This is a genomic window from Yersinia vastinensis, from assembly GCF_902726565.1.
GTDB classification, from domain to species: Bacteria; Pseudomonadota; Gammaproteobacteria; order Enterobacterales; family Enterobacteriaceae; genus Yersinia; species Yersinia vastinensis.
The window spans coordinates 169,105-226,775 of record NZ_CACVAF010000005.1; the positions used below are offsets into that span (position 1 = coordinate 169,105).

Here is a 57,671-nt window from a genome sequence, read left to right on the forward strand (position 1 = left end):
GGCGGTGGCAGTGGCGGGATTGCGTCGATCAACCGGGCAGCCATGTATGGCAAAAAGTGTGCGCTGATCGAAGCTAAACAGCTCGGTGGGACTTGTGTAAACGTGGGTTGCGTGCCGAAAAAAGTGATGTGGCACGCCGCACAAATCGCGGAAGCGATTAAATTATATGGCCCAGACTACGGTTTCGACACCACAATCAATCATTTTGATTGGAAGACTCTGATAAAGAATCGTACTGCCTACATCGATCGTATCCATCAGTCTTATGAACGTGGTTTAGGCAATAACAAAGTTGATGTTATCCACGGCTTCGCGCGTTTTGTTGATGCCCATACGGTGGAAGTCAATGGTGAGAAGATAACCGCAGACAATATTCTGATTGCCACCGGTGGTCGCCCAAGCCGTCCGAATATTCCTGGTGCTGAATATGGTATCGATTCTGATGGTTTCTTTGAGTTAGATGAGATGCCAAAACGGGTCGCTGTCGTAGGTGCCGGGTATATTGCGGTAGAAATCGCGGGCGTACTCAATGGATTAGGCACAGAAACACATCTTTTTGTACGTAAGCACGCGCCACTGCGTACCTTTGATCCACTGATTGTGGAAACCCTGTTGGAAGTGATGAACACCGAAGGGCCAAAACTGCATACCGAATCCGTACCAAAAGCCGTGATCAAAAATGCCGATGGCAGCCTGACACTGCAACTGGAAAACGGCACAGAAGTAACCGTCGATCATCTGATTTGGGCCATTGGCCGTGAACCTGCAACAGACAACCTGAATCTGCCTGCCAGTGGTGTCAAAACCAATGAAAAAGGCTATATCGAGGTTGATAAGTTCCAGAATACTAATGTCAAAGGTGTCTATGCCGTTGGCGATAATACTGGCGCGGTTGAACTGACGCCAGTGGCTGTAGCCGCAGGTCGCCGTTTGTCTGAGCGCCTGTTCAATAACAAGCCAGATGAACATTTGGATTACACGAATATTCCAACCGTGGTCTTTAGCCATCCACCTATCGGCACGATTGGTTTGACTGAACCACAAGCGCGCGAGAAGTTTGGTGACGATCAAGTGAAAGTCTACAAATCTTCATTCACGGCCATGTACAGCGCCGTGACTCAGCACCGTCAGCCATGCCGGATGAAGCTCGTCTGTGTCGGTGCGGAAGAGAAGATTGTTGGCATTCATGGCATCGGTTTTGGTATGGATGAAATTCTGCAAGGGTTCGCTGTTGCCGTGAAGATGGGCGCAACCAAGAAAGATTTCGACAACACTGTCGCTATCCATCCAACTGCTGCTGAAGAATTTGTCACCATGCGCTAAGACTGGGCAAATAGAGGGTCAAAGGCTATAAACCACAGGGTTTATAGCCTTTTTTATTGCTCACTTAATCAGCTAACTCAGAAACTGACTTTGACACCTAAATTACCGGCGTAGCCGTCCATTTTGCCATCAAATGCACGCTGGTATTTAACATCGGCATAAATATCAACACGATCATTCACTTTTGCGGTCACACCCGCACCGCCCTGCCAATAGGTTTTCGTGAATTCTGGGCGGAGGCTGGCAGTATCAATAGTGACCTGCGGGTTCTGCCCAAGTTGGTGAACAACATCAGCAGAAAAATACGGTTTGATAGCTTGCTGTGGCGTCACCTCACTGAATATCCGCATCCCAGCACGAGCCTGTCCAACAGAGTATGAAGTGCCACTTACCCCAGAAACATCATCACTAAAACCACTCAGATTCAGGTACTGATATTTCAGTTGCCCTTGAGGCTCTACTTTCCAGTTTCCGACAATGGGGTATGCCTGCCCAACTTCGGCAGATAGCGCCACACCATAACCATTTTGTTTTGCATCATGTTGGCTTTGATAGTTATTACGGTATAGCGTCCCCTGCCCAACGATGTCAACATAGCCACCTTGTGGCGTAGTTAAGGTGTAGTACCCCCCCAAGCCATAAGCATCCGTTTTAATTTTTCCGGTATTGACCGAGAGATCTGGCCGCACTGCCCGCGCCTGATCTTGTGCATCCGTGTCCTGCTTACCCAAGGTTATCATGACGCCAGCAGTGGCCTGAGTTCCCGCCGAATTTTCAGCCTGATAGACATCATGCCCTAATTGGGCGAACCAAATATCGGAGTCATAGTTAAAACGGCCAGCTTCAAACTGATTATGTTGCCCACTGATTCGCCCCCAAGAGCCCTGGCTAAAACCATTCGCCGCCCCTTTTACATCCCCTTGGCGCTCATGGAAGCTACCCAGTGTCGTGAACCCGTAGAATGCATTTAACCAAGGTGTTGCAATATAGCCGGGAACTTCACGGCGATAAGCCGTTTCTGGCACAGAGACCCCCGGCACAACTGGATTGACCGTAACAATTTCACCGGGATCGGTTGGGTCAGCCGGATCCGTTAACTTCGGTGGAGTCGGTGGCGTGGGTGAAATCGGTGGTGTAGGTGGTGTAGGTGGAATCGGTAATGGCGGTGATGTAGGTGGAATCGGTAATGGCGGTGGGGGGGCAACAGGCGCCAGATTCGATTGTAAATTCCAGTTGTGCTCATCAAGCTGATACAGGAAATACTCATAAGCACCAGCGACAACAGAGCCATTCATCGCAAAACGGCTACCGCTACTGTCCCCGTCAACCGTAATCAGATTAATACCGGAGCCAGTCGTCAATGCCCCCAACCCTCCCTGATTAATGACCTGAACACGATGATCGCCTGTCGCATTTCCGGTCACATGCAATCTATCCGTCGGAGAACTGTCATCACCCAATTGTGTATTAAAGTTCAGGATGCCGTTGCCGGTTAAATCGCTGTTCACCGTTAATGTACTGAAACCGGTGCTCGGCCCACGAGCAGAGGGATTATTACCCGTCGAAATAAAATTCAGTTGGCCCAGAATATTCATGGACTCAACATCGGCATCTCCAGTCAAATTCCAAATACTGCTAACATCGATATCAACACTTTTGGCATTACTGGCCGCACCGCTCCAGACAGAGCCATTTTTAAGCGCCAGATTAACGGTATTATTTTCATCGGCCCGAATATCACCCACCAAAATAGAATGATTGTCGGCGTTCACATTAACGTTACTGACAACATTCAATGGCGTGGCAACACTCCCCGTATTGGTCGAGGCACTGACCAGTACCCCATTGCCGCCACTCAGTTGCGAGCCATTTTTCACATCCACATTGATGCTGGCACCATAAGCCCGGATACCAGTCCCCTGTTCACTGATAATCTGGCTGTTATCTAATGTCGCCTGACTATAAGTTGTATTTGAACTGGTTGCATAAATCCCCCCGGCATTCGCTCCCGTGGTCGTGATTTGGCTATCTGCCAGCAAAATACGGCTATTAGTTTGTAGCCACAAAGCATAGGCACTCGCGCCAGTGGATGTCCCAGTAATATTTTTAGCGTTCACTAATGAGCTAGCAAAAGTGCCGAGCACCATACCCGAATCGCCCGTGGTATTAATGGTGGCACGATCCACATTCAGTGTTCCCCCTCGTGCGGCAGTCGCGCCAATACTACCCACACCAGCAGTCGAGATGGTCATGTTCGTGGCGTCAAACATTGATTCCGAATAAATACCGTGGGAGCTATTTCCCGTAGTGATAACCCGAGTATTATCTACAATAGCACTACCGCGGTTCTCAATAGCCGTCGCACCGTCACCCTCAGTAATAACTTCAGAATTATATACTTTCACTGATGAAGTCGTATCCGGCACCCAAATCCCCAAAGCATAAGTCCCTTTGGTGTGATAAGAGCCACCATTAACAGTGACATCGGCGTTCATATTTACGTTAACCATTGTCGCATTACCGCTGTGAGAAACGGCATTAACATCGTTTAATATGATGACGGCTTTGTTGGTCGAACTATTACCCATGGCACGCAATACTGCACCCGATGCCAAGTCAATATTGGCATTGCTGATGGTCGCCGCACCCGTGATGTCAAAAACCTGAGCAATATTACCGGTAGCCGTGAGGCCATCCAGAGTAATAGAGGAATCCCGACCAACGGTAACGCCGGCATAACCATTGGCCATATTGATCGTCGTGTTATCCAAGGCAGCATGTAAACCGCCATAGGAAATATACACACCCGTACCGCCGCCAGTGCCCGTATTATTAATGACATTATTTGTACCGGCTAAGGTGCTGCCAAGATCACTCAAATAAATGCCATAGCCACCACCACCACTCGCATTAAGTGTTGTGTTGTTCACCGTTAATGCTGCGCCCGCAGTGCCTGAGACACCGTATGCTGAACTTCCACGGGTGGTTATCTCAGTCCCATTAAGACTTGTGCGGCTCCCGATCCCCGTAGAATGAACACCATTTCCCTGCTGGCCCATAGTGGTTATCGACCCACCATTTAATACCACCGAACCTTTATTATTATTGATGCCATAAGCAACCACTCCATTGGTTTTAATGGTGGAATTTTCCAGGTTTAATGAACCGCCATTACTCACATTGACACCGTTCGCGCCACGCGCCGTAGTATTAATGGTGAGGTCAGATACCCCCGTGACGGTGCTATCAGTACCTTGTACAACAACGGCGGGCTGGTATTCACCGTCAGTGCCATATTCACCCGAAATAGGAACCGTAGTACCATCCGTAACACTGATGGTTTGTGCCGCCCAGCTGTAGATCGGGCTGAAAAGAGGGATAAGCAAGCTCGCCAGCAACGTTTTACGAAAGCGCGGGGAGAGGGTTGTTCTGTGTGTTTTCATGTTAATAACCTGGGCTTTTACATAAATGATTCAAATAGAGAAAATCTTCAACTTAATTCGTTAAATGCTATTTCTTGGTATTATTTAGATTTAATTGGCGGGTTTAATTTAAAGAATAACCAACCTAATTTATTAATAATGTATTCATTTAATAAACAATTTAATATGAGATTACGCCATATTGCTTGTAGGTTATTTCCTACAAAATTAAGAATGTAGGAAATAATCAATAAGTTAAGATTAATTAATATTAAATATAATTAGTTATAATTTTGATATTTCAGCTCAGTGGAATTTAATTCGGCTGGTTGTGATAGACGCCAACTCTGCTATCATCAACAGATTAGTTATCGTTTTATGTCATATTTTGTAGAATAATCATCTGCATAAGGCATGGATTAACGCAATTGAGGGGAATGATGCCGAACGCACAACAAGATAACTCAGCGCCACTGAACACAGGGTTTAAGACGGGTAAAAAAGCGATTTCCTATATAGCGCGAATAAGCCACCGTGTTAAAGCTTTTCCTGCTGTTGCCCATATTATCCGTGCAACAGATCGTTTCAATGATCGGCTCGGCAGTCAGTTTGGTGCCGCAATTACCTACTTCTCATTTTTGTCACTGATTCCTATTTTGATGGTCTCTTTTGCCGTAGTCGGTTTCGTGCTGGCCTCTAACCCTGACTTATTAGCTGAATTAATTAATAAAATTGTTAATACCATCAGCGATCCAAGTTTAGCAGCCACACTTAAAAATACGGTTAATACTGCCATCCAGCAGCGCACCACCGTTGGGTTGACCGGTCTGGCGATTGCACTTTATTCCGGTATCAGTTGGATGGGGAATTTACGCGAAGCCATACGTGCGCAATCTCGCGATGTATGGGAGCGTAATCCGCAGGATCAGGAAAAATTCTATTACCGCTATGCCCGCGATTTTATTTCTCTCACCGGGTTGGTTATTGCATTGATTATCACTCTTTCGCTGACCTCCATTGCGGGTGCTGCACAGTCGGCGATTGTTCATGCACTAGGGCTAGAAGGAATAGAGTGGCTGCGGCCAGCGATGACTCTGATTGCGCTATCGATATCCATAGCGGCTAACTATCTATTATTTCTATGGATATTTTGGATTCTACCGCGATATAAGCCCAAGAAAAAAGCGCTACTGCGCGGCACGCTGATTGCCGCTATCGGTTTTGAAATCATTAAATTCATCATGACCATGATGCTACCACGTCTCGCCAGTTCCCCCTCCGGCGCGGCCTTTGGTTCAGTGATTGGCTTAATGGCCTTTTTCTACTTTTTCGCTCGCCTGACGCTATTTTGTGCCGCGTGGATAGCTACGGCCCGTTACGCCGAGGATGGAACCTTACCCCCAGAGGCGGGTAATAAAACATCACAATAACTCACATATGCCAGTCATCATTCAATGACTGGCATATTCTTCTTTAAAGAAAATAACCACATTTCATTGTAAACCCAGCCTAAACAATACTTCTTCCATAATGATATATAAGTCTTATGGGGGATGCCGACCCCATGAGTTTCTGACTACACTGACTGCTCGTCATTAAAGTGAAGGGAAGCACATGCCACGTTATATAAAGAAACTTGGGGTTTTACTGATACTCCTCATCATTATTCTCCTCGCCGTCATCTATAAATTACGTTTTAGTAACGCTGATGCGCTATGGAAAATAGTCAACCAGCAATGTGTTCCCCATATGGAAACGGAACATAATCCACAGCCTTGTATCGAGGTCGATACCCACGCCGGTTTTGTGGTGTACAAAGATATACACGGGCCATTGCAATATTTGTTGATGCCGACGGCTAAGATCAGTGGTATCGAAAGCCCGGAATTGTTAACCCCCAACAGCCCAAAGTATTTTTTTGATGCCTGGCAAGCTCGTCATTTTATGGCAGATAAATATGGCGCACCGATTGATGATGCTGATATCTCGTTAGCCATAAATTCAAAATATGGCCGCAGTCAGGATCAGCTTCATATTCATATCTCTTGCCTGAAACCGCAGGTAAAAACAGCATTAGCCGCGCAAGAAAGCGACTTCCACCCACAGTGGCAGCCGGTTCTCGGCGGTTTATTGGGGCATGATTATCTAGCACGGCGAACAACGTCGATGGAATTACAACAATTAGGGGCATTTCGCTTGCTAGCAGATGAAGTGGAAGGGGCGAAAGATCACATGGGCCATTACGGTATGGCAATGACAGCATTGCCCAACGGAGAATTCTTGCTGTTGGCCAGTAAAGTCAATCCATTGAAGCTGCATCGTGCTTCGGTGGAGGAGTTGCAAGATCACAGTTGCACACTGCTCCCCCAACCACCGGCACATTAATACATCATTTCTTTTGCTTTATTTTTTTCAGGAATGGCGTGCACTGATTTTCTTCCGCTTCACTGGGGGAAATCAGTGCCAATAACGCCGCTGCCGGTGTCAGCGCCACACCCAAGACAGCAGCAACCGCACCACGGGCAAGCAATGGCCCCGCTTTCACTCCTGCATCCGGCTGCTTAAATGTCCCTTTGACATAAAGTGGTGAACGTAAGGTTAGAATGCGCAGCCCTTTGCTTTCTGGATCGATGGATAAATCCAGCCGCTCAGTCGCAAGATTGATATTTCCGGTAATATTGATAATGGCATTCTCGGTGTCGATAACAAATAGCCGCGGTGTTGCCAAGCCATTACGCAACTGAATATCAGCCACCGCGCAGTTGATTTTTACTTCATCGTCACCGAATAACTTCGCCACGATATAGTTACCCACATTTAGGCCAAGTAACTCCATCAAACTACGACTAATTAACCCTTGGTTCAGCAGCAGACGCAAATGCCCATTACTGGTTGCCAACAAAGCGGCTACCGAGTTGCCTTTGGCGGTAAATGATGCATCACCATTCATTTGCCCCAGACTGTTACGCATCGCCTGAACTTCCGGTAACAGTGCTTTCAGTTGCAAGCGGCGGGCATGTAAATCGACCTTACCTTGCATCGGATCTTTATTGCCGTTCAGCCGCAAAGTCGCATTGAGATTGCCCCCCGCCATACCGAACCGCAGTGGATCAAGCAATAGCTCACCATTATTGAGCACCACGTGAGTCGATAGATCGGTTAAAGGTAATGATTTATCACGATCGATATGTTTGGCGCTGTAAGTCACATCAGCATCCATCACATTCCAACTTTTGGTGTCAAACTTCTCAGTGGGTAGCACTTTATTCGCAGGCTGTCGGCTTCGCTCGCCCCGGTTAGCTTTTTCCTGATTAGAATCCGCGCCAATCAACGGCGCCAAATCAGCAAAGCGTAATTTGTTTGATGACAGCTCACCGGCTAATTTTGGTCGAGGTTGGCTGGCGGTATAAATCAAGTTGCCATGAATATCACTGTCGCCAATCTTTCCGTTAAACTTTTCATAGCGATAAACTGCCCCTCCCTCTTGTTTGAGGTGCGCAATGAGATGGCCATCAGTGTTGTAAGGTGGGGTAGCCGGTAGCAAAACACCAATCAGTGGATAGAGGTTATCCAAGCTAGCACCCGAGAATTTCAATTGCAGATCCAATCCCGCTAAATGACCGGGATCCGTTAATGTGCCCACCACCGCAACCCGCGTAGTACCGGAGCGTACATCTGCTTGCAACGGAAATGGCTGAGTCGCATCACTCATCGACAGCATACCACCCATTTTTCCACTGCCGGTTAATGGCTGGCCTTGATATTTGCCATCAATCTTCCAACCAAAAACATAATCTGGCGTGTTACTTTTTGCCTTTTCAGTGGCAGGGTTATCCTTTTTCTCCGCACGTGCGCCAGTTACCTCAGCAAAGGGTAACGGTTTGCCCAAGGGATCGATCACTGCGTGAAGATCAGCTTTTAGCAAAGCATCATTGAAATTTATCTCCCCACGATCAAAGACAATGTCGTGAATATTTACTGACCAAGCTGAAGGCGGGTTATCGCCCTCTGTCGGGCTATTTGCCAAATTAAACGTCCAGTTGTTCTTGCCGTTTGCCAGACGCAGCAAGTTAGCATCGGGTTGGGTCAGCCAAATACGTGGAATCAGCACTTCTTTCGCCAGTAGCGCCAAGGGGGCAATGCTGGCATCAACCCGTTTTAGAGTGACCATTTCCCCCGCAGGGAAAGCACTGGACGCGGTTTTGTCTTCAGGGGTTTTGGTGGCTTTATCATCGCCGAGATCCGCAGGATTGCCCAAAACCAAGTCTTCAGCATGAATATGCGGCCAAGGCACCCAGCCACGCCACCCCGGTTCGTCACCTTTGCGTGACCAATCCACACTCAAATTGCCACGAATGGCGAAAGGCCGTTGCAACTCAGCTGACACCTTTTCGTTAATCGTCGGCTTTAGACGATTCCAATCGAAAGTCATCACAAACACGATGACTGCTGCCAGTAACAGCACAATAATCCCGCTAACGCCAGTCAGCACTTTTCCGGTTTTGGTCATAACAGCTCCATGCCAGTACTCATGATGTATAAAGCCGAATCTACACCGAGGGTGTTCAGACAAGAGTCAGTTCACTGTATTTTAATTGAAAAATCGGTTAGACAAGGGTTAACCGATGGCAAGTGCAGATTCAGAAGATAGCTTTAACTATAGTAGATGGGCGGTTTCTCAGGAAAGATTAACCACAAAACAGCATGGGGAGTGTCTGTAATCGATCAAATGACGTGGGTCGGGAGAGATAGTAACCCTGCGCAGCCGCAGCATCAGAACGTTGTACCATCGCCCACTCTTGCGAGGTTTCCACCCCTTCAACAATCACGCCTTTACTGTAACGATCCATTAAGGTGACCAAAGTGAAAAACAGTTGGTTTCCAGCATCACTTTCTTGCAGCACGATAAACAGATCTCTGGCAACTTTAATGTATTCATAGCGCCAGCTAATAAATGAAGTGAAATTCGCCAACCCACTACCAAAATCATCCAACCACAGTCGATCGGCTTCTGCAATGCGGGCAAAGGGGGTATCCAAAGAGGTATCAACATGTTCAAGCAGTTCAAAGCGAATGTATGGCATATCATCAATCAACAACTTAGCCTGCAAGTCATCCTGCATTGCCATCAACGCCTGACCATCAATATTGATAGAAACCAGCACTGAATGATGAACAAATATCGCATGCCACTGCTTAATCATATTCAATTGCTCCAGCACCACATCCAAACGGGCACGGATACTGATAGCAGTAAAATAATCCTCCGGATTCAAGCGAGTATCGGGTGATGAAGGATGAAAAACTGCCGTGAGCAACTCGATCGCCAACAGCGCACCAGAGGTACGATAGATAGGTTGAAAAGTGTACCGACGCTGACATTGCCGCCAGAAGCTTTGTCCTTTATTTCGATCAATAGCGGCAAAGGATGGCGCAAGTAAACCTGATACTTTATTGGTCATCATCAGTTTAGTCGCCATGGTTCAGGACACCAGACAGCAAGGGCAGTCTGATGACATCCTGTTGTAAACGGTTTTCCTTCTGGAAATGTTATCGACTCGTGCGACCAGAACTTTATATATACCCAATAGATTTTGAGTGGCACAGTAAAGCCGTCTACAGTGAGTTAATCATGAGTGTATACCCAAAGTACTTGAAGATGCAGGGTATTAATAGATATGGAGATGAACATGCCTTATGTAAATATTAAAATTACACGTGAAGGGGCAACTGCGGAACAGAAAAAGCAGTTGATTGCTGGTGTCACCCAACTATTAGTCGATACTTTGGGGAAAAATCCCGCAACAACGGTTGTCGTCATTGATGAAGTGGATACCGATAACTGGGGTATTGGCGGGCACAGTGTTACCGACCTGCGAAAATCATCATAATAGGGTGCTGGACAGCGGGAAACTTGCTAGTTTCCCGACCTATATCATAAAAAATTTAAAACGTCGTTTTAATACTATTGACTCTGACTAAGCCAGCAGTGAGACTAACCCTATTTCGTTCCCACCACTGATTTACAATTCAGGAATAGGCCAGCTTTCCATGACCAGCAAAAATATTGCCGTTATCGGCGAATGCATGATTGAACTGTCACAAAAAGGTACCGACCTTAGCCGGGGCTTTGGCGGTGATACGCTAAATACAGCAGTGTATGTTGCCCGTCAGGTGTCACCGCAGGCCCTGAATGTGCATTACGTGACAGCATTAGGAACTGACAGCTTCAGTGAAGAAATGCTGGCGGCCTGGCAGCAGGAGAAGATCGATACCTCCCTTATTCAGCGGATGGATAATAAATTACCGGGGTTGTATTTCATTGAAACCGACAGCACCGGTGAGCGCACATTCTATTACTGGCGCAATGATGCCGCCGCGCGCTTCTGGCTGACCAGCCCAGACGCTGACGCCATCTGTCAGCGCTTGGAAAAATTTGATTACCTATATCTTAGTGGTATTAGTCTGGCAATTCTCGACAACACATCACGTCAGCGTTTGCTGAAATTACTCCGTGCCTGCCGCGCTAACGGTGGCAAAGTTATCTTTGATAACAACTATCGCCCACGTCTATGGCAAAGCAAAGAAGAGACACAAGAAGCCTATCGCGACATGTTGGCCTGCACTGATATCGCGTTCCTGACATTAGATGATGAGGATATGCTGTGGGGCGAGAAGCCACTGGAACAGGTCATTGACCGGACTCAAGCTTTAGGTGTCAGTGAGATTATTGTTAAACGCGGCGCAGATTCTTGCATTGTCTGGGTGAAAGAGGGTTTTGAAGCTCACCAATACGATGTGCCTGCCGTTAAACTACCGAAAGAAAAAGTGGTCGATACCACAGCTGCCGGGGACTCCTTCAGCGCAGGTTATCTGGCGGTTCGCTTGACGGGTGGCAGCGCCCATGACGCAGCAATACGTGGTCACTTGACTGCCAGCACAGTCATCCAATACCGCGGAGCCATCATTCCACTGGCGGCAATGCCAGCAGTCTGATTAAACGTGAGCTGATGACCGCTACTGGCTAATCCTAAAGTGGAAAAGTGCAGTAGCGGTACAGCGGTTTATTGTGCCGTTGTTGGCGTTGGCGGTACGGCCTCCGTAGCACTAACGGCAGGAGCGGCGTCTTCTGGCACCACGGTGTGTGGTGTCATAATGGCGTTATACGCATCCTGTAGCGCCTTCACATTCACTTCCGGTTCGCCTTTCGGTTGCGTCAGAATCAGCGTGGTATCTTGCGAGAGTTGCTGTTTCAATTCCTGATTCAGTTCGGCTAGCGTCAGGCCAGACAAAAATGCCTGTCGTAGCTTCTGATATTGCTCCGGTGCAATATCCACCACACCACTTTGCTGTGAACGCAGACGTTGGCTCATCAGAATGTCAGTATCAGTGCGGGCATAGGTGGCAAACAACTTACTGAGCTGATCGTTTTTCTGCACCATCAATGCATCAAACTCCGCCTGACTCAGACCATTCTCACGCAAACTCGCCAGTTCACGAGCCACAAAATTCATGCCTGGAGTCAGGTTTTCCGTCGGAGTATTCAAGTGAATAGCACACTGCGCACGCTGATATTGCACTCGGCAGTCAAAGCCCAACTTCAGGTTCTTCTGATCACTCTTATCCAAAACTTGCTGGATATGCCAGAACAGCGCCTCTCGTGCTAAATCACTGCGCCAGTAACGGCTTAACGCCACAGAATCCTGAATAGGGTGCCATGGGGTATCCCACATCAGCGACAACGTATCTTGCGCCGCCTGTTCGCTCATCAAGCTCACGGGTTCAGGTGGTAATGGCGCCAACATGGCCATAGGGGCTGGTGTAGTGCGTTTCCCTTTCAACTCAGAGAAGGTTTTGCTGATTTGTGCCGCAATGCTACGGCTATCCACATTACCAACCACATACAATGTCATCGCATCCGGGGTATACCACTGCTCATAGAACTGTTTCAGCTTCTCGACATCAACAGGCCTTGCCACGGATTGGCCGGGATCATGCCCGATTAAAGAAGAGCCTTTAAGCCGATAGCGCCACCAAGGTTCCTGAATATTCTGCGGGAAAGTGGCGATAGGATCGGTCGCACTGTTCAGCGCGACATTGATAGTTTGTTCGCTGATGGCCAGCTTGCCACTGGTATCAGATAACCATGCCAAGGCTTCTTTCAGCAAATCAGGGCGGTTATTGGGCAAACTCAGGCTATATAAGGTGAAATCATAAGATGTAATCGCTGGTGGCAATGGGCGTTCGTTATCGACCCCTTGCTGCCACAGTGACTGAAGTTGGGCAGGAGTAAAACTCGCGCTGCTTATTAAGGCCAAGCGTGGCAATAGATGGGCAAAACCCACTTGCTGTGTGCTTTCTGATAATGAGCCAGCATTAACCACCAGACGTAGTTCAATCCGATCGCTAGGGCGCTGCGGCGTCGCCAGCAACTGCCATGAAAACCCGTTTTCTAACTTCCCCTGCTGCCAGGCAGGATCGGGTTGTAGTGCTTCAGCCTGCACATTACTGCTGGCAGCCGCCAACAATAATCCACCAACTATAAGACGAATTCTGGTGCCCTGCATGTGAACCCCTACTTAATAAACTATCCAATCTTAACCCTGCTTACTTCGGGTATAAACGATACAATTTTGCATAAGTCACTCGTGAGGTGGGAGTGTACCATTCTGTTAGACCGCATGCTTTTGCCGATGTCACTCATCGGAGTAAAAAATAGTATCTAAATGGTAATTTATACAAGAAATCGGGATGTGGGGCTGGCTAACGAGGAACTGCTGGAGACAAAAACACCACCAGCAGTTATTTGAGAACTAAACATTATTTGAGAACCAAGGGGAATTCAACAGGACAAACCCCTTAATTCTTTGTTACGGTTTTATCAAGAAGAGACGCCAGGTTTTATCTCAGCATCTGGCACAGTTTTGTTCGATAACGCGGCTTGTAACTGATCGTTATCCAGTTGCTTACACCATTTGGCAACCACAACAGTGGCTACGCCATTACCGACCAGATTGGTCAGAGCACGGGCTTCAGACATAAAGCGGTCGATACCCAGAATCAGTGCTAAACCTGCCAAAGGTAAATGCCCTACCGCAGAAATGGTTGCGGCCAGTACGATAAAGCCACTGCCCGTGACCCCTGCCGCGCCTTTTGAGGAAAGCAACAACACCACCAGTAAGGTTACCTGATGAATAACATCCATATGGGTATTGGTTGCCTGTGCGATAAATACTGCGGCCATGGTCAGATAAATCGAGGTTCCGTCGAGGTTAAATGAGTAACCCGTCGGGATAACCAGACCTACCACTGACTTCTTACACCCTGCTTTCTCCATCTTATCCAGCATGCGCGGTAACACAGACTCTGAAGATGATGTCCCTAATACGATAAGCAACTCTTCTTTGATATAGCGGATAAATTTGAAGATGTTGAAACCATTGAATTTCGCGATAGAACCAAGCACCACGATAACAAATAGAAGACAAGTTATGTAGAAACAGATAATTAACTGACCCAGTTGTACCAAGCTGCCCACACCGTACTTACCAATGGTAAAGGCCATTGCACCAAAGGCACCAATCGGGGCCAAGCGCATAATCATATTGATGATGCCGAAGATGACGCGGGAGAAACTCTCAATAACATTAAAGATAAGCTGGCCTTTTTCACCCAAACGATGCAGGGCAAAACCAAACAGGACAGCAAACAACAGCACTTGCAGAATATTGCCGCTAGCAAAAGCGCCAACGACACTGCCGGGAATGATATCCAGCAGGAATGGCACAATCCCTTGCTGTGAGGCCTGCTCGGCATAAAGTGCAACCGCTTTTGCATCCAGTGTTGCCGGGTCGATATTCATACCAGCACCGGGTTGCACCACGTTCACAATCACTAAACCAATCAGTAGCGCAATGGTACTAACAATTTCAAAATAGAGCAGCGCAATGGCGCCTGTGCGGCCCACGGCTTTCATACTTTCCATGCCCGCGATACCGGTAACGACGGTACAGAAAATGACAGGAGCGATAATCATTTTAATTAGTTTAACAAATCCATCACCCAAAGGTTTCATTTGAGCACCGAGATCCGGGTAAAAATGCCCTAGCAACACCCCCAGCGTAATCGCCGTTAACACCTGAAAATAAAGACTTTTAAATATTGAAGCTTTCATAACTATGTCCTTTTGGAGAAATGCACGGCAGCTTGTCGCGTTGCTCTCTGTGATGATTGAATGACACTTCTTTTTTTATCCGTGCTTGCGCGGAAAATAACACCCTCATAACAATATGGAAATTATTAGTTGCACTGGATTGCACCCTTAACGCGAAATTAAGAACTGAAACGCTTCAAGCGGAAGTAACAGCGTAAATACCGTCGAATCAACCAGACAATTACCCACAAATGATTAGCACTGGAAAAAGAGGGGGGAAAAACAACAAGACAGGTTGAGAAACACGCAGATGAGGGGGATTTTTGAATGAGGTTTTTTATAGGCAGTTGCCCCCTTTTTTAAGCTGAAGCAAGGGGGCGATGACGTAGTATGAGCCGAACTTACTTAATTGCTCGACTAGGGACAGCAGCAGCACTATTGATGACGATTTCGTTAATCGCACTCCACTTATTCACATCCGTGCCAAAGGTCTCCAGTTTGATATATTTGGCGGTAACTGGCGCAAAGGTCAGCTTCTCACCATTTTTGTCTGCCGTGGAGGTTTCCAACCTTTCTGCCAGCGGTTGCCAACTCTTGCCATCACTGGAGTAAGCAATGGAGAACTTCAGCTTACGTTCAGTGGGTTTGAATGGCACGATAAGAATATTGTCAATGGCTTGCTCTTTATCCAATTCCAGTTGAATCCAACTCTCCCCGGATGCCGCCCACCGTGTTTTAATATCACCATCAGCGATATTCGCCGGAACGTGGCCTTTTTCACTGTCATAACCGGATGCCGTGACAGCAACAATCTGTGCTGCATAACTCGAGACGCAGAACAGCGAACCGAGCAAAAAGGTAGCTAAAACCTGCTTTTTCATCAACCTATCCTTTTATCACCTGAATGAAAACCCGTGGGTAAAAGCGCCGGGCATGCAGACCCTGGGAAGCCGCTGCTCGGCACTTTTTACCAACAGCGGCCCCAGCACGGGCCGCTGTCGGGACTATTTACGGCCGTTCGGTTGCAGCTTCTCACCCACATTGAGTAAGAACAGTTCATTATCACGGGTTGAGATCCGGGCTGAACCATCGTCCATTCGGTAAGCACCCTCGGTAAAGCCTGCGCCATTAAGGAAAGGTGCAACTGCCTGTGGTTTATCACGCAGTGAGGCTTCCAGCGCCAACAAAGCGTAAGGCTCTATGGCATCAACATCAGCGTATTGACGGTCTGGCGAAGCCATGAAGAAACCATCGATATAACGTGTTTTGATGATGTTATCGCCGATTTTTTCAGCCAATAGCCGATAATCCGCTATCTGGCTGGCATTGTAGAGATCCAGTAATGCAAACAGAGCATAAGGATCGCTGTTGGTGGTATCTAACTTAACTTTCACATCTTTGCCTGGTGCCGTACCGATATCACCTAGCCCTTGGTCGTTGGCAATACCGCGAGCCACTTTCCACAACAATGGATCGTTATCGATGGCATAGGCACGCGCATAGGAAATCAGGAATTCATTGCCTGCTTTATACGGCTTGAGCACTGCGCCCTTTTTGCCGTAATAGCCATCACGCGGGAGAGTGTAGTGAGATAAATCCTGCCCATCAGCAATCATCGGGCGGAAAGTATTGTCCTGATCGTTATACGCATATTGGGCAAACGCCTTCAGGCCATCCACCGTCCATTTGAGTAAATCTTGTCCCTGAGGGCCTAAATCTTTACCTAACTGCAATTGCATTAAGGCATTTTCTGAATAAAGGGTACTGGTGCGCCCTTTCAGCATCATATTGCCTTCCAATGCAGCTGGACCAAACTCTGGTCCAAACTGACGTTGAGCGCGATCACCAAACTTGGAATGGGTATCCGCATCATCTGTTGGCTCTTCACGTTTTAGCGCTTGGGTAAACTGATAGACACCCAAGCCTGTTTTCGCATCACGTGGCAGCACATACTGGTCAGCCAACCGTTTAGCCCATACCAATGCACCTTGATCTTGCTGGTGTTTGTAGAGCAAAGATGCTGAATAGACCAGGTCATTACCCGCATTAAGGAAGCTCAGGCCCTTGGTGGCAAAGAAAGGCGGTTGCTGCTCAAATTTGCTTTCCCACAGCTCCCCCATCGGCTTGCCATACTCACCGTGGCGGCTGGTCTCAAGGATACGCCAGTCATAAACATGGGCATTCCAAAAACCACGAATAAACCGGGCGGTGGCATCGCTATCAGCCTTGAACATCAGGTCATAGTAGGGATAGGCATTTTTCAGCTCATGCACCATCTCTTTCTCGCTTGGCCCTTCTGGCTGAAGAGTTTTCAGATCAACAAACCGGTGCCCCCCCCAGTACAGTAAACCGCTTGGATCTTGATAGTTCTGGAAGTGGTAGCGAACAATATCCTCCGCACGTTTTTGATAACGATCATCGCCGCTAAGTTGGCTTAAACCGCTCATGACACGCATCAGATTTTGTTGAGCTGAGAAATTTGACAACACAGCCCGACGACCATCGGGGAATATCCATTCCAATTGTTGTCCAGTTCGGGGGTCAACACCATCCGCCAGCAGCGGGCTGGGTTTATCACCGTGGTAGGTATCTGATGCCTTATTCAACACATTATCGACATACTGTTTTACCACAGTGAGACGGTCAGTATCCGCTGCCTGCCCGGCGGGTATGTACAGCGTAGCCAGCACTGCCATACTCAAAAATAACGCTCTTTTTTTCATTACTTCGTTACCTGTCAAAAATCGTTATAGCGAGGTGTGACCCCAGAGGTCAGAATTGTGCTATTTCAAATAAATTTAGAAGCTGTATTTGATCCCTACACGATAACGGGTTTGACGTTCATCAGTATTTTTACTGCCGGAAACGTTGCCGATCGCCATATAAGGAGACCAGTTTTTATCCCACTTATAAGTTAATTTAAAATCATGCGCCCAATCGTAATTTTCGTTATCTGACAGCACAACACCGGCTTTATTGGCTTGTTTGTAATCCAATTCATAGTCTAATTGGAAATCTTTGTTAATTTTATAGCTCAGAACACTTGTCAGATTATAACCATGTTCAGAGGTGTCTTTTTTCGTATTAATATTGGCACTGGTGCGCTTATAATAAGGACGATAACGTAATGAAATAGAGAGATCGTCAGTCATATTTGCCTTGCCGCGCAGATAAGGACGATAGTTGTTAGCAGTGGAACTTGAATCTAATGAGAAACCAGGTTCAATAGAGAATGTTTTGTCAATTTTGTACACGTAGCTAGCAACCACTTCGGTCCCATTACTGACACCTTCGTGGAAAGGCTTGTCTTTGTCACTGGCGCTTTTCCACTTACCTTCAAGAGATAAGCCAAAACCATTAGCAAAGCGATGAGACATTAATAAACGGTCTTTGTGGTTATTGCCACTTTGGTCTTGAGTTTCATGACGATAGTCAATAGTTACAGCCATTGCGCTGGTGCTGATAAGTGATGCCACTGCCAGAGATAGTAATTTAAATTTCATTACAGTTACCTTATTTTAATAAAAGATATTAATTATTATGATAAATACCAACCGCACTTATGAAACAGCATTCTATTTATTTTGATATTAAGTTCCGCGATCAATGACTGATAGTTCGAAATTAATAAAACAAATATCCATTTATGTGACACGGTTCAAAGTAAATAGTTTTTATTACTGCCTATTCCTGTAATTTTTATGTTATATCGCAGGTGTAGCAAGGGATTGACGCTATTTTCAGCGAAATGACTTGGGTGATAAATAGTCTTGACGGATTGATAATATTTAGGTAAGAAGAAATAAATTAATAGATGTCAGCCGAATATTTTCTTATCGGTATTATTGTTGGTTTTAATTAATTCTATATAATAGTCATTATTCGCTCTATTTTTGATAGAGAAATATTCGTTAATATAGTGGAAGAGTACGCCAGAGCGGATATTATTGATTTAACGTTTTGGGGATTTAATATAAGAAAGAGTATTATTTTGAATTTTTCTATTTAGCCGAAAGTTCTGACATTCTGCCGAATTACAGTGATTGAACCAAATTAATCGGCCCGTTAATCACTGACGCACTGACTCAGGCCCAGTGATTTGGGTGACAAATCTGCCGGGAGCCAATTTGAAGGCTGCAAGCCGGAGCCTTGAGGAGAGGGGCCGAGCATATGAGTGCCGCTAGCAACGTTGTAGCGTCAAGGATGAAGGGTGTAGCGGGTCTCGAACACCTCTCGTGGTAACGGCTGCGAAAATAGAAACCCCTGCCCACAATGAATACCATTCTGCAGCAACCATTGCCGTTGTTCTTCGGTCTCGACCCCTTCAGCCATTACTCGAAGATTCAACACCCCGGAGATAGTGTTAATGATGCGCGCCATCGCATCATCTTCTGGCAGGTGCTTCACAAAGCTTTTATCCAGTTTGATAATGTTGATCGGCAAACTTTTCAGGTGGTTAAGATATTGCAGGCTTGAATGCCCAGTACCAAAGTCATCCAGCGCGATAGATAAACCTAGCCCACGTAGCTCATGCAGTAACGCCAGCGCCTTATCGAGGTTACGGATACGGGCGGTCTCGGTAATCTCTAGCACCAATTGGCGCGGATCAATGTCATAGTGGTTAATGACAGTGCGTAGATGCGTAAGGATATGATCACATTGTACCTGCAAGCCGGAGATATTGACCGCCAACGATAAGGTAATACCTCGTGCTTTCCAATCGGCGAGAATACGGCAAGCTTCTTCCAGTACCCAACTGCCCAGCGGGGTCATTGCACCACTTTCTTCTGCATCAGGAACAAATTCGGAAGGTAAACGATAACGACCATCTGCCTGACGCCAGCGTAATAATGCTTCTGCACCAATGACCCGTGGTTCACTCATATCCCATTGGGGTTGTAAAAACAGGACAAAATCATTTTTTTCAATGGCTTGCAAAATATCATGTGTCTGCGTGAGCTGTTTTTGTGTTTTGTCTAACGCGGACAACTCGTTGCCATGAATACGGTTCATGTCCGTATACGCCTCAGCAAGCAGTTGCTGATTACGATTATAATTATGCACCAACACCCCCAGTTCATCGTCCTGATGATGGGCGGGTAAGGTGAGTTGGTGATTCAGTACGCCTTGTTGACCAATCTTTTCCAGCTCTTTCGCCATCGCCCGCAAAGGGTGAATAATCAGACGGTTAATGCACCAAGCGATAGAAACCGACAATACCAATGCCAGCAGTAAATAGGTGGAAAGCATTGCTGACAACGCACTGAGAATGAACTGATACATGCGGAATGAATCCACCCGCAACACGAGATGTGCCAGTGGCTGCGGGTTGGCCGATACCCGCTCTAGCGCATATAGCGGCACAGTTATCTCTACCGGCAGAGAAAAAATACGTTTCGCCCAATGAGGAACCGGCCTTTCAGTGGGGAAATTGGCATGCAATACCTGAATTTGGTTCGGCAATATCACTTCTGCGCGACTGAGGATGCCAATCGGCAATAAGTTATTGAGGATTTTTTTGGCTTGCGGAATATCAACGCTCAAGATAGCTTCTGAGAGCGGTTGGCGGACAGAATAAGCGATACTCTCCAACTGTTTGGCGTAGTCATCTTTGCGCTGCTGCACAAAGTGGAACAACTGAAGGACGATAAAAATACAGATAGTCACCAGTGCAACACCCGCCACTGCCGCCATTTGTTTAATCGTTAATGAACGCCTTACCCGCAAACTCGTTCTCCGCCAATGTCGACTGAATAAAGTAAAATGGTTGCCACAGATAGATGGCTACTCGTCGATTCTGTCTGAGTATACTCGATCGCTTTCAGATTTTATCCGTGATAACAAACCGGAGGGGAAGAATACCGTGGGTTTCGGTCTTTTCCTACCGAGAAAGCAACGTCAGAGCGTTATTTCTCCCTCTGACGTTGCTTTTTCAGGCAAATCGGCACTTATGACTGATTATTTGAAGTCTGCGTAGGGCACTAATGGCTGTGGCGGCATATCCAAATCACCCTGCCACCCTGCCATTGAGTAGCGCAGGTAGATCAGTGCATGGCTTGGGGTATAATCTTTTGCTTGTTGAATATCTACCCCAGCCCCTAACGTCCAGTGTGAACTCAAACGCCGCTCAATCAACGCCCGCAAAGTGTAACCCACACCATTGCTGCTTTCACCGCCATCCGGCGCATAACGATCTGGGATAGGCTGGAGGCTGTTTACCAGCAGATTTTGCAGTGGATAACGCGCGCGATCATTAGTGGCGGAATGTGATACAGATACAGACCCACCAAGCTCCCATGACCAGTTATCCGTCCGTTGCCGATAGTTTACCGGAATAGCCAGTGACAGATATTTCTGTGGGCTGTAATACCCCCCTTGGCCGAGGGTGTAGCCGCTGAGATCTTTTTGATAATGCCACCACATGCCATTCAGGCCGACAGTGAAACGGCGATTATCCTCATTGATCAGTTTGTAGTAATAGCCGGTCATAAAGCGCAACCGCTGGTTGTCTGCCACATTTTGGCCAGTTAGATAATGATAACTTAAATCACTCCAGACTCCGTTGGCTTCACCCCGGTCATAACTGGTGCCTAAGCTAACGCCAGTGGCTCGCACGCCCCCCCAAGTCACATTAGTATTCGGGTCGACTGTACCGGCAAAAGCCAGTAACGAACTGGAGATGGGTCGCCGCGATGCGGTTGCCGTCCAACCGATATGGTTCCAGCTATTGCTGTACGCCAGTCCTCCGACTACATCAACGACCTCAAACCCCATAGGCGTGGTGCCGATATCTGTAGCCCAGTAGTCATTCTGCCATCCCACCGCAACACTGGTACCCGTCGCGCGTTGATGCATGGTTGCCTGACAAGGGATCAATGTTTGGTAGCATGTACCGGCTTTATATCGGGTATTCTTATCAAATGTGCCAGCATCCATCTGTATGGTATCGGTTCGGAAGAAAGCCCGACCATCCCCTAGAGAAGTATCCACTTGCAGCATCGTGTTATGCGCGCTGAGATCAGAAATCCCCTCGGTGCCACTGGAATGCAGATAATCATGGTCGAGTGTGACGCGGGTATCCTGCTGGCGATACAGGTCGGCTGCATCCGCGCGAATGCCTCGCTTGAGCCAATCATCAGTGGCCTGATTACGTGTCAGTAAGGTATAGCTGTCATTATCTGCGGGAAGAGTCGGCGCGATACCACTGGCCACCATGGCATGCTTGAAGTCATCTTGTGCATTCGCAGGTTGCCCTTGCAATTGTGCTACGCGGGCTGAGTCACGGAAGACCAGCGCATTATCCTGTGACGGCGCTTTAGCCGCGGCCGGCTTCAATCGCTGGAAGATATCCGTCGCTTTTTGTGGCTCCCCGACACCGCTCCAGGCATTAGCTAATCGGCGTTGGGTATTTATTGTCGCCTCTTCCACCGTTAAGGATTCACGCTGCAAACGCTGGCGTGCATCACTGAGACGACCTTCAGCAATATAGGCTTCTATTTCACCTAAACGAGCATCGGGGTTTTGTGGTTCACGGGTACGAATACGCTGATAGCCCGCCAGCGCCTCACTGTAGTCGCCACGTTCCAGCGCCCAATCTGCCAGTGTAAGGTCAATTTGGGTATTTGCCGGTTGCTGGTGTAACGCCGTTATTGCGCCAGCCTCATCGCCATTAGCTCGCAACTGACGAGCTAATGTCAGCACCTGATCTAATTTCAAGCGTTGGTCTAATTCACGGATATTATCATTCCATTGTGCCATTGGCAGAGTATCTAAATGCCCCAAGGCCTGACTATCACGCCCCGTGCTCGAAAGATAAAGTGCATAGGCATAAACCTGCTCCGGATCCCCCGGCTTACGACTTGCCAGTTGGTGGAACTGCGCATCGGCTTGGGTTACGTGGCCATCTTGTGCCAGTGCTTGCGCCAACCGGTAAGTTATCCAGACATCATCCGGCGCTCGCTTTTGCGCCTCGCGATATTTTTCTGCCGCCTGATGCCACTGTTGCTGCGCTGCCAAGGCTTCAGCCTGCTGTTTCAGACTATCCAATTGCAGGCTATCTAATGTGTCACGCATTTTGGCCTGCTGGTTGCGCGGCAAATTATTCAGATAATCCAGTGCTTTTTGGGGGGACTCACGTTGATAGATATTGGCTAGCCCACGGACAGCACTGCTGTTCGTCGAGTCCAGTCGCAGTGCTTGCTGATAGTGCTGCTCGGCACTTTTATCATCATGACGAGCGACAGCGACATCCCCCAAACCGACTAACGCATAGCTGTCACTGCCATCAATTTGCCTCGCCTGCTGGTATTTCTGTTGAGCTAATGTGATATCACCGGCTTTCAGCGCTTTATCACCCTGATCATTGAGCAACCAGTAGCGGTTGGTTTTAATCAAGCTGGCCCACTTATCACTTTTCAGGCCATTTGTGTCGACTTTCTGTGCCTGTTCAAACAAACGCAGTGCTTGCGCCCGATCACCACCACGGGCGTAAGCCAAACCTAGTGCTCCCAACAATTCCGGGTCATTAGGTGACGCAGCCAGTGCTTGTTTCAGTGCTGGGACAGCGGCGATTCCCGCACCACTGTCCACTTTTGACAGCCCACTTAACCGAGCCTGATAAGCGGGATCCACCAACATAGCCTGCTGATTAGCCAGCTCTTTACGCGCAATATCGGCCTGAGGGCCTGTTGAGAATACATCAAGGAAGTGGGTCAATGCGGCAACACTGCTTGGGCTGACCGTCATCGTTTTAATAGTGTCCATCCACACATCAGCGGCATCTGACGTTCCCACGGGGTCTGCGGCAACTTTGGTCAACATCGCATACCCTAGATCAGGCTTTTGCTGGCTAAAATACATCCGCGCCAGTGCCATCCGCAAAGCGACATTGCCGGGATATTGCTGGTCAAGAGAAGCCAGCTTCTGCGTAGCCAGTGCTTCCTGACCCGGTAACCGCGCCACCAGCCGCCAATACTCTACCGCAAGATCTAATGTGGGTGGATTGCCTTGCAGCAGTTGGTCATATTTCCCTTTGGCTTCGGCAACCCTTCCTGCCGTGGCCAGCAGACGCGCTTCTTGTAGCTGCTGGCGCACTTCCGGTTTAGTCAGGGCCAACATCAGTTTCGCCCGCCGATAGACGTCAGTGTCGGGTGCCAATTGTTGCAGTTTATCAAGCTGTTTTTGTGCTTCGGCCAGATTCCCTTGCCGCAAGGCCTGACGCATTCCCGCCGCGATAACATCAGGATTATTCGGATCCATCATGTTCAAGCGATACAGGGACTGCTTGACCAACTCATCTTTATTGGTCGCCTCGCCCAGCCGTACCTGTTCCAACAGGAACTGGGTCGGCGAAACAGATTCGGCGGCAAGGGCAACACCGGTAAAAGTTTGAGGCAACAGCGCCAAACTTAGCAGCCAGTTTATTTTAATGTTGCGCATTGACTGTTCCATGAGGGCTGAAGCTCGCCCTGCCGATTAAAACGATAACGCTGCTGCGCCCATCCCTGACCAAACAGGGTCAGCACTGCACTGTAGTAAGCATCTGCGCCCGGAGGCGAGTCTTGTACTCGTTTTTGTTGCTGACTCAATGTTTGTTTATTAAACGGTGCCGGGCTACTCGCTAAAAATGGCAGTAATGCCGCTGAAAACCCTACCGGCCCGTCGCCATTGGCTTTGCCAGTACTGGTATCCATTTTTTCTGGCGGTAAGCCTCGCTGCTCGGTAATCTCTGCCATCGGCTGAAAGCGCTGGATGAGCGCGGCTTTTTGCGGGCTGTTATTAGACAATAAACCCGCCCATAAATAGGTTCGAATAGCATCGTAACTCCCGACGTTCGGGTGCACATCATCCGGTTGCCAACCCTTGCCCTCTTGCCAGACAACCCAATCAGCGGTGAAACCATGAGGAGCACTTTCCAGCCATAACCGCTGATTGGCTTTCACCATCGCTTTCCATGGCCCCGATAAAGAAGCAAAACGTGCCAGCAATTGTGGGGGTAAATAGCTTGGATTGAGCCGCCAGCGGCCTTCATCGCTAAAACCAATTTTGCCCGGCATTAGCATCTCACCAAGACCTGGGATCTTGACCACTTCTTCTTTGGCGATACGTTGCAGCAGCAAAGTCCCCATCGTCTGGTAGTGGCGAACATCCCATAGCCGCCCCGCTTCTAACAAACTGTATGCAATCCATAAATCGGCATCAGAAGCCGAATTGGGATCCAGAACCCCCCAATGACGTTGTGGATGTTGCCCCCACAACCATGCGGGCAGGCGAGCCGTTAAATCACCCGCCGCCAGATTGTTCTCGGTCCAGGTTAATAAGCGGTCGAATGTCTCCCGGTCATTAGCAACAAGTGCAAAAAACAGCCCGTAGCTTTGCCCCTCGGAGGTAGTAATTTGCCTTGGACTACTAGGGTCAATAACTCGCCCACCATCACTGATATAGTGCTGTTTGAATTGCTGCCATTGCGGCCAATCACACGCCGCCGCTGCGCCAAAACTGGCAAGCAGCAGCAGAGTGCATATCAGTCGTTTAACCATCACGACCATCCGAATTAGTCTCTCTCATCAGGCGATAAACGCCGACGGCTTATCAGGCGTAATAAGCGCCAAGCCATCATGGCTGCCACCACCACAACCAACACCGCCACACCGGCCAGCAGTACCGGATGGGTCGACAAGGTGTGCCAAATGCGCTCCCACCACGGCAAATGACCGACATCATAGGTATCCCCGACACGCAAGCTATTGACGCCAGACTCACGGATCACCGCGACTGAGCCAAAAACCGCCTCACGTTTACCGGTATCAAGCAGGGCATTATTCAGCAAGTTATAGCCACGTGGGCTATCAGCCAATAGCGCCACAATACTGCGTTGCGGGAAGTTAGGTGACTGCACGCCGATAATCGCCGACATCGCCCCTTCAGAACTGACGGTTGCCTTGCTGTCTGCTACCCAATCTGACGCGGGTGCCATCATGCCTGACAAACTCGTTTGCCGATTGGGCATTTTGACCCAGCTCTGCGTTTGATCCACCAGCAAGCTAATCTTCTGGTCATCGCGTAACTCTGGCGGGATCGTGCCGATAATCAGCACATCAACATCTTTGTCTTTCGCCTGTGACCAATCGTCGGTGATATTTATTCCCACCGCGGGATAACCGACCTGTGCCCCAATATTCCCCACCGCGTTGAGAAGTGTGGTCAGTTGTGACGCTGCCGGTTTTGGTGGCACCAATACCAATGTCTCAGAGAGGTCAGCCATGCGACTGAACGGGAAGCCCGCATTAGCGAACGCCCGCAGATCAGGCATTTCCATAAAGTGGCGGTAACCGGAGAAATCAATAGTGGAGTTACCATCAATCACCGCGTGGTTTGCCGCTGTAGAATACGTCTCACACCGCCCCTCGGCCCCGCTTGCCAGTAAAGTGCTGTAATCAAAATCAAAACGAAGTTGGTTAGTGGCCCCCAGTTTCAATGCCGGAATGGTCAGCCGCTTCGCTGCATCTTGTAAACCTTGCAGTAGGGGTAGACGCAGAATTTTACTGTCTTCCGGCATATTTGGTGACAGTGGGTAGTCCTGCACAAACTGATTATTCAGACTGATGCTTAAGCGGGAACCATCCATCAGGCGTGTTGAGGTATAGCGGTATTTCAAGCGCATATCGATACCGGCGCTGCGAATTAGGAACAGATCCGGCGGTAGGTTCATCGATAATGAAATGGGTGGCGGTAACAAGCCGGTTGTTTGTAGTTGGTCTGGATATTGCTGCAGCTCCGCAAAGGTCATTGGACGATCAGTTCGTACCCAGTTAGGTGCGTCATAGGGCACACGAGGTGCCAGTTGTTCAACGTTATCCACCGTTACATTCTGACCACGGAACAGAATGTTGCCTTGTGCAATCCCCTGCGCTGCCGTGATCAGGTCGTTATCATCACGCCCCAAGACCAGCAGTAGTTTTACATAGGGGTTATCAGGATGGCTGATGATCTCCACGGTTGGCGCTTTGACCGGTGGATAATCTTGCAGGAAGTCAGGCCGCTGTGCGTTGGTCGCGAAGATCACAGCATGTTGGGTGGGGAGCTGGTTATACAGCACCGGGAAATTCTGTCCACGCCATTGTGCTTTGTCACCAAACCACGATGCCAAAATGGACGCGGCTCGCTGTTGCGCCACATCCGGTACAGCAGCAAACACCACTGGCAATGTCAGTGGGCGGTTATCTCTGGCATCAAAGAACGGCTCAGGGAAATGGGATAAATCATTTTTAACCGCCAGTGATTGATAGCGTAAATCCAGCGAGCTGGATTTGCTGATATCCAGCCATAACGTACTACTGGCCGGGTTTTCACAAATATTCTGGTAATGACCAACAAACACCAGCCGCAAGCGGTTGAAATCGGTGATATAGCGCGAGTCAATGGGCAACTGAATGCGAGTCGGCTTACCCAGTTGCTCTTTGGTGACTGCCGTAACACCCATCAGTTCGTCATTGAGGAAAATTTTTAGCTGCGACTCCACCGGGATCAACGATGGCGATGGCGTAAACTCCAGATTCAATGTCGCGTTAGTGACCACTTCATCACTGCGCACACCGAATTCAATCACCCCCTCCGGGTTGGTGCCACGCAGTGAGAATGTACCCGGTGGAGGAGCTATTTTGGCGAAAGTGTACGCCACATCCCGTACCGGTACATTGGCATCAATGGTTGGCACAGCAGGTGTTAGCTCCGCTGTCGATTCTACGGCAAGCGAAGACGCCGCCGATTGAGGTGACGGCGTTGCCGGTGTTTCGGCATGGGTGAATGGCGTCAATCCCAAAGCCAGTGCGGTAAACCAGGTTATTTTTCTCGTCATCATATCATCATCAATGTTGAGCCACTGTCTGGCCCTGGCTACTCGGAGCCTGATTTTTATCCACGCCATGGGGTACAAATGATGCAATCCAGGCAATCAGGGAGGTCAATCCTACCAGTACATTTCGAATCACCGGCGGCGCATAGCTGGCCATACGGACATAGCCTCTAAAGCCCAGCGCCAAAACATCGCGCAAGCTCTCAATCGGTTTGTCTTCTGGGAAGCCGTCCTGCCACAACGCCCACGTATCAGCACGAGCGAAGGTACACTGTATAAAATCAATATGTTGTGCCACAGTCAGCTTATGCATCCGCATCCCGACTTTGGTTCCGAAAGCGCGGGTGACTTCACATGGGAAGGTATATTCTTGCGCGCCCCGCTTCAGCAGCAAATGCACAGCCTCGCCATCTTTCAGCAACCCGGCTTCGCGCATTTCAATCCCTACCCCACCATCAGAGTAATCGCGCAGGGTACAAGCAAATAAGTGCCCATCAGCACGAGCGACAGCCGCGGGCATCGCAATTTCTACCCGATGAGACTGGCGCACTTGTTTGGCCTCGACCGCCACAGCCACTGCACCACCGAGAATGGTCATATTGTAAATAACCCATACAAGACTAATGACTACCGTCATGATCTCAGTGGAAGGGCCATGCCCTAAGCGCCATAAGCCTGCAATCAAACCGGCCAGATTCAGCAGCACTAACGCCATGTACGGACGAGTAATAACCCAGTCCACATGCTGCTCTTCAACCAGACCACCTTTTGCCGTGACGTTAAATTTCCCTTTATGTGGGTTAAGTAATGCCACCGTGGTTGGGCGGGCGATATACCAAGCCAGCACTGTTTCGTAGATTTCACTCCAGAACGAGTGGCGGTATTTCCCCTGAAGGCGGGAGTTGGTCAAGCTGGCATGAATCATATGTGGCAAGACATAGAGCGCAATCGCCAGTGCGGGAGCAAAAATGATGTAGGCATGCAGCAGCAGGAAAGCTAAGGGGGCGGTCAGGAAGATCAGCCGCGGAATGCCGGATAAAAAGTGCAACATGGCATTGGCATAACATAAGCGCTGAACGAGTTTTAGCCCTTTGCCAAGCAGTGGGTTATCAAGCCGGAAAATCTGAACCATGCCTCGTGCCCAGCGAATGCGCTGCCCGATATGCGCTGACAAGCTTTCCGTTGCCAACCCTGCGGCCTGTGGTATGCGGATATAAGCCGACGTGTAACCCTTACGGTGCAGACGCAATGAGGTATGGGCATCTTCGGTAACCGTTTCTACCGCAATGCCGCCAACAGCATCTAAAGCGCTGCGACGCAAAACAGCACAAGAACCGCAGAAGAAGGTGGCATCCCACATATCATTCCCATCTTGAACCAAACCATAGAACAGCGTGCCTTCATTGGGAGTTTGCCGAAAACGGCCTAAATTTCGCTCAAAGGGATCAGGGGAGAAAAAGTGATGTGGCGTTTGGATCATGCCCAACTTTTTATCTTTAAAGAACCAGCCAAGCGTTAATTGCAGGAAAGAGCGCGTCGGAACGTGGTCGCAGTCAAAGATGGCAACAAACTCACCAGTAGCCTGTTTCAGGGCGTTATTGATATTCCCCGCTTTGGCATGTTCATGCGTTGGCCGGGCAATATAGTGCACCCCAACTTCAGCGGCGAAGTCTTTAAATGCGGGTCGGTTACCGTCGTCTAAAATATAGATATTGATTTTGTCTTTCGGCCAATCAATACCCAGTGCAGCATAAATGGTCGGTTTCACCACACTGAGATCTTCGTTGTACGTCGGTACCATCAAATCAATGGTAGGCCAGCTATTAATATCGTCTGGCATAGGAACAGGCTGACGGTTTAGCGGCCAGATCGTCTGGAAGTAGCCCAGAACCAGCACTATCCAAGCGTAGGTTTCAGCCAGCAGCAACAATAACCCACATACCAGACTGACCGGGTCATCCCAGTTAAGCGTTTCGGTATAACGCCACCACAAATAGCGGCAGGAAACCGTCAACGACAGCACAATCAACATCAAGGTCGGTAAGCGGCCCGGAACACGCCGCACCACCATAGCAATGGCCCATAGCAGCAGGACAAACACAAACTGTGCCATCATGCCAAACGGCTGCGAAATACACAGTAAGGCCAGAATACCCGTAAAAAGACCTAAAATAATGAACAGGATACGACGAGCTGGCCTTGAGAGCTGGCTGAGTCGTGTCGCCACCGATTGTTCTATCCGCTGAAGTTCAAAGCGCGCAGGTGCACTCCCCAACCAACTGATATAACGCTGTCTTTTGCTTTTCACCCAACCTTTGCCAACCGCTGCGGGCTGACGCTTCTTCTCATGGCGTGATTCTGGATGGATTAAAAGCAGCCAAAGCCCTTGCAGCAGGTAGCGCAGACCATCCCCCAGACGTGGGCGAAGAGGGGAAATTTGTGGGAACCAATAGGTTCGGTTTTGTATCACATATTGCCAACTGGGGGACTCAAGACGCAGGAATACCCAGCACAGTGGCAGCGCCAACGTGGTGAGAAAAGCGGTCAGTACCGTACAGCCTTGCTGCATATAGTGATGATAGCGGCGGCGCATCCCCTGATAAACCGGGGTGAGGAATAACATCCGCATCAAACGGTTCATAGGCCGCGGTCCGCAACATTAATCAGGCACCAATTCGCCAGCGTCATGACCTCTTCTGCCGCCAGACTTTGTGCACTGTATTCGCCCAAGGGCTGTTTGGCCGCCAATGCTTCGGCCATCGCTTCATCGCGATGAATAAATGTCGCCAATAAGTTATTGAGGCTTTGCAACCAAAGCTGGTGCAAATCTTGCTGTAAACGGCTGTTAGCAGAGAATTGGTTAAGCAGGAAGTGGCACCCAGCGGGTAGATTTTGTTGATGTAGACGACAATGACAACTGGCATCGGCATGGATCAGAATGAGCACTTGATCCGCCAGCGCTAAAGCCTGACGAGTGAACACGCTGTCGCTGGCAGCAACATCCAATAAAATCCATCGCGGGTGATCACTAGCTTGCAACGCCGACAGATTCTCGCGCCATTGCCGAGGATTTTGCTGCAATGATGCGCTGAGTTGCTCAATTTCTACGTGAGTTAATTGGCCGAACGGCAAGAAATCCAACGTTTCGGTATAACGCATGGCTCCTGAGCGCCAACCTTCGCCATCAATTTCAGCTCTCGCCCAACCGCGGGGCTGCTCGAAATGCATATTGAAATGCAAGCGCAATAAATTTTCCGGTGAAAAATCGATGACCAACACCGATTCACCCAATTGCTGTAACGCCCAAGCAAGAGCCGCAGTGACCGATGTCGTGCCGATGCCCCCTCTTATTCCTTGTAACGCCAGTACCGGCATAAACTATTTACTCCGTGTAGATTGTGCCAGTTCGGCTAGCAATGGCCAGCGCGCCATCATTTGTGTTAATCGTTCCTGACGGACAATATCGATATAACTTAATGTGGGTAACGAGAAAGCCTGACTTAATGCTAGTAGATCATCCTGAGCTTCAAGTGAAGTTTTCTCATGGAATCGATTTATTATAGTCTGCATTTATCCGCCTTCAGAAAATAGGCTATGGTAATTAAGTATAACAAGGATAGGAGTATACTTTGCCCCAGTAAGATGAGTCTTAGATTAATATCAAGGCAAGGACATTGGTTAATACTTATTGCAATGTTACAATTGTTCTTTGAATTTATCCAGTGATTGGCCCAATAGCACTTTAACGAAAGCAGATAAAGAATCTATGTCACGATCTTTCTCATTAGGTGTTCGAAAAATCTGGGATGAATTAGCCGTAATGCAGGCTCCTGGATTCTATTGGGTCAATATTGAACGTCAAATTGATGCCAATTTATTTTGTCAGCAACTTATTCGCAATCAGCCTGAAAATACCAAGGCGGCATTGATTTGTTCGGGGTTAAAACCTGAAAAACTATTGACCAATATAGACCACTTTGGTCCACAAAAATTACCGCTATTTTCATTGCCCGAACAAAAAAATGCGTCAGTTCAAAAAAACGCCTTACAACATTTGACCCATGATTTAATGCGCTCACTGCGCCCGCAACAACGGCTCTTCATTCTGTTTGCACCCGCCAGTTTATGGCAAATATTTACCAGTGAAGAAATGCAGCAATGGTTGCGGCATATCCAGCAATGGTTGGATGCCCAGAACTGTACCCTGCTGGTGCTGTGTCACAGTACGGGCATTAATAAAATCAAGAATCAATTAGTGAGCCAGCACCGCTATTTACAAGGTCTGGCCAGCCTGCAATGGCAACAGGATAACGCACAGTATGTGGTTTCTTGGTGGAGCACGGCAAAAGGGGTCACTGCCAATCAATTAGTCTTGCTGGAGGCAGATGAACTAGGCTGGAGCATGGCGGATGAAGTCCAGCAAGCACTGCCACCGTCACGCAACGACGAACATCTTTATTTAGCTGAAAACAGCATTCTGGAAGGCGCACCGCCCCTGTCCACCCACTGGCAATTGCTGGAGACCAATGCTGCATTGGCTCAACGGGCGATGAGCGCCCACGCTGCAACAGTGATTTTCGCCCTGAATCAAAGCGAACATATTGACGAAATAGCGCATCAAATCCATAACATACGCCGCCAACGGGGTAATGCCGTAAAAATTGTAGTGCGTGAAATGAATGCCAGTCTGCGTTACAGCGATGAGCGCCTGTTGCTGGCCTGTGGGGCCAATCTGATCGTGCCTCATGTCGCGCCACTATCACGCTTTTTGACGATGTTAGAAGGTATCCAGGGGCTGCGTTTTTCACGCCATGTTCCCGAAGATATCAATGCGTTATTGGAAGCACTACGCCCGCTTCAGCTTAAAGGCTATCTCTCCCCAGAGGAATTCAGCCAATCAGTCTTGCTGCTGATGAACAACACTTTATTACCCGAAAATGGTAAAGGGGTTCTGGTAGCGCTGCGCGCCGTTCCTGGGTTACAGGCTCGTCAGGCATTGACTCTGTGCCATTTGCGTCGCTACGGCGATGTGGTGACCGTGTCTGATAACCGCCTGCTGCTATTTCTCTCCACCTGCCGTATCAATGACTTGGACACGGCATTAGGCCATATTTTCCGTTTGCCGGTGGCCGAAGCGTTCAGTAATCGGCTGGTGTGGTATCAGGATCAGGAAATTATCGCTGAGATGCACCGGATGAATTCCCCCAACGCGTGGCAATCCGTGGGGGAACAAAAAGCCTACACACAGGCAACGAGCCGACCAGAGCAATCTGAAGTTATCCGGCATATTCCTGTACCACTGGTGCTGAATACGGGCCATCATGAGGAGAAAACCCAATGAATCTCAACGATATTTGGCAAATCCTTTTGCTCGGCGCAGTGATTTTTTTCCCGCTAGGTTACATGGCATGCCGCTGGTTCCCACAGTGGTGGGAGAAAAGACAGCATTTATTCTTATCCGCGCGCTATTTAAAATCAGAAGGGATCTGGTTGCGTGATGGCTCCTCTTCACAGACTAAGAAATAACCATGAAAGCAAAAAATAAACAGCAAGAATCGCAGAGTCCGTGGCGCTATTGGCGCGGTCTGGGCGCGTGGAACTACTATTTTCTGCTAAAGTTTGCTCTGTTGTGGTTTGGCTATCTTAATTTCCATCCACTGGCTAACTTGGTGTTTCTTGCCTTTCTGCTGTTCCCGATCCCGGCCTATCGAGTCCATCGCTGGCGCAACTGGATTGCCATACCTATTGGTATCGGCCTGCTCTATCACGACACTTGGTTGCCGGGAATCAACAGCATTGTGAGTCAAGGCTCACAGGTGACTGGTTTTAGCCTCAGCTATCTTATTGAATTATTTAATCGTTTTATTAACTGGACCATGATAGGCACCGCCTTTGTCATTCTGGTCGGCTACCTGTTTATTTCACAATGGATCCGAGTGACAGTCTTTGTGGTGGCTGCGTTGATTTGGCTGAATATAATCAGCGTTGCTGGGCCAGCATTTTCTCTAGCTCCTGCGGCTGAAACAACAGCAACAGCCGCACCCGCCGTATCGGCCACAGAGCAACCGACAAACAGCCCCGCAGTCACCAGTGGCCCGCCTACTGATGCTAATTTGACGGCCTATCTGAATGCATTTTATGAGCAAGAAAAAACGCGCCGCACAACCTTCCCCACATCTTTACCTGGGGACGCTCAACCATTTGATTTGTTAGTTATTAATATCTGTTCACTGTCATGGTCAGATATCGAAGCGGCCCAACTGGATAAGCATCCACTGTGGAATAAGTTTGATATTCTGTTTAAGAATTTTAACTCCGCCACGGCCTACAGTGGCCCGGCCTCTATTCGTCTGTTGCGCGCCAGTTGTGGCCAGTCATCCCACAAAGATTTGTATCAGCCGCAAGACCAACAGTGTTATCTATTTGATAATTTAGCAAAATTAGGTTTCACCTCTCAGTTAATGATGGATCACTCTGGTGTCTTTGGTAATTACCTGCAAAACATTCAGGATGACGGCAATATGCGTGCGCCACTGATGTCGCAAAACGGTATCAGTAACCAGCTAGCCTCCTTTGATGGTGAGCCAATTTATAACGATTTGGAACTGCTTAATCGCTGGTTAGAACAACAGAAAAAAGAGGGTGATGCACGCAGCGCAACCTTCATGAATATCATCCCATTACACGACGGAAACCGTTTTGTTGGCACCAATAAAAGCGCTGATTATCGCGCTCGCGCCCAAACACTATTCGATCAACTAGACACCTTCCTTGATGAATTGGAAAAGTCAGGGCGTCAAGTCATGGTGGTTGTAGTGCCTGAGCATGGTGCTGCCTTGGTTGGTGATAAAATGCAAATGTCGGGCCTGCGGGATATTCCAAGCCCAAGTATCACTCACATTCCTGTGGGGATTAAACTCATTGGTATGAAAGCACCACAGCCCGCTAGCCCAGAGGTCATCAGCGCTCCGAGTAGCTATCTGGCAGTGTCAGAATTGGTGTCGCGCATGGTCGATGGCAAAATATTTACTGCACCCACTATCGATTGGCAAACCCTGACTCAAGGGTTGCCGGAGACGGCCGTTGTATCAGAAAATGATAATGCCATTGTGATGCAATATCAGGGTAAACCTTATATTCGGCTCAATGGGGGTGACTGGGTGCCATACCCACAATAAATATCGTATATTTATTGTCTAATAACTTAATTCAGGGTGCATTTATTGCACCCTTTCTATTTATGGCTAACTCAGACGTGATAGTAGTCACAATAAGTCACCCATAATATTCTAATTTCTTAAGTAGAAAATACGGTTAATTTTATTTTAAGTTAAATCTTGCAGATTTAATCATAGATATAGTCTATGGCATTATTTTATTTACTGATGGTAACTTGGCTAACGATTACGTAATTATTTATTTACATAGTAAGTAAATATATTTATACGCGGCGATTTAACCGACAGCGGTTATAACGTAAACCACACTATTTTTACGCCGTTATAAAAAAACGCCGGATAACCGGCGTTTTTGGCATTAAATAACACTCATCTTTAGCCAATAAATACTTAACTGGCTTTTTCTGCTTCATCCTGATCAACCGCAAAACAAGCCACCATTTGATCTCCGTACTGTTTTAGCTGCGGTTGCAGTTGAGTACAGGTCCCAAATGCCCGCCGGCAACGTGCATTGAATGCACAACCAGGAGGTGGACTCATCGGGCTAGGTAGCTCGCCTGTCAGCTTAATACGCTCACGGCGCATGTCAGGGTTCAGACGAGGTGTCGCTGATAGCAGCGCCTGAGTATAAGGGTGGCGTGGGTTATTAAAAATGGCCTCTTTACTGCCCTTTTCAACACAACGCCCCAAATACATCACCATCACTTCATCGGCAATATGCTCAACCACCGACAGATCATGGGAGATAAAGACATACGACAGTCCTAGCTCTTGCTGTAGATCCATCATCAGGTTCAATACCTGTGCCCGCACTGACACATCCAGCGCAGACACAGGTTCATCAGCAATGACCACATCAGGATTCAACATCAGTCCACGTGCGATAGCGATACGCTGACGTTGACCGCCAGAGAACATATGCGGATAACGGTCATAGTGCTCAGTTTTCAGGCCAACCTTAGCCATCATCGCCAAGGTTTTTTCGCGCCGCTCCTGCTTTGTGAGCTTAGTGTTGATTTGCAGTGGCTCTTCCAGAATCTGCCCCACTTTCTTTCGTGGGTTTAGAGAACCATACGGGTTCTGAAATACAATCTGGATTTTTTGGCGTCGTAATTTCTCAGCACTTTCATCCGGTTTGAGCAAATCCTGGCCTTGGTAATAAAGCTCACCACCCGTAGGGATTTCAATCATGGTCAACAAACGACCCAAGGTGGATTTACCACAGCCAGATTCCCCAACCACCGCCAATGTTTTGCCTCGCTCCAGTGTGAACGAAACACCATCAAGCGCTTTGACCAAACGCTCCGGTGCAAATAACCCTTTTTTGACCGGATAATATTTTTTTAAATCGATGGCTTGCAACAACGGCTTGGATGCCTGTGATTCATTTTTCATTTCAGTTGATTGGCTCATAAGGTCGGCCTCCCCGCATCATCAAGCGGTGTATGGCATTTAACCTGACGCCCCGCCGGCCCCAGCAACTCGGGTTCTTCACGACGGCAACGATCATTAGCATACGGGCAACGTGGATTAAGCAAGCAGCCTTCAGGCCGGTCATATTTGCCCGGAACCACACCCGGTAAGGATGCCAACCGTGCTTTATCCTGTGCAAACTCCGGTAGCGCCCGCAATAATGCCTGCGTATACGGATGGCGTGGCGCACGGAAAATCTCTGACGATTTGCCCGTTTCAACCACTTGGCCGGCATACATCACAATAATATGATGAGCCGCCTCAGCCACCAGTGCCAAGTCATGGGTAATCAACAACAGCGCCATATTTTCGCGCTGCTGCAATTCCAGCAGCAATTCGATAATTTGCGCCTGAATCGTCACATCCAGCGCCGTCGTTGGTTCATCAGCAATCAACAACTTAGGCCGACAGGCAATGGCCATCGCAATCATCACGCGCTGGCTCATCCCACCTGAAAGCTGGTGCGGATAGACATCCAAACGCGACGCCGGATCCGGGATCCCGACCAAAGTCAGCAAATCCACTGCCCGCTGATGACGGGTTTTGCGGTTCCCTCCCTGATGCACCTTCAGCGCTTCCATAATTTGGAAACCGACGGTATAGCATGGGTTAAGACTGGTCATGGGGTCTTGGAAGATCATCGCAACTTCCGAACCCACTAACTGACGCCGCTCTTTTTCAGAAATTTTCGTCAGGTCACGGCCATTAAACTCGAGCTTTTCGGCCATCACTTTACCGGGGTAATCAATCAGCCCCATGATTGCTAATGAACTGACCGATTTACCAGAGCCAGATTCACCCACAATCCCAACCACTTGACCTTGCTCAATACTGTAACTGATACGGTCTACGGCTTTGAACGGCGCGCCTTCGTCACCGAAGTGCACCGACAATTTGTCTACATTTAAAAGTGCCATCTCTCTCTACCTCTGTTACTGCTTGAGTTTGGGGTCGAGAGCATCACGCAGGCCGTCCCCCATCAGGTTAAACGCCAGAACCGTCAGCAGAATCGCCACACCGGGGAAGGTCACGACCCACCAGGCACTTTGTGCGAACTGCAACACATCAGAGAGCATGGTGCCCCATTCTGGTGTTGGCGGTTGTGCACCCATGCCGAGGAAGCCGAGAGCCGCCATATCCAGAATGGCGTTAGAGAAGCCGAGAGAAGCCTGCACGATCAACGGCGCAAGGCAGTTTGGCAAAATATTGATAAACATCTGGCGCATCGAACCCGCACCGGCCACTCTGGAGGCCGTGACGTAGTCGCGATTGACCTCGACCAGCACTGCCGCTCGCGTCAAGCGAACATAATGCGGCAAGGCAACAAAGGTTAACGCCAACGAAGCATTCACAATGGAAGGCCCGAACACAGCGACCAAAACTAACGCCAGCAACAGGCTTGGCAGCGCCAGCATGATATCCACAATACGCATGATGATGGCATCGACGACGCCGCCAAAATAACCGGCCAGTAAGCCAAAGATGACGCCCATCACCAACGACAGCACGACCACCAAGCAACCGACCAGCAGCGAGAGGCGCGCACCATACATCAAGCGAGACAGGACATCGCGGCCCACATCATCCGTACCGAGAATAAACTTCCAACTGCCACCCTCTTCCCAGACAGGCGGTTTCAATAATGCATCGCGAAATTGCTCTGCCGGGCCGTGCGGGGCAAGCCAAGTCGCGCCTGCGGCAATCAGCAACATAATAATGATGTAGAACAGGCCGATGACAGCCCCTTTATTGCGCTTGAAATAGTGCCAAAACTCCTGCAATGGAGTCATCGGCTTCGGCGCACTTTTTACTGTCGACTCAGTAAGTTGAGACATTTTGCGCCCCTTATTTCTTGTGACGAATACGCGGGTTAACTACGCCATAGAGCACATCTACCAGCAAGTTAACTAAAATAATCATGATAGCGACCAGCAACACCCCGCCCTGTACGACCGGGTAATCTCGGCGTTGCAATGCATCCATCAACCAGCGCCCTAATCCCGGCCAGGAGAAGATGGTTTCTGTCAAAATAGCGCCCGCCAGCATCGTGCCGACCTGTAAGCCGATCACTGTCACTACAGGCAGCAGAGCATTACGTAAAGCGTGGACGACAATCACTCGTATCCGGCTCAAGCCTTTAGCACGCGCAGTACGGATATAGTCTTCACCCAAAACTTCCAGCATAGAGGAGCGGGTCATACGTACGATAACGGCGAGGGGGATGGTGCCCAGCACGATGGCAGGCAAAATCATATGCATCACAGCGTCTTTGAAGTCACCAGGCTCACCCCAAACAAAGGTGTCTATCAGCATAAAACCGGTCAGCGGTAGGCTATCATCGAGGAAGACAGTATCACTGACGCGCCCCGACACCGGGGTGAGGTTCCATTGCACCGAAACCAGCATGATCAACATGATGCCCCACCAGAAGATAGGCATCGAGTAACCGGTCAAGGAGATCCCAACAGCAGTGTGATCGAATATTGAACCGCGTTTGACTGCTGCCAACACCCCAACGGGAATCCCCACGGCGATGGCAAACAGCATCGCGCAGATCCCAAGTTCCAGTGTCGCTTTAAAGCGAGGAACGAATTCTTCCCAAACTGAAATACGGCTTTTCAGCGAAATGCCAAGATCGCCGTGTAATACGCCACTCACGTAATGGAAGTATTGTTGATAGAGAGGCTTGTCTAGCCCCATTTCCGCCATGATTTGAGCGTGACGCTCGGCGGAGATACCGCGTTCCCCAGCCATGATGGTCACCGGGTCACCCGGGATCATATGAACAAAAGCAAAGGTCAGCAAAGTAATGCCGATAAACGTTGGGATAACTAACCCCAAACGTCGGAGTATGAACTGCAACATATCCCGAACTCTCTGTGTAGAATGCCAGGCTGCTCGTGGGCAACCCAGCTTATTAAACCTCCCCAATAAGTTATTTTATTTGCCATTTTGACCTAGGGCAGTGCTCACCACCGTCACGTACTGCGTGTACGCTCCCGTGTTTACGTGCTGTCCATGCTCAAAATTTTTGCGACAATGACACTTATTGGGCGAGGTTATATGGCTCACATCTGTATCTGTCTTAACCTAAATGAAGAAGCCGGTGCACATGCTATGCACGCCCACCGGCCCTATTTCACTGGGTTAAAATTAATCCAGGGACACGTTCTCGAAATGGTGTTTACCCAACGGATCAACAACATAGCCTTTCACTTCTTTACGCACTGGCTCATACACAGTTGAGTGAGCAACAATCAGCGCTGGCGCTTGATCATGCATAACAACCTGAGCTTGTTTGTAAAGTGCGACACGTTTGTCGTGGTCAGACTCAGCACGTGCTGGTTGGATCACGTCTTCAAACGGCTTGTAGCACCACTTAGAGTAGTTGGAACCTTGCTTGGCCGCATCACAGCTGAACAGAGTCGCGAAGAAGTTGTCAGGATCCCCATTGTCCCCGGTCCAACCCATCATGACAGTTTCATGTTCGCCGTCTTTGGCACGTTTGAGGTACTCGCCCCACTCGTAGGTCACAATCTTGGCTTTCACGCCCACTTTCGCCCAGTCAGACTGGATCATTTCAGCCATACGACGAGCATTTGGGTTGTACGGGCGCTGAACTGGCATCGCCCACAGGTCGATGGAGAAACCATCTGGCAGGCCCGCTTCTTTCAGCAACTCTTTCGCTTTAGCCGGATCATAGGCGTAATCTTTCACATCGTCGTTGTAGCCCCACATTGTTGGTGGGATCAGGTTCTTGGCCGCTTGGCCCGCACCCTGATAAACCGCATCAATGATGGCTTCTTTATTCACAGCCATGGTCAACGCTTGACGAACTTTCACGTTATCCAGTGGTTTTTTCTCAACGTTGAAGGAGAGGTAACCGACGTTCAGGCCAGGTTGTTCCATCAGGTTGATCGTTTTGTCTTCTTTCATGCGAGCAATATCAGCCGGGTTAGGGTATGGCATAACCTGACATTCATTTTTCTGCAATTTCGCATAACGGACGGAGGCATCTGGAGTAATAGAGAAGACCAAACGATCAATTTTCGGTTTGGTGCCCCAGTAGCCATCAAAGGCTTTGTACAGAATGCGGGAGTCTTTTTGATATTGCTGTAACTGGAATGGGCCGGTGCCGATTGGGTTCAAATCGACTTTTTCCGGAGTACCCGCTTTCAGCATGCCATCAGCGTATTCAGCAGACAGGATTGACGCGAAGTCCATCGCCAGGTCAGCCAAGAATGGCGACTCTGGGCGAGCCAGTTCGAAGCGGACAGTATTGTCGTCAACTTTCACAACATTGGTGATCAAATCACCCATCCCCATACCTTGGAAGTATTCATAGCTACCGCCAGACACTTTATGGTACGGATGTTTATCATCCTTCTGACGCATGAAAGAGTAGATCACGTCGTCAGCATTGAAATCGCGAGTCGGCTTGAAATCTTTATTATCTTGCCACTTCACACCCTTACGCAGATGGAAAGTGTAGGTTTTGCCGTCTTCACTGACTTCCCACTTCTCCGCCAGACCGGGTTCAATTTCGGTTGTCCCGAGTTTAAATTCAACCAGGCGGTTATAAATAGGTACTGAGCTTGCGTCATAGGTTGTGCCAGAGGTGAAAAGTTGCGGGTTGAAACCTTCCGGAGATCCTTCAGAACAATAAACCAATGTTTTCGCTTGTACACTGGCCGCTACGGTCAGTGCAATCAGCCCAATACCGAATTTCAGTATCCCTGTTTTTCCCAAGGAAATCGTCATCGCTTGTGCTCCATTATGGTGATGTGTGTTGTGTGTACGGCCAGGCCCTATAATTTTTTAGTCCGCGGACTGTACCGTTTTTGCCCATTAACAGCAGGGATGCGGGATTGAGATGCCGGATAAATCTTATCGCGACGACAATGTTGAATGAGTGGAATCACCCAAACTGCTCTCGATTACTCCCCCTGAGGGTACCAATTTGGCAACAGTTGGTGGCAACGTCAATACGGTCTGAAAGGATTTATCAAGACAATGAGAAACAGCATGCAAACATAAAAAAAACTTCTCGTTAACATTATCAGCATTAAAATTTATGCTATTGGCAATAAACTAGAGGGATTAACTGGCTAGGATAAATAAAGCAGTAGCAATACCCAGTGACAAACAGAAAAACTTTGTTGCCAAATGATGTCTATCTGTTCAGATTTTTTTGTAATATCGACAGAAAATAGATGGAAATGCTGTGGCGACAGCCGATAAGTGACGTGAATGTTGTCACAGACAACCAGAATGACGCACATCTTGCGTGTCGTTAAAAAAGCGAAATATCGACCCGATAAAGCATTATAGATAACAGAGCGCATAGCACTCAGTGCCGTGCACAATTATAGTGCACCGAACCAGTGCGCGATGTTTCTTTGCTGGAAAATTGACGAGCGAAACAATGCGGTACCTGCTAGCTAAAGGTAAGCAGCGCAGAGTAGAGGTAAGCAAACCACAACGCAGAGATGGAATCGACATATTGTGGGCCTTCGTAGATTGATGACTTATTTTTTAATGATTCTATTCACATCAATTCCCCCGTATATTACCCCCTCTTCATTGCTGAGTGTCTTATAACTCAGATTCACATCTCTAAAGGCACTGATAATTCTGCCATTATTATTTCTTAACTCATTTGCATCAATCAATATATTTTGAGATGTCACAATATGACCATTATTGTTATTGACTAACTTTGCCTTAAGACTGATATCCGCAAGACCTGAAGTTGCATTTGATTTGATAATACTGTTCCAATTATTAATAGAATCCGCAGCTTCAATTGAAATATACCCACTATTGGCGTAAAAGCTACTTTCACTACTATTAATGTTACGACCTAAAATTCGGATACCAAATCGTTCATCAATTTTATAATTTACACCTTGTCGCTCACTTTTAATTTTTCCAGAAACGATATCAATATCGCCAGAACTTCTTAACTTTGTTTTGGGTGAGTATATTCTCCCAGTACTATTTTTAATAAATGAAGCCGATGCCAAACTTACGACCGTTTCAGCTTCTAACATTCCTTTATTCTGAATGCCGCCATTTTTGGAATAAAGAAATATTTTATTAGCATACATACCGCCAAGTTGAGTGACATCAATTGCAACATTGGTTACTTCATTATCAAAATGATCACCAATGAGTTGTGTATCAAATCGTTTTCTAATTGGAGTACGGATGATATTTTGTTTACCTATGATGGCTTGAATAATCCCACCTCTGATTTCACCATCAACACCAAGCGTGGCAGAGAATAAATCTAGGAAAGCATTGGGGTTATCATCAAATTTCAGCCCATTACGATCAATACTGATATCACCTTGATTAACCTCATAGCCCGTTAATACCCCAGCCGTAAACAGGGGAGATCCTGTGGTGAGAGTGACGTGATCTGTATTAATAAACTGACAATTATTGCAACGAATCCCTGAGGGGTTAGCAATAATGACATGAGCTTTCGCGCCAATAACGGACAAGGCACCATACAGCTCACTTTGTTTATTCGATGTAACTTCGTTCAAAATAACCGTCGCTGTTTGATTAACTAAATTAGGATTACCGACAAAACCGGGGCTATTAATTTCAAGATTATTTAAAAAGACTCGATTAAACCCTTTGCCCAATGTAATATTGAATTTATCATATTTGTTATGTGACACGCCATGCTCATTCGGAGTGACAATATTGACAGTTGTAAATGTTGCTCCCTGACAATAAGCATCTTGTACCTTGCATAATTTTTTATCCTCAATATAGTGGTGAATGTTAGGCTGTTGGTTTTTCGCTGCTTTTTTATCCGCAACAATACCCGCCAACGAGGGATTAATAACACTAACTAACATAATAAATAATAAATAAAAGTAAGAACCCCTAATAAAAAACCTAACATTTTCTGTATAGTCACAGTTGGCGAAAATCATTTTACCCTCTCACTATCTTTATAAAAACAGCAGTAGTGAGCTATATATTTAAATAATTAGTTAATGGTCACAACCTTAAAAATACATAACAGGCATTCGCATTATAACGATAGAGTGGTCATTTACTAATATTGCCAATTAAGTATAAAACCAAAAACGACAGGGTCGGTATTAAAATGAGCAGGTTTTTCCAGCGGGATGCCAATATTAAAATCATAGCCCAACCGATGGTAACTGCCTCGAACCCCCGCAACAGCCCCCACTAAACGATCCCCCAACAAGAATGGCTCCCCTTTTTCACTGACTTCACCATAATCCATACCCACATATAGCTGGCTGCCGCTCTGTTGATGCTGCCAGGCAATATCATTTTTTAAAAACCACCCTTGTGACCCCGCCAGCGCACTACTGGTTGGAAAACCACGCACGGAACTCCGCCCACCGATAGAAAATTTATCCTGCATCACAAGGTCAGAGCGAGTAAATTGCTGGCTGAATGTCGGTTGAAAATAAAACCGTTGCTTATCCAATGTAAAAGGAATGTCCAACGAAGCAGCAATATTGACTAACTTGGTTGCAGGGGGGACTTTACTGCCCATGCCAAACCATTGAGTCCCCTGTTGATAATTAACCCCACCTCTTATAGTAGCCCAGCGGGTATAGTGAAGGTGCTGTAACCCGAGTTGCCAGTCAACCGCATCCTGTCGCTGAACCTCCAGCTCTGTATCTGCAAAAAAACGATGGGATTTACGGATTAATACACCAGTATGACCCACTGTTTTATAGTTAGGGCCTCGCATCAAAAGCCGCTGAACTTGCATATCCAATGATCGCCACCGTGTATGATATTTAAAGGCGATATCAGCAATTAACAGTGTTTGGTAGTGACGGCCTCCGCTGCCCGTCATACTCCACAGCCAGTTGCCGAAGGGTGCAGAGTAATGTAAGGCAAAATTGCGATAACCTTTGTCATGATGATTATCCAGTTCTCGGCTGGCATAAAAATAAGCCAGATCACTGAGCGATAATGGGTTATCGAGATAAAAGGTAGCACCCGCACGATAACGACCAATAGCATGATGGCCCGCATCATCAAGAAAAGTATTGATTCGCCAGAAACGAGATTGCTGCCGATTAACCACAATCTGGCTCGCTAAATCCTCCCGATTTAATTCAATATCCATGGTGGCACTCACCGACGGTAAACGTTGCAGATTTTCTAAGCCTTGTTCAATATGACGCAAATTCACCAAATCACCGACCCTATTAGGGAATAACGTCTTTAGCTGCGCATAATTATCACTGGCTTTATGATGTTCAATGCCACTGACTCTGCCGGGAATCAATGTCAGGGAAAGTACACCGTCAAAATAACTCTCTGCCGTGAACGCTACTTGCGATGTGATATATCCGTCATCCACCAGTTGCCACTGAAGTTTATTCCGCAGAGCTGACAATCCTTTTTCACCTAAACATTGCCCTTGGGCCTGCTTCGCCCATTGCATTAAGCGTGTCATATTGGGAAAAAAATTTACGTTAACCAGTTCTACGCGATTGATGGCCAGACAGGATATTTCATCAAAAGGGATAGCGTCGTCCGTTATTGCTGGTTCACTTTCTATCTGGGCATGAGACAGTGGCGGCATGAGGCGATTTTTTAAATCTCGTTGCTGTTGTTCTAAAATAGCTGTTTGAGTGGTATTGACTTCAGCGTAAGCAATAAAAGGGAAGATAAACATAAAAACCCAAAGAAGTAATAAGGCTAATCCTGCTGGTTTTCTATTATGACTATCTGGAGTTTCATTACTTATCACTTTAAATTCCATCTAATAAACTCCATTTCAATTAATCCACATCTTAATAAGAGAAATTAGCCACAACTGTGGCTAATTTCTCAATCAGCACATGAGTACTTATTTAATATTTGTCGGGAAGGGCTTATAATTTAAAGGTTATATTCCTCCCGCTTTTTTTATCTGTTTTGATTTTTCGACCAAAGAAACTTGGCTCCACTTACTCTTTCCTGGCTCCTGCCATTCTTTTCCTCTATAGCTATTAGGGCGTGATTTAATATCATCCGATCTTATTACTCCTGTATTTCTAATTTCTCCGCCCGCATCAATTGAGATCAATCCCTTTGAATCAATTACGTTTGAATTTATTGTATTACCTTCTGAAATAATACGTATTTTCTTTGCGTACATCCCCCCCATATCACTGACATCAACACTGGTGAAATAATTTGGTGCTCTTGAAAAGGCAGTCATTTGCCTTATATTCATTTTTTGCCCAGGAGCAGCTAAGTCGATAAAATTTTTACCTGCGATGATAAAAGCGTTATCCGTGGTTAGCTGACCATTAATGTTGACTTTATCAGCGAATAAATCAAGATAAGCTGTTTTATTACGACGACTTTCATGCATCAACCCAGTGTCTACTTCTTCCCCTTTATTAATGTTTATATTCCCCTCGCGCACCTCAAATTTTTGTAGTTTATGACTATCACTGAAAGATGGAGCACCCGTCGTCAGCGTAAGATGATACATATCTGTAAATGAGCACCCATTGCAGTCAATACCTGATGGGTTAGCGATAATTACATGGGCATCTTGGCCAGCAAGTTTTACGCTCCCAGCCAATATACTTGCTTTATCAGAACGCACTTCATTTAAAATAATTTTTGCAGTTTCGCTTTGGAGATATGGATTGCCATTAATATCACTGGATAACGCATTATTAATAATAACCCTGTCATTATGGTGAGGGGCATCAAATTGAGTATATTTATTATGTGACAGCCCATTTTTATCTGGAGTTTGAATATTGATAACTGCCGTTTCACCACAGCCCACCTTAATTTGACAGGGAACGGGTAAATTTTGGCGCTCTATCTGTATATCTGCTTGTTTGCTACTGGGTGCTCGCTCATCAGCAATGATATTAGCCGCTGAAGCAGTAGAACCCCCACAGAATGACAGTATTATAGAAAGAGGAAGTATGGATAATTTTATTTTTTCATTATTGCCACGAATTAAATTCATATGATCCCTTATTTAATATAATTAGCGTGATTGTCATGTAATTTATATTACTCGGTAAAAACCGATATCCATTAGCAGTTTTTGATAAAAAAAAGTCAATGCTACAAAGTAGATATAATATATTTGAAGAATAATAAATTTATATGCTTAAAGAGTATAAATACAAATAAGATAAAAATAGATTATTGAGAGTATGAGAAGAAACTGTCATTCTGTGATTAAGAAAAAATAAAAGGAGATTAAGAATGGGCTGGCTAAAAACAGACACAAAAAAACCCTGACGTTTCCGTCAGGGTTCTTAAATTTGGTCGGCGAGAGAGGATTCGAACCTCCGACCCACTGGTCCCAAACCAGTTGCGCTACCAAGCTGCGCTACTCGCCGAATTGGGGCGCATCTTACTGCTACATATTTAGGTCGTCAATCACTTTTTCACAACCCGCTGGTAAGTGTTGTTAAAAGCATCACCAGCGGTTAAAACAGAATCATTCAGGTGAAAATTAAGCTTGAGCGGGCTTCAGTTGAGGTGATTGTGCCCGCAAGAATGGCAGTAAGAAGAAAGCGGATAAACAAGCTGCCACAGAGATAACCACAAAGAAACCATTCCAGTGCCAGACCTCCATCACGCGCGCAATCGGATAACCTGATAAGGCTGCGCCTAAGTAGGCAAACAACCCAACAAAGCCTGTGGCCGCTCCCGCAGCATCTTTATGTGAACATTCAGCCGCCGCCATGCCAATCAGCATCTGTGGGCCAAAAATAAAGAAGCCAATGGCGAAGAAACACCCCGCCTGCAATACATAGCTAATGCCGGGCATCATCCACAATGACGCAACTGAGAGGAATATCCCGATGGCAAAGATCAGATTCATCGGACCACGATTACCACGGAACCACTTATCAGATCCCCAACCAGCAACCAGAGAACCAATAAACCCACCGACTTCAAATAATGAAATCGCCGAGTTAGCCGTCATTAAGGAATAGCCTTTCTCTTGCGTCAGATAGAGATTACCCCAGTCATTAATCGCAGTACGAACGATATAAACCAGCACATAAGACACTGCCAGCAACCAAATATATTTATTGGTTAATACATAGCGCTTCACTATTTCTTTATTCGACAGCCCTTGGCCTTCCGATTCCTGCACCAATTCCATGGCATCATTACGCCACTTGCCTACACTTGGCAGCCCCATCGTGCTGGGTTTATCTCGCAGACGCCAACACATCAGTAAGCCTATCACCACACCGATAATACCGGGAATAATCATGCCGTAGCGCCAGCTAAAGTGCAGAGAAATAAAACCGACCAGCAGCGGAATTAACGCGCCACCAAAATTGTGCGACGTATTCCAAATAGCCCACCAACTACCGCGTTCTGAGCGAGAATACCAACTGGTGAGTATTTTTGAGCATGGTGGCCAGCCCCAACCTTGGAAGAAAGCATTAAGGATCCACAGGGAACCAAACACCAACAATGAGGAACTCATACCGAACAGGATATTGATAACCCCCGTCATAATCAGGCCAATCCCCATAAAATAACGTGGGTTTGAGCGGTCACTGATCATCCCGGAAATAAACTTAGAGCAGCCATAGGTGATATAAAACAGCGTACCTAAAATCCCCACATCAGACATCGTTAGGCCTAAGTCACTGAGCATGGCCGGCATGATGAAGTTAAAACTTTTGCGAGTGAAATAAAAAGCAGCGTAGCCGATGTACATCGTCCACATTAATTGAATGCGCCAGTATTTATAAGACGAATCAATTTGTTCCTGATTCGTGACAATTGACTGGCTATCACGACTTTTGAGAAAGGACCACATGTTGAACCTTAGGATTTTTTGCAAGTGCAACCATCATGATGCGTATGCATGCGAAACGAATTAGGGATATTCCCGCCGTATACGAGAATATTTCTTAGTTTTGATGCGCGGGCAAGGAAACTGTGGGCAGGATCACATTCAAACACGTCCCTTGATCCACACTTAAACTAAAATTCCCGCCTAATGCACTCACCCGCGATTGCATCCCTCGCAACCCATAACCTGGCGTGAGTGTGGCCAAATCGATACCTTTTCCATTATCGCGGATCGTGAGATAGATATTTTGACTATCTTGTCTGGCATTAATCTCAATCCGGCTGGCCGCACCGTGCCGATAAGCATTAGTAACGCCTTCTTGGCAGATGCGATAAAGCGTAATTTTGAGCGTCTCATCAATGGGGTCATCATCCAGTTGCCAGTGCAACACACCCACAACAGATTGATCTTGCGGAATAAGCTCACGCATTAAGGCCGCAATGGCGGCCGACAGCGGTAGATTATTTAATGCCGCAGGCCATAACTTGGCGAGAACATCATGGACGCCATCATAGACCCGTAATGCTTGTGTCTCTATCATCTCAGCACTGGCCAAAACAGGCTGCTGAGTGGTTAATCGCTTAATTACACTGGCCTGAGTACGGATGACTGTGACCGTCTGCCCCACCTCATCATGCAACTCACGAGCCACATCACGCCGAGCATGCTCTTCTGCCACCACGAGGGCTTTAGCCAACTGACGATTTTCATTTAGACGTATTTGCAATTGCTGATTCAACTCCCGCTGCCGCTGAATTCCAGCTCCCAGCAATAAGCCCGTCAGACTTTGCGCCAATAGCGACAACAGCAAGTCGCGATGAGAATCTAATTGCGTCGGAGTATTGATCAATAACACCACTCCATTGAGCAATGTAGCAACAGAGGCCCCCTGCCACCCGTAGCGATACGCCATGAAGACAATCGGGATTGCCAAACAGAATGGAGCAAACAGGTATAAATCCGACTCAGTCACTTGATTCTGTAACCAGATGCTCAATGCAAATAGCAGCAGATACCAGATGATATGGTGCAGACGCAAATTAATGGGTTTATGAATCAGCCCCGGTTCTAGAGGCAGCCAAATTTGGCGTGTCAGATAGTGCCATAATAAAAGGCAAGTCGGTGCAATCGTGAAACCACCCACCAGCCCCAACAGCAGGGCCATCGCACCTTGGTTACTGGCTATTTGCCATCCTAACGCCTGTATTAACGCCGCGCCGACAATCACAGCCCCTTGCATTAAAGGCCATTGCCATTCGCTTTCCGTTTTCTGATGGCGCAATAGCCAAGGAGAAGCAAACGCCGCCAATAACGTGGTTGCCAGCAACAAAGGGATAGCAAACCACAGTAAATCCACATAACCAAACTGGTCGGTTAGCAACCACCATAACAAGGCATCACCAAGCAGAATGCCTGGCCAATACTGACGTGGACTTTGTAATAAGATCCCGATACGCAGGCCAAAAGGGAACATCAACATGGCCTGTAAAGGGCGGTCAACAAGTTGGGTTCCAACTGACCATAAACAAAAAGCGGCGGTGGTATAAATAAAGAATAATGCCAACAGCATGACCAAGCGCTGCATCATAGATTCAGCACCTGCTTGGCCAACTCAACATTATTGCTAACACCTAATTTGGAAAATAAATTGGCGCGATGAACATGGACGGTCTTGGGTGACAGGCCGAGTAACTCAGCAATCTCGCGAACTTCTCTACCTTGTGCCAATAACACGGCAACCTCGCGCTCCCGGCGAGTTAGAGGGTCAACCGCAATACGGGCGAGTTTTTGGGCAATTTCGGGCATCAGATAGACGCCACCGCTGCCCACAGTGCGTACAGCGGAAACTAAATCTTCGGGTTTACAACGTTTAGACAGAAAACCGCGCGCACCGCGTTCCAGTGCCATTTCCACCAACGCCGGGCTATCATGCATCGACAGCATAATGACCCCCATTCCCGAAGGGAGGTCTTTCAACAAGTCCAATCCACTTTCATCAGGCATGGAAATATCACAAATACAGATATTCGCCTGCAGGCCCGGTAACCCGGCACGCGCCTGTTTCGCAGAACTGAACTCCCCCACGACCTGAATATCATCTTCCAGAGCCAGTAGCTGGGCAAAACCTGATCGCACAATGTCATGATCATCAATAAAAACAACACGGTAAGTCATTGAAGACTCCAGCCGAGGAGGGACCTGAACTGGAGTATACCGCAACCTTATAATTCCGATGTGGATTGGTTCAAAAATCAAATCATATCAGATGATACTTATATGACTAATTGATTAAATAGTAGGCTGAACATGCCGCACCGGCGCCTGACACCAATTATTAGCGGTATTAATTCCACCATCCGGCGAGCTATAACCTAAACACCCTAGAATGGAGTCAAATAATTCAACCTGACGATGAGTTTTACCGACACGCTGTTCAGCTTGTAGTTGTTCAAACGAAGCGAGATGTTCCGGCTGCGCCAGAAATTTATCTGATGTCCAGACCATTAATGGTACGCGGAATTGTTCTGATGGTGCCATTTCCCGTGGCGTGCCATGGAAGTGGGAGTTATCGTCAATCGATTCCCCATGGTCTGCGGCATAGAACACAATAGCCTTCTTATCACGCATTTGATCAATTACGTTGGCAATAAACGAATCCGTATACAACACGCTGTTATCAAAAGCATTAACCAGTTGCTGCTTACTGCAAAAATCATCTACTCCCATACATTCAGGCTGATAGCGGGCATAGCTGCGGGGATAACGTTGAGAATAAAGGTAATGTGACCCTTTGGTGTGCAGCACGACCAAATGCTTACCGACAGGATAACGAGCCAAAGACTCTTTCAACTCATCAACCAGCAGCATGTCGTCCACCGGTTTATCATCATTACGCTTCTCTGAAGCAATCAATTCTCGGAATGAATAATTATCGGTATTCGCATTATTGTAGAACCACATCTCGCTCTGCATGGCGAACAGTTCCGAGGTGAACCCCAAGGATTTTAGTACGGCAAACACATTTTGCTCTTTCAGCGTCCGCTGCGGATTATCTTCCGCTCCTCCTTCACGCACAAACATACAGCGCAATGAAAGTTTGGTGGAGGTATCACAAGATGTACCGCGAAAAGCGACCAAATTCTTTTCTTTACTCAGGCGCGGCGTCGTATCTCGTGAATATCCCAATAGCCCCATATGATCCCAGCGAGTCGTTTCGCCAATGATAAAGACAACATAGGTGTCATCAATACCGGCGGGGGCAATATAAGTATGATGCTCCGTCGGGTCATATAATGTTGCCGCATCATACTTCTCATCATATTGGGTATAGGCATATAAACCCAATGCAGCCAGCCAGTTAGAAGGTAAATATGAGTGAGCAACCACACCGCCATAGCTGGGTAAATCCACGGTTTTCAATTGCTCATCTATATGTTGCACTTTGTCCAGATAACGAATAGGTAACCAAACCAGCGCGGCGGCGGCAACCATCCATAAGACAGGTTTAATACGTTGACCTGGCGTGCGAAATTGCTCAAGTAAGGTCAAACGCAGGGTATTTCTCCAGATAAGGAGCAGAGGTAACGCGCTGACCAGTAGCATCCAGATAACAAAATGAAGCCCAATGACTTCTTTAGAAAGGTCCGTATCCGTGGTCAGTACAGAAATAACGATGCCATAACCAATCACGACGTTAAAAAAAGTCATGTAATAGCTGGCAGCAACAGAAATTAAGACTAATAAGGTTGCCACAACACGGTAAAACCAGCGGCCACCCAGGGAGATAACTCGCATGACAAAAAAGGTAAACAGAATAATGGCCATCACTTCAATGATAGCGGACACCACTTTTATGCCTTGGATACCTTGGCTAAAGGTGTCAAAACGACGATAAAAGACAGAGATATTCAGAAAAATACCAATATAAACAGCCAACAACAAAGAAATACTTTGCTGCGATAAAGATTTAACTCTGTCCATATAACGCAAGGTCTCCAAAGACACTATTTGCGGCTTAAATCAATCAGACAGTGAACCCCCCCTCAGGTTCAGTACCAAGCTCATAAGCGCGCTATTGATTTCAATTACAGAATTATCTTACTCACTCTTAATGTTCCATTCCGCGAGCAAACACATAATCTGTGGAGGATATATCCACTTATTTGTTTGAAAATAGAGCATAAAAGATTGCAGTGGAGGAGAATTGAACAAACAAAAGCCCACAAGAAATTTCTCATGAGCTTCTTAGGGAATTATTGATTTATTTAATATTCAAAGTGACATCGATATTGCCACGGGTTGCATTGGAGTACGGGCAGACAACATGTGCTTTTTTCACCAAATCTTCTGCCACACTACGTTCAATGCCCGGCAGGCTGATATCCAGTTGAACTTCAATGCCAAAACCGGTTGGAATCGCGCCGATCCCCACCGTACCCTCGATGTTAGCATCGTCAGGTACTTTTACCTTTTCTTTTGATGCAACAAACTTCAGCGCACCGAGGAAACAAGCAGAGTAACCAGCAGCAAACAACTGTTCCGGATTAGTGACCGCACCGCCAGCGCCGCCCATTTCTTTAGGAACACCTAATTTCACATCCAGTACACCATCAGAGGATGTTGCACGACCATCACGGCCACCAGTGGCTTTAGCTTTGGCGCGGTATACGACTTTTTCAATAGACATAGTGCTTTCCTTTCAGGGTCAATAAAGATGAAGAACACGTCCGACTTGAAAGTATGGCACTCATTATGAAAAAGCCCCCGATTTGGGGGCTTGAGATATCATCTTACTTTGCTGGCATGTCTATCTTGTCATCGATACGCTGCAACATATAGGGATAGAACGGATTCGATGAAATTCGCATCAAAGAATCTAACCCAACAACCAGCACAGCACGCTCACCACGGGCGGCGAAGGTCCCTAAACTGATACCATATTGGTCACGTGGTTCAGGATAGCGGCCATACAGTGAATCGCTCATCGGGAATGGCAATGCTACGTGAGAAAGCGAGAAAATATCCGGTGGATAAATCAGCCCGGTAGGAACTGACGTTTCATTCGTTTCCCCTGCCAGAGTGGTCAACGCTACGGTTTCATTACTTTGCGGAGAAACATTGGTAATTATCGTTGTGCTGTAATTACGTGGTGGCGGCGGCAGTAAACGTGCCAACGCAGTATAAGAAGATGTTCTTAATAATGGCCCAAAACTGGCTGCACGATTCAAATCGAACAGTACCACTTCACTACCATTTTTCGGTAAGTGATTGTAGAGGGCGGTGACTACCGCTCGGGTGCTGACGGTGGAGTCCATTAATGACTGGAAAGTCAGGATCGGCGGTAACTCTTCCATTTTATTGTTTCTCGCATCACGTGCAATTTGCTGTTGCAATACGGACGTCAATAAATAGGACTGGCGAGCAGCATTAACCGGGAATGAGTTGTACTTGAATGGATTAAACTCAGGTACGATCCCCAACCAAGCCGCTTTCGCAAAGGCCGGGAAAATAGCGGGCCAACCGGCAATACCCGCAAAACGAGCAAAGCTTGTCACACCAATCATTGGGGATATCAATATAACCCGCGCAGGTTTTGCCAGTGTCGGATCATCCAATGAGTCCAACGTGTACTTCATCGCCAGCGCACCACCATTGGAGAAACCAACAACATGCAAGGGTAAATCCGGGCCACTCAGTGCTTTGGCTTCACGGACTGCCAGACGTGTTGCCGCCAGCCAGTCTTGCCACTCAACATCAGTCAAACCAGCAGGCACCGTGCCATGAGCCGGTAAACGAATGCCAATGGCCACATATCCGCGCTCGCGATAGTTTTCAGCAATATGGCGCAAGCTATACGGGGTATCAGTTAAACCATGTAGTAATACAACAGCACCCTTAGGCTTACCTTCAGGTTGCAGAATATAAGAGCGATTCCAGTCATTTTTAAAATGAGGTGGATAAATCGCACTGCCCGAATAATAACGGTTGAGTGGAACCTGAGTTCTCGGCTCCAGTTTTTCGGTAACGTTAATCCGAACTTCATCAAAAAGCGCGTTTTCAGCTTTTATGTAATCCGCCCAATTGGATTTATCAATGTCGGCGGCACGCATATCATGAGGGACGAACGTATGCCAAAGCTCAAGCTTCGGTCCACGTTGTGTATCGTAAATTCGTATTGCCAGTATGGTAACGGACATTACCACCAAAACCAGAACAATCCGTTTAATCCACCGCTTAATGGCTATGGCAGGCATGGCCGCTACTCCGTTTTTATATAATCGTGCACAATTGAGGTCAGTTTATCACCCTCTGTCTATGCCGCTACTTTAAACGCAAAACATTATCTTGGTATATAGTGAGGAACTAATAAATTATCATGCAGTTATTATTATCAAATAAACATCCACGAATAGCTTAATATTCCGACCTCTATTGTCTCTTTCAGTGATATTACATTGTCTGTAACATTATAATTTTTGAATTACCCCTCAATTAGAGCTTAATGGGTAGAGTCTCCCAAGCCAAATTAACAGAATAAATTAAGCCGCTGAACTTACTGTTAGCGGCTAATGAACCCCCTAATAGGATTACCCCTCGCTACTTTCAATCGGTTCTTGAATGACGCGTGGTGGTGCTTTACGCAACCAAACCCACCAAGCTAGGGTCATTAATGCAACCCACGTCAAACCAACATACATCGCAATTCGGGTGTCTGGGAAATACCCCAAAACGGCGATAATAAATGCCATAAAAATAATGGTTAGGATGGGGGCGACTGGCCAGAATGGCACCGGGAAGGTTAGACGAGCTACATTTTCTTTACTCATAGAACGGCGCATCGCGACTTGGGAAATCAGAATCATTAACCAGACCCAAACAGTCGCAAAAGTCGCAATTGAGGCAATAATCAAAAACACATTTTTCGGGATCAAATAATTCAGCACCACGCCACATAACAGCGCAATTGCCATCACCAGAATAGTCATCCATGGCACACCGTTACGAGTCAGGCGGCTAAAACATTTAGGTGCCAACCCTTCTTGAGCCATGCCATACATCATGCGGCCTGCCCCATAAATATCACTATTAATTGCAGAAATCGCGGCGGTGATAACCACCAAATTCAGAATATTGGCTGCAGAGCTAATACCTAAACTACTGAAGATTTCTACAAAGGGGCTACCATTTTGTCCAATGCTATTCCATGGATAGATAGCCATCAGAACAAATAGGGTCAAAACATAGAACAGCAGAATACGTACAGGAACAGTATTGATCGCACGCGGTAAGACTTTTTCTGGGTTCTTCGCCTCACTGGCAGTAACACCAATAATTTCGATTCCACCAAATGCAAACATCACCACAGCAAATGAGGCAATCACTCCCGTCATACCGTTAGGCATAAACCCTTGATGAGACCATAAATTGCTGACTCCCGTACTTTCATGACCCGCACCAAAGCCAAACATCATAATACCTAGCCCTGCCGCTATCATGGCAATAATCGCAGTCACTTTTAGCAGAGATAACCAAAACTCCATTTCACCAAAAACTTTGACTGAACAGAGATTTAGCGCACCAATAAAGAAAATGATACTTAGCACCCAAACCCATTGCGGCGCATCAGGGAACCATAGCCCCATATAAATGCCGAACGCCGTGACATCGGCCAACGCCACAATAATCATCTCAAAGGTATACGTCCAACCGGTCAGAAAACCGGCCAGAGGCCCAAGGTAGCGGCTGGCATAGTGACCAAAAGAGCCTGCAACAGGGTCATGTACGGCCATTTCACCCAGTGCGCGCATTACCATAAATACGGCACTACCACCAATTAGATAGGCGAGTAAAACAGCAGGTCCCGCAAGACGGATGGCCTCGGCAGAGCCATAAAATAAGCCAGTTCCAATGGCGGAACCTAACGCCATGAACCGGATATGCCGGGCGCTAAGCCCGCGTTTGAGCGTGGATGAATCATTCTTCATGGTACATTCTCGCAAGATTCGCGCCCTTTCAGGCAGGGGTTCAGAGAGGGTGATCCCGGTAACCGGGACCACCTATAGGTCAATGTAATGACTGCTTATTATTCTATAATTTATTAAAGGCTTGGTAGTAGATGCGGGGGCATCAGCTCATTCAAATGGCGCAGGGTAATAAGTTGACTTGCGGCTTCAATATCGGGGGCAAAGAAACGATCTTTTTCGTAGTAAGCCACGTGCTGGCGCAACTGATGGCGCGCACGCTCCAGCGTATCTGATGTCTTCAACCCTTTACGTAAATCCAGCCCCTGACATGCAGCCAACCACTCCACAGCTAGAATACCGCGCACGTTTTCCGCCATTTCCCATAGGCGCTTGCCCGCACGAGGAGCCATAGAAACATGATCTTCCTGATTGGCAGAAGTTGGGATGCTATCGACACTCGAAGGGAATGCCAGTCCTTTATTCTCACTGGTCAATGCTGCTGCGGTGACTTGAGCAATCATAAAGCCAGAGTTTACGCCACCGTTCTCCACCAAGAATGGGGGTAACTGTGACATATGTTTGTCCATCAATAGTGAAATACGCCGTTCGGATAATGAGCCGATTTCTGCTAATACCAGCGCCAGATTATCCGCCGCCATAGCGACGGGTTCGGCATGGAAGTTACCACCAGACAAGACATCGCCTTGTTCAGCAAAAACCAAGGGGTTGTCTGACACCGCATTAGATTCAATCTCCAGAACCTCTGCCGCCTGACGCATTTGAGTCAAGCAAGCTCCCATAACCTGAGGCTGACAACGTAGCGAGTACGGGTCTTGAACTTTATCGCAATTACGATGAGATTCAGAGACTTCACTACGCTCGCCAAGCAAGTGACGATAGACAGTGGCCGCATCAATTTGGCCACGCTGGCCTCTCACTGCATGTATGCGTGCATCAAACGGGCTGCGAGAACCTAACGCTGCTTCCACCGTCAAACTACCAAAAACAGAAGCCGCAGCATAAAGGTCTTCAGCCTCAAATAAGCCACGCAGTGCATAAGCGGTAGAAACCTGCGTGCCATTAAGCAGTGCCAGCCCCTCTTTTGCCGCCAGTGTAAGCGGCTGCAAACCGGCTTTAGCCAGTGCGGTACGCGCATCTAACCATTCGCCTTGATAACGAGCTTGGCCTTCACCTAACAGCAGCAAACTCATATGTGCCAGTGGAGCCAAATCACCGGAAGCCCCCACTGAGCCTTTTAGCGGAATATGGGGATAAACCTGAGCATTAACTAAAGTTATCAACGCCTGAATAACATCCAAGCGAATCCCTGAAAAACCACGGGCCAAGCTATTGATTTTTAATACCATAATCAGGCGAACAATTGCATCGTCATTTGGTTCACCCACCCCTGCGGCATGAGAAAGAACAATCGAGCGTTGCAGATT

39 protein-coding genes and 1 tRNA gene (2 of these 40 only partly in view) are annotated in these 57,671 nt (G+C 47.5%); 8 read left to right on the plus strand and 32 right to left on the minus strand.

Going from position 1 to position 57,671, the window contains the following annotated elements; all coding sequences use genetic code 11:
- Positions 1-1,323, plus strand: partial view of a glutathione-disulfide reductase gene (gene gorA / locus HUZ92_RS09470; RefSeq protein ID WP_050099493.1) — the 3' portion only. 30 nt of this gene lie to the left of the window's left edge; the window shows 1,323 of its 1,353 coding nt (coding positions 31-1,353); its start codon lies off the left edge, out of view; the stop codon is at positions 1,321-1,323.
- A 77-nt stretch (positions 1,324-1,400) separates the two neighbouring features.
- Here the strand turns inward: gorA and HUZ92_RS09475 are convergent, their stop codons facing one another.
- Entirely contained in the window at positions 1,401-4,766 is a 3,366-nt protein-coding gene (locus tag HUZ92_RS09475) for an autotransporter outer membrane beta-barrel domain-containing protein (protein ID WP_145579505.1), read from the minus strand.
- Between the two features lie 419 nt (positions 4,767-5,185).
- Here HUZ92_RS09475 and yhjD point away from each other — a divergent pair, with 419 nt between their 5' ends.
- Entirely contained in the window at positions 5,186-6,175 is a 990-nt protein-coding gene (yhjD, locus tag HUZ92_RS09480) for an inner membrane protein YhjD (protein WP_145579532.1), read from the plus strand.
- Between the two features lie 184 nt (positions 6,176-6,359).
- The gene (locus tag HUZ92_RS09485; RefSeq protein ID WP_050140035.1) at positions 6,360-7,130 is read left to right on the plus strand and encodes a CDP-diacylglycerol diphosphatase; all 771 of its coding nucleotides are present in this window, start codon (positions 6,360-6,362) and stop codon (positions 7,128-7,130) included.
- Between the two features lie 4 nt (positions 7,131-7,134).
- On the opposite strand, the gene HUZ92_RS09490 is transcribed toward HUZ92_RS09485, so the two are convergent.
- Together HUZ92_RS09490 and pdeH are read right to left on the minus strand one after the other, a co-directional pair.
- Positions 7,135-9,255: an AsmA family protein gene (locus HUZ92_RS09490; protein ID WP_050099489.1), complete on the minus strand. Its 2,121-nt coding sequence runs from the start codon at positions 9,253-9,255 to the stop codon at positions 7,135-7,137.
- A 178-nt stretch (positions 9,256-9,433) separates the two neighbouring features.
- Entirely contained in the window at positions 9,434-10,225 is a 792-nt protein-coding gene (gene pdeH / locus HUZ92_RS09495) for a cyclic-guanylate-specific phosphodiesterase (protein WP_050099488.1), read from the minus strand.
- Between the two features lie 210 nt (positions 10,226-10,435).
- Between pdeH and HUZ92_RS09500 the strand changes: the two genes are divergently transcribed.
- Complete coding sequence (locus HUZ92_RS09500) at positions 10,436-10,636, plus strand: 2-hydroxymuconate tautomerase family protein (protein WP_004388926.1); 201 nt, start codon at positions 10,436-10,438, stop codon at positions 10,634-10,636.
- Positions 10,637-10,796: 160 nt separating this feature from the next.
- Positions 10,797-11,741, plus strand: a complete 945-nt coding sequence (kdgK, locus tag HUZ92_RS09505) for a 2-dehydro-3-deoxygluconokinase (RefSeq protein ID WP_050140036.1) — start codon at positions 10,797-10,799, stop codon at positions 11,739-11,741.
- A gap of 68 nt (positions 11,742-11,809) precedes the next feature.
- On the opposite strand, the gene HUZ92_RS09510 is transcribed toward kdgK, so the two are convergent.
- The 12 genes from HUZ92_RS09510 to bcsR all read right to left on the minus strand — a co-directional run bounded on the left by HUZ92_RS09510 (position 11,810) and on the right by bcsR (position 31,321).
- A complete protein-coding gene (locus HUZ92_RS09510; RefSeq protein WP_050295691.1) occupies positions 11,810-13,312 on the minus strand; it encodes a M16 family metallopeptidase in 1,503 nt (500 codons plus the stop codon).
- Between the two features lie 314 nt (positions 13,313-13,626).
- Positions 13,627-14,919 carry a dicarboxylate/amino acid:cation symporter gene (locus HUZ92_RS09515; RefSeq protein WP_050099485.1) on the minus strand — a complete coding sequence of 431 codons (1,293 nt, stop codon included), beginning with the start codon at positions 14,917-14,919 and terminating at the stop codon, positions 13,627-13,629.
- 380 nt (positions 14,920-15,299) lie between these two features.
- Positions 15,300-15,779 carry a discoidin domain-containing protein gene (locus tag HUZ92_RS09520; protein WP_145579506.1) on the minus strand — a complete coding sequence of 160 codons (480 nt, stop codon included), beginning with the start codon at positions 15,777-15,779 and terminating at the stop codon, positions 15,300-15,302.
- 123 nt (positions 15,780-15,902) lie between these two features.
- Positions 15,903-17,621 (minus strand): pectate lyase, encoded by a 1,719-nt coding sequence (locus tag HUZ92_RS09525; RefSeq protein WP_145579507.1) that lies wholly within the window; start codon positions 17,619-17,621, stop codon positions 15,903-15,905.
- 75 nt (positions 17,622-17,696) lie between these two features.
- Entirely contained in the window at positions 17,697-18,401 is a 705-nt protein-coding gene (locus HUZ92_RS09530; RefSeq protein ID WP_050099482.1) for an oligogalacturonate-specific porin KdgM family protein, read from the minus strand.
- Between the two features lie 694 nt (positions 18,402-19,095).
- The gene (locus HUZ92_RS09535; protein ID WP_128451435.1) at positions 19,096-20,625 is read right to left on the minus strand and encodes an EAL domain-containing protein; all 1,530 of its coding nucleotides are present in this window, start codon (positions 20,623-20,625) and stop codon (positions 19,096-19,098) included.
- Between the two features lie 231 nt (positions 20,626-20,856).
- Positions 20,857-24,336: a cellulose synthase complex outer membrane protein BcsC gene (gene bcsC, locus HUZ92_RS09540; RefSeq protein ID WP_145579508.1), complete on the minus strand. Its 3,480-nt coding sequence runs from the start codon at positions 24,334-24,336 to the stop codon at positions 20,857-20,859.
- A complete protein-coding gene (bcsZ, locus tag HUZ92_RS09545) occupies positions 24,318-25,445 on the minus strand; it encodes a cellulose synthase complex periplasmic endoglucanase BcsZ (RefSeq protein WP_050140041.1) in 1,128 nt (375 codons plus the stop codon). Before bcsZ ends, bcsC begins: the two co-directional genes overlap by 19 nt.
- Before the next feature lie 5 nt (positions 25,446-25,450).
- Positions 25,451-27,754: a cellulose biosynthesis cyclic di-GMP-binding regulatory protein BcsB gene (gene bcsB / locus HUZ92_RS09550; protein ID WP_050295684.1), complete on the minus strand. Its 2,304-nt coding sequence runs from the start codon at positions 27,752-27,754 to the stop codon at positions 25,451-25,453.
- A 10-nt stretch (positions 27,755-27,764) separates the two neighbouring features.
- The gene (gene bcsA / locus HUZ92_RS09555; RefSeq protein ID WP_050099479.1) at positions 27,765-30,392 is read right to left on the minus strand and encodes a UDP-forming cellulose synthase catalytic subunit; all 2,628 of its coding nucleotides are present in this window, start codon (positions 30,390-30,392) and stop codon (positions 27,765-27,767) included.
- A complete protein-coding gene (bcsQ, locus tag HUZ92_RS09560; RefSeq protein WP_050295680.1) occupies positions 30,389-31,126 on the minus strand; it encodes a cellulose biosynthesis protein BcsQ in 738 nt (245 codons plus the stop codon). The genes bcsA and bcsQ overlap by 4 nt, the downstream gene beginning before the upstream one ends.
- 3 nt (positions 31,127-31,129) lie before the next feature.
- Entirely contained in the window at positions 31,130-31,321 is a 192-nt protein-coding gene (bcsR, locus tag HUZ92_RS09565) for a cellulose biosynthesis protein BcsR (protein ID WP_050099477.1), read from the minus strand.
- A gap of 196 nt (positions 31,322-31,517) precedes the next feature.
- Between bcsR and bcsE the strand changes: the two genes are divergently transcribed.
- From bcsE to bcsG, 3 genes are read left to right on the plus strand one after another with little or no spacing between them, the layout of a single operon-like run.
- On the plus strand, positions 31,518-33,092 hold the full coding sequence (gene bcsE / locus HUZ92_RS09570) for a cellulose biosynthesis protein BcsE (RefSeq protein ID WP_145579509.1): 1,575 nt from the start codon (positions 31,518-31,520) through the stop codon (positions 33,090-33,092).
- Positions 33,089-33,277 (plus strand): cellulose biosynthesis protein BcsF, encoded by a 189-nt coding sequence (bcsF, locus tag HUZ92_RS09575; RefSeq protein WP_050099475.1) that lies wholly within the window; start codon positions 33,089-33,091, stop codon positions 33,275-33,277. The genes bcsE and bcsF overlap by 4 nt, the downstream gene beginning before the upstream one ends.
- 2 nt (positions 33,278-33,279) lie before the next feature.
- Positions 33,280-34,929 (plus strand): cellulose biosynthesis protein BcsG, encoded by a 1,650-nt coding sequence (bcsG, locus tag HUZ92_RS09580; protein WP_145579510.1) that lies wholly within the window; start codon positions 33,280-33,282, stop codon positions 34,927-34,929.
- 390 nt (positions 34,930-35,319) lie between these two features.
- On the opposite strand, the gene dppF is transcribed toward bcsG, so the two are convergent.
- The 17 genes from dppF to hutH all read right to left on the minus strand — a co-directional run.
- The gene (dppF, locus tag HUZ92_RS09585; RefSeq protein ID WP_050099619.1) at positions 35,320-36,324 is read right to left on the minus strand and encodes a dipeptide ABC transporter ATP-binding subunit DppF; all 1,005 of its coding nucleotides are present in this window, start codon (positions 36,322-36,324) and stop codon (positions 35,320-35,322) included.
- A gap of 14 nt (positions 36,325-36,338) precedes the next feature.
- The gene (gene dppD, locus HUZ92_RS09590) at positions 36,339-37,319 is read right to left on the minus strand and encodes a dipeptide ABC transporter ATP-binding protein (protein WP_050099473.1); all 981 of its coding nucleotides are present in this window, start codon (positions 37,317-37,319) and stop codon (positions 36,339-36,341) included.
- A 15-nt stretch (positions 37,320-37,334) separates the two neighbouring features.
- On the minus strand, positions 37,335-38,237 hold the full coding sequence (gene dppC / locus HUZ92_RS09595) for a dipeptide ABC transporter permease DppC (RefSeq protein WP_025376524.1): 903 nt from the start codon (positions 38,235-38,237) through the stop codon (positions 37,335-37,337).
- Between the two features lie 10 nt (positions 38,238-38,247).
- Positions 38,248-39,267, minus strand: coding sequence for a dipeptide ABC transporter permease DppB (gene dppB / locus HUZ92_RS09600; RefSeq protein WP_050099472.1), 1,020 nt, complete (start codon positions 39,265-39,267; stop codon positions 38,248-38,250).
- Between the two features lie 288 nt (positions 39,268-39,555).
- Complete coding sequence (dppA, locus tag HUZ92_RS09605) at positions 39,556-41,163, minus strand: dipeptide ABC transporter periplasmic-binding protein DppA (RefSeq protein ID WP_050099471.1); 1,608 nt, start codon at positions 41,161-41,163, stop codon at positions 39,556-39,558.
- A 767-nt stretch (positions 41,164-41,930) separates the two neighbouring features.
- Positions 41,931-43,355 carry a two-partner secretion domain-containing protein gene (locus HUZ92_RS09610; protein ID WP_235896978.1) on the minus strand — a complete coding sequence of 475 codons (1,425 nt, stop codon included), beginning with the start codon at positions 43,353-43,355 and terminating at the stop codon, positions 41,931-41,933.
- Positions 43,356-43,480: 125 nt separating this feature from the next.
- Complete coding sequence (locus tag HUZ92_RS09615) at positions 43,481-45,181, minus strand: ShlB/FhaC/HecB family hemolysin secretion/activation protein (RefSeq protein ID WP_145579511.1); 1,701 nt, start codon at positions 45,179-45,181, stop codon at positions 43,481-43,483.
- A 126-nt stretch (positions 45,182-45,307) separates the two neighbouring features.
- Positions 45,308-46,396, minus strand: coding sequence for a filamentous hemagglutinin N-terminal domain-containing protein (locus tag HUZ92_RS09620; protein WP_072086617.1), 1,089 nt, complete (start codon positions 46,394-46,396; stop codon positions 45,308-45,310).
- A gap of 305 nt (positions 46,397-46,701) precedes the next feature.
- A tRNA-Pro gene (locus tag HUZ92_RS09625) sits at positions 46,702-46,778 on the minus strand.
- Between the two features lie 116 nt (positions 46,779-46,894).
- Complete coding sequence (gene uhpC, locus HUZ92_RS09630; protein ID WP_050099469.1) at positions 46,895-48,226, minus strand: MFS transporter; 1,332 nt, start codon at positions 48,224-48,226, stop codon at positions 46,895-46,897.
- Positions 48,227-48,320: 94 nt separating this feature from the next.
- Entirely contained in the window at positions 48,321-49,850 is a 1,530-nt protein-coding gene (gene uhpB / locus HUZ92_RS09635) for a signal transduction histidine-protein kinase/phosphatase UhpB (RefSeq protein ID WP_050140045.1), read from the minus strand.
- Positions 49,847-50,437 carry a transcriptional regulator UhpA gene (uhpA, locus tag HUZ92_RS09640; RefSeq protein ID WP_050295676.1) on the minus strand — a complete coding sequence of 197 codons (591 nt, stop codon included), beginning with the start codon at positions 50,435-50,437 and terminating at the stop codon, positions 49,847-49,849. Before uhpA ends, uhpB begins: the two co-directional genes overlap by 4 nt.
- A 114-nt stretch (positions 50,438-50,551) precedes the next feature.
- Complete coding sequence (gene eptB / locus HUZ92_RS09645; RefSeq protein ID WP_050099466.1) at positions 50,552-52,243, minus strand: kdo(2)-lipid A phosphoethanolamine 7''-transferase; 1,692 nt, start codon at positions 52,241-52,243, stop codon at positions 50,552-50,554.
- Positions 52,244-52,523: 280 nt separating this feature from the next.
- A complete protein-coding gene (locus HUZ92_RS09650; protein ID WP_050099465.1) occupies positions 52,524-52,949 on the minus strand; it encodes an organic hydroperoxide resistance protein in 426 nt (141 codons plus the stop codon).
- A gap of 103 nt (positions 52,950-53,052) precedes the next feature.
- Positions 53,053-54,516 carry an alpha/beta hydrolase gene (locus HUZ92_RS09655; RefSeq protein ID WP_050099464.1) on the minus strand — a complete coding sequence of 488 codons (1,464 nt, stop codon included), beginning with the start codon at positions 54,514-54,516 and terminating at the stop codon, positions 53,053-53,055.
- Between the two features lie 333 nt (positions 54,517-54,849).
- Entirely contained in the window at positions 54,850-56,247 is a 1,398-nt protein-coding gene (locus HUZ92_RS09660; RefSeq protein WP_145579512.1) for an amino acid permease, read from the minus strand.
- A 113-nt stretch (positions 56,248-56,360) separates the two neighbouring features.
- Positions 56,361-57,671, minus strand: partial view of a histidine ammonia-lyase gene (gene hutH / locus HUZ92_RS09665; protein ID WP_174846816.1) — the 3' portion only. 234 nt of this gene lie beyond the right edge of the window; 1,311 of the gene's 1,545 nt are visible here — the last part of the coding sequence; its start codon lies beyond the right edge, outside the window; its stop codon occupies positions 56,361-56,363.

Coding starts and splice junctions, on each gene's coding strand:
- HUZ92_RS09475 (WP_145579505.1), bottom strand. CDS start 4,766: ATGAAAACACACAGAACAACCCTCTCCCCGCGCTTTCGTAAAACGTTG.
- yhjD (WP_145579532.1), top strand. CDS start 5,186: ATGCCGAACGCACAACAAGATAACTCAGCGCCACTGAACACAGGGTTT.
- HUZ92_RS09485 (WP_050140035.1), top strand. CDS start 6,360: ATGCCACGTTATATAAAGAAACTTGGGGTTTTACTGATACTCCTCATC.
- HUZ92_RS09490 (WP_050099489.1), bottom strand. CDS start 9,255: ATGACCAAAACCGGAAAAGTGCTGACTGGCGTTAGCGGGATTATTGTG.
- pdeH (WP_050099488.1), bottom strand. CDS start 10,225: ATGGCGACTAAACTGATGATGACCAATAAAGTATCAGGTTTACTTGCG.
- HUZ92_RS09500 (WP_004388926.1), top strand. CDS start 10,436: ATGCCTTATGTAAATATTAAAATTACACGTGAAGGGGCAACTGCGGAA.
- kdgK (WP_050140036.1), top strand. CDS start 10,797: ATGACCAGCAAAAATATTGCCGTTATCGGCGAATGCATGATTGAACTG.
- HUZ92_RS09510 (WP_050295691.1), bottom strand. CDS start 13,312: ATGCAGGGCACCAGAATTCGTCTTATAGTTGGTGGATTATTGTTGGCG.
- HUZ92_RS09515 (WP_050099485.1), bottom strand. CDS start 14,919: ATGAAAGCTTCAATATTTAAAAGTCTTTATTTTCAGGTGTTAACGGCG.
- HUZ92_RS09520 (WP_145579506.1), bottom strand. CDS start 15,779: ATGAAAAAGCAGGTTTTAGCTACCTTTTTGCTCGGTTCGCTGTTCTGC.
- HUZ92_RS09525 (WP_145579507.1), bottom strand. CDS start 17,621: ATGAAAAAAAGAGCGTTATTTTTGAGTATGGCAGTGCTGGCTACGCTG.
- HUZ92_RS09530 (WP_050099482.1), bottom strand. CDS start 18,401: ATGAAATTTAAATTACTATCTCTGGCAGTGGCATCACTTATCAGCACC.
- bcsC (WP_145579508.1), bottom strand. CDS start 24,336: ATGCGCAACATTAAAATAAACTGGCTGCTAAGTTTGGCGCTGTTGCCT.
- bcsZ (WP_050140041.1), bottom strand. CDS start 25,445: ATGGTCGTGATGGTTAAACGACTGATATGCACTCTGCTGCTGCTTGCC.
- bcsB (WP_050295684.1), bottom strand. CDS start 27,754: ATGACGAGAAAAATAACCTGGTTTACCGCACTGGCTTTGGGATTGACG.
- bcsA (WP_050099479.1), bottom strand. CDS start 30,392: ATGAACCGTTTGATGCGGATGTTATTCCTCACCCCGGTTTATCAGGGG.
- bcsQ (WP_050295680.1), bottom strand. CDS start 31,126: ATGCCGGTACTGGCGTTACAAGGAATAAGAGGGGGCATCGGCACGACA.
- bcsR (WP_050099477.1), bottom strand. CDS start 31,321: ATGCAGACTATAATAAATCGATTCCATGAGAAAACTTCACTTGAAGCT.
- bcsE (WP_145579509.1), top strand. CDS start 31,518: ATGTCACGATCTTTCTCATTAGGTGTTCGAAAAATCTGGGATGAATTA.
- bcsF (WP_050099475.1), top strand. CDS start 33,089: ATGAATCTCAACGATATTTGGCAAATCCTTTTGCTCGGCGCAGTGATT.
- bcsG (WP_145579510.1), top strand. CDS start 33,280: ATGAAAGCAAAAAATAAACAGCAAGAATCGCAGAGTCCGTGGCGCTAT.
- dppF (WP_050099619.1), bottom strand. CDS start 36,324: ATGAAAAATGAATCACAGGCATCCAAGCCGTTGTTGCAAGCCATCGAT.
- dppD (WP_050099473.1), bottom strand. CDS start 37,319: ATGGCACTTTTAAATGTAGACAAATTGTCGGTGCACTTCGGTGACGAA.
- dppC (WP_025376524.1), bottom strand. CDS start 38,237: ATGTCTCAACTTACTGAGTCGACAGTAAAAAGTGCGCCGAAGCCGATG.
- dppB (WP_050099472.1), bottom strand. CDS start 39,267: ATGTTGCAGTTCATACTCCGACGTTTGGGGTTAGTTATCCCAACGTTT.
- dppA (WP_050099471.1), bottom strand. CDS start 41,163: ATGACGATTTCCTTGGGAAAAACAGGGATACTGAAATTCGGTATTGGG.
- HUZ92_RS09610 (WP_235896978.1), bottom strand. CDS start 43,355: ATGATTTTCGCCAACTGTGACTATACAGAAAATGTTAGGTTTTTTATT.
- HUZ92_RS09615 (WP_145579511.1), bottom strand. CDS start 45,181: ATGGAATTTAAAGTGATAAGTAATGAAACTCCAGATAGTCATAATAGA.
- HUZ92_RS09620 (WP_072086617.1), bottom strand. CDS start 46,396: ATGAATTTAATTCGTGGCAATAATGAAAAAATAAAATTATCCATACTT.
- uhpC (WP_050099469.1), bottom strand. CDS start 48,226: ATGTGGTCCTTTCTCAAAAGTCGTGATAGCCAGTCAATTGTCACGAAT.
- uhpB (WP_050140045.1), bottom strand. CDS start 49,850: ATGATGCAGCGCTTGGTCATGCTGTTGGCATTATTCTTTATTTATACC.
- uhpA (WP_050295676.1), bottom strand. CDS start 50,437: ATGACTTACCGTGTTGTTTTTATTGATGATCATGACATTGTGCGATCA.
- eptB (WP_050099466.1), bottom strand. CDS start 52,243: ATGGACAGAGTTAAATCTTTATCGCAGCAAAGTATTTCTTTGTTGTTG.
- HUZ92_RS09650 (WP_050099465.1), bottom strand. CDS start 52,949: ATGTCTATTGAAAAAGTCGTATACCGCGCCAAAGCTAAAGCCACTGGT.
- HUZ92_RS09655 (WP_050099464.1), bottom strand. CDS start 54,516: ATGCCTGCCATAGCCATTAAGCGGTGGATTAAACGGATTGTTCTGGTT.
- HUZ92_RS09660 (WP_145579512.1), bottom strand. CDS start 56,247: ATGAAGAATGATTCATCCACGCTCAAACGCGGGCTTAGCGCCCGGCAT.